Consider the following 57,671-nt stretch of genomic DNA (forward strand, 5'->3'; position numbering starts at 1 on the left):
TCTATCAAGAACTTATTACCACAATATGGTAACGCATTTATTAGAAGCTGCATATCAACGTAAAGTATATCAATTAGTAGATGAAGGAGAATCACTTACAGCTCCGATCCTAAATAAAATTATGCTAGATGTGTACGAAACATTCTTCGGTAATGTGGTTGAAATGACTGATGGTGTTGAACTAACATGGATGCGTCAACCACATTATTATATGGGATTATATTCATACACGTACTCTGCTGGTTTAACTATTGGTACAGTTGTATCTCAAAAAATTAAAAATGAAGGTCAACCAGCTGTAGATAACTGGTTAAATACATTAAAAGCTGGCGGTAGTATGTCTCCAGTTGAATTAGCTCAAACTGCCGGTGTTGATATCACTACTGAAGCTCCATTAAAAGCTACAATAAAATATATCTCAGAGTTGGTGGATGAATTAGAGAGATTAACAGATGAAATTGAAGCTGAATAAAGAATAATTGAATATGAAAAATCGCCCCTACAGGATATAATTTATCCTATAAGGGCGATTTTTTTATTAGTCAAATGTATCGTAATGCTCTCCGGTTAAATAATAATAGACACTTTCGGCAATATTACTAATATGATCTCCAATGCGTTCTAAGTGTCGAGCAGCTAAATGTGCTTGACCTGCAACGAATGGATCATTATCAATTAAGTATGTTGTGTTAACGATATTAATGTATAAATCATCAATGTCTTTATCTCTTTCAATAATTTCCTTAATTAATGTTAAATCCTCGGTTTTAACTGCTGTATTTAAGTCTTCTAGCATAAGCATTGCTAACTTACCCATCGTCTTTAAACGTGTAAACACATAATCGTCGTTAATCTTCACTCTTAGACGTATATGTGCGATGCTTGCAGCATTGTCCCCCATTCTTTCAAAGTCAGTAGAAATTTTTAATGCTGCCATCATCATGCGTAAATCAGTAGCAATAGGTTGCTGTTTAGTGATTAACATAATGACTTTTTCATTAATCTCATAATCTAATTGATTAATTTCCTTATCTTTCTCAATGGTTTCTCTAGCAAACGTTCTTTTTTCTTCACTTAACGACACTAATGCATTTTTGATATTAAAATAAACACGAAGGCCAAGACGACGTAAATCTTTGATTAACTCATCTAGCTGACCTTCGTATTTATGTCTAATGATTGCCATATATAATTATCCGAAACGTCCTGAAATATAATCTTCTGTTTGTTTATCAGAAGGATTAGAGAAGATTTTATCAGTGTCGTCGTATTCGTTTACATAACCATTAAGGAAGAATGCTGTTTTATCAGATACACGTGCAGCTTGTTGCATGTTATGTGTAACCATAATAATTGAATAATTTTGTTTTAAGTCTTGTACTAATTCTTCAACTCTTAAAGTTGAAATTGGGTCTAATGCTGATGTTGGCTCATCCATTAAAATAACATCCGGTTCAATTGCTAGGCATCTAGCGATACAAACACGTTGTTGTTGCCCCCCTGATAAGCCATAAGCATTAGTGTGTAATCTATCTTTCAATTCATCCCATATTGCAGCGCCACGTAATGATTTCTCTACAATTTCGTCTAAAACTTTTTTATTTTTAATACCATGTGTTTTAGGACCGTAAGTAATATTATCGTAAATTGATTTAGGGAATGGGTTCGGTTGTTGGAAGACCATTCCTACATTAGTTCTTAGTTTCTCTTTAGAATATTTAGCATCAAAGATGTTTTGATCGCGATATAAGATTTTACCAGCTGTCTTAACAGAAGGTACAAGCTCAACCATACGATTTAAAGTTTTGATGTAAGTTGATTTACCACAACCTGATGGTCCGATAATTGCTGTTACATTATTTTCTAAAATATCTAAGTTAATGTTTTGTAACGCATGATTTTCACCGTACCACAAATCTAAATTTTGAGTAGAATATACGATGTTTTTTTGACTATCAGGTGTCTTGTCTTTTTTATCATTTTCAGTAGTAATAATCGTAGACACAGAGCCATTATTTTTCTCTGTTTGCTCATTTAATTTATTTTTTTCTGCGACTTGTGAATTAGCCATAATTAAAAACTCCTTCTATATATAGTCGAGGCTTTATACGTATCACCCTCGACTATTTGAATAACTATTTCCCTATAAGTTTAATTAATATTTTTTACTGAATTTATTACGTAAAAGAATTGCTACTGCATTCATTGCTAATAAAATAATTAGTAAGACGATAATTCCTGCTGATGCAACATTCTGGAATTCAGCTTGAGGCATTTTAGCCCAAGTGTAAATTTGAGTTGGAAGTGCAGAGAATTGATCTAATAAGCCAGAAGGTGTAGCTAAAAGAATAGTTGGGATACCAATAACAACTAATGGTGCAGTTTCACCTAATGCACGAGATAACGATAAGATAAACCCAGTTAAGATACCAGGTAATGCTGCAGGTAATACGACTCTTCTAATCGTTTGCCATTTATTAGCACCTAATCCAAATGACGCTTCTCTCACCGAACCAGGTACAGCTCTAATAGCCTCTTGACTTGAAACGATGATAACTGGAAGAATCAATAATGACATTGCCAATGCAGCTGCTAAGACACTATTACCCATACCTGCTGCTCCAACGAAAAGTGTGTAACCTAATAAACCGAATACGATTGAAGGTACACCAGCTAAGTTTGAAATACTTATTTTTACAATACTTGTAAAAATATTGTCCTTTGCATATTCTTCAAGATAAATCGCTGTACCAATTCCAAGAATGATAGTAATTGGAATAATAGTAACAATTAACCAAATGGATCCAACCAATGCACCTTTAATACCGGCATCTGCAGGTGTTGAAGATGAGAAATTCGTAAAGAATTCAGGTGTTAAATGTCCTGCCCCTTTAATAATTGTTTGTGCTAGTAAAGCAACTAATACTACGAGACCGATGACTGTGCATAGAAAAAATAATCCTTTAAATATTTTATTCTTAGTACCACGAGTAGAAATGTTTTTATCTACCTTATTTTTATCTATTAACGCTTTATTAGTAGGATTTGTTGTTGAACTCATATTAATACTCCTCTCTGAATCGTTTTGAAATCCATTGTGAAAGTAAATTCATTATTATAGTGAAGATAAATAGAGTAAATCCTACCGCATAAATACTGTAGTAGATATCTGAGCCAAATGGCGCGTCACCAGTTGCAACTTCAACAATATAACCAGTCATTGTTTGAATGGAACTAGTTAGACTTAATGAAGATGTAGGTGTACTACCAGCTGCTAATGAAACAATCATAGTTTCACCAATCGCTCTTGAAACACCCAATACTATTGATGCGACAACACCTGAAGTGGCTGCAGGTAAGACAACTTTAGTAGCAACTTCAAATTTAGTTGCACCAAGACCATAAGCGCCTTCACGTATTTTATTAGGTACAGAAGACATTGCATCTTCACTCAAACTTGTAATAATAGGCACGATCATAATACCAACTACTATACCGGGACTTATAGAGTTGAACTCGCCTAAACCAGGAATAATACTTCTTAAAATTGGTGTTACAAAAGTTAAGGCAAAGAAACCGAATACTATCGTAGGTATACCTGCTAATATTTCTAGGATTGGTTTGATGATACGACGTGTTCTATCACTTGCATATTCATTAAGATAAATTGCAGCGCCTAGTCCAATTGGAACTGATACGATAGTTGCAATGAAAGTAATTTTTAATGTACCTATAATCAATGCCCAAATGCCATATTCAGGATTTGAACCTGTAGGATTCCACGTTCCTGTTAAAAAGAATTTAGAAAATGGTACACGTGTAAAGAAAGTGATTGTCTCAGTGAGTAAAGTAAATAAAATAGCAATAGTGGTTAAGATTGAAATAGCTGAAATAATACCCAAAATGATAGGAACGATTTTATCACTTGCTCCACCCTTTTTAGCATTATTCTTGGCTATCATTTCTCTAACATTTGTTTGTGAAGCCATGTAAATCCCTCTTTCTAATTTCTCCCAAAATAATTTAAAAAAGATTGGGAATTACTTTAGGGAATGATGAGTTCAAATGAATCAATTGTTTATAAAAACTCAATAATCTTCCCTGAAGAAAAAAGTACAGACAAAGTGGTTGTTCTCCACTTTGTCTTATACTTTTGCAAATTCCCAACCCTTTTATATTAAGTACACTAATTTTTATTTTTTTTCGTCTGATTTTTTATCAGATTTCTTGTCAGATTTTTTATCAGATTTTTGATGTTTATCTAAAAACTTATTTAACTCTTTTAATTGAGATTTATAAGTTTTCTTAGGAGCAGCTACTTCATCTTTAGCTTCAGCAGATTTACCTTCATCTTTAAGAACGAATTTCATGAATTCAGACATTACTTTGTTATCTTTTAATGATTTATCTTTAACGTAGATGAATAATGGTCTACTTAAAGCATATGAACCATTTTTGATTGTTTTCTTAGTTGGTTCAGTTAATTTGCCGTTATCATCTTTGATCTTAACTTCTTTTAATTTGTCTTTATTTTGTTCGTAGAACGCATAACCGAAGTAACCAATACCTTCTTTGTTTTTAGTTACAGAGCTAACTAATTGGTTAGTATCAGCATTTTTCTCAGCCTTGATATCTTGTTTGTTCATTACTTCCTCTTCGAAGAAGTCGTATGTACCATGACTTGAGTTAGGTGATACAGCATTGATTTTTTTGTTTGGCCATTTAGAATTTACATCTTTCCAAGTTTTAGCTTTTCCAGAATAAATATCTTTTAATTGAGATTTAGTTAATGATTTTACGAATTTATTATCTTTATTTACTGCGATAGTAACAGCATCTTGTGCAATTTTAAATTCGTGGTATTTAATACCTTTATCTTCTAATTTTTTCTTTTCTTCGTCTTTAATAGGTCTTGAAGCGTCTGAGAAATCAGTTTCGCCAGCAATGAATTTTTGGAATCCAGCACCTGTACCAGCTTGTCCAGAAGAAATTTTAGCGTCTTTGTGATTTTTCGCCCATTTTTCATTTAATTTTTCGACGATAGGAGCTACAGTAGATGAACCTTCACCTTTTGCAGAACCTTTAAGATCACTTCCGCTACCAGAACCTCCATTATTACCACCGCAAGCGCCAAGTAAGAATGAAGCACCTAATACAGTAGTACCGACTAATTGCCACTTTTTCATTGAAACATCCTCCTAGTATAAATAACCCTAATGTTATATGTATTTCTTACAGCTTTTATAATACATACCTTTTGTTAATTAAAAATAGAGTAATTGTAAATCTTTTGTTAAGAATGTTTAAAGGTTGGTATAACGCGCTTTATAGAGGTATAGATGAAGTTTATATTTTTGAAAAATTACTTTAACTCATAAATACAATAGTTGTTAAATAGAAAACATACAGGTGTGAGTGTGTATAGTGGCAATATCACAAATTAAAAATTGTACTTAGATAGTCAGACAGATCACAAGCCCCCGCTTATTAAAGATGTTTTATACTTAATTCTCTATTTAAAATAATTCGATAAAAAAAGCTTATTCCTAGAATTTTAGGAATAAGCCTTTGCATTAGATTTGAATTTTTCTAATTCTATTCTTAAATTAACTACATTAAAGTATGTTGTACATCAATCATTACTTACTAATATATACTTCTTATTCTTCTACTCTACTCCAACCTTTTTTAGTAAGCGTGATTTTACCAGTTTCAATATTAATTATATTCTTCTTATATAAATGACCAATAGCACGTTTGAATGAGCCTTTACTCATATTGAACACTTCTTTAATGGTTTCAGGACTGGATTTATCCCAAAATGGTAATTCGCCATCATATTCTACGAGTAAATCGAAAATAACTTGTCCATCATCGTCTAAACGTTCATGAGCTAGCGGTAAGAATGAACCATTGAGTTCACCTTTATCATTATGTCCGATGATACGCACTTCAACTTTCTCTCCTAAACGAGGTTCTTGCTTACGTTCAGATTCATGGACGAAAATTTTGTAGCCATCTTCACTCAATAAGAAACTTCCTACTCTTAATAAGCGATATGCTCGTGCTTCAATCATTTCATTTTGTTTACTATCATCCATTACTGGTGTGAACATACCTTCAACAATTGTTTCACTAGCGAGGCGTCCAAACATTTGATTATTACTATCAATTCTTAGAGTAACAAGTAGGTAATCTCCAGCTTGAGGCCATAATTCTTTAATTTTTGGTAGGTCTTCCCATGGAACTAACACTTCACGAGGAAGCCCTACATCAATACGTGCGCCGTCACGGTCAGTTTTTAAAACTTTTGCAAAATCATATTTATCTTTGGTGATATCAGGCATGTTTTGAGTTGCAAACAGTTCACCTGAACGGTTTGGATAAACAAAGAAACTATACTCTTCCCCTATTTCAAATTCGTCTTCATCGGCTACCTCTGATTGATTAAGTTTAACTTGTTCCCCATTGGGTCCCTTTAATAAATAAGTTGAGCCTTGTAAGCCCTCAACTTCTAAAAATTCTATTGAACCTACGATATCTTTATCTAATGCCATTATTTTCTCCTTATACTAATGTGATTTCTAAATTTCATTATTGTTTCTTCTATATAAATAGTTATTTTCAAAATTAAAATAAATGATTCATTACGGTGAAAATCCTTTTAATTATAACATGAGTCACTTATTCTATCATTACTATGTCAACGTGGTCGAAACTCCTACTATTATATGATATAATTTCTCCGTTAGAATAACGATAAAGGAGCAAATGCATGTTACAAGTAACTGATGTAAGTTTACGTTTCGGAGATCGTAAACTATTTGAAGATGTAAATATAAAATTTACTGAAGGTAATTGTTATGGCTTAATTGGTGCTAATGGTGCTGGTAAATCAACATTTCTTAAAATTTTATCTGGCGAAATTGATTCGCAAACAGGTCATGTTTCATTAGGAAAAGATGAACGTCTAGCAGTATTAAAGCAAGATCACTTCGCATATGAAGATGAACGCGTATTAGATGTCGTAATTAAAGGACATGAGCGTTTATATGAAGTTATGAAAGAAAAAGATGAGATTTATATGAAGCCAGATTTTAGTGACGAAGATGGTATTCGTGCTGCAGAACTTGAAGGTGAATTTGCAGAAATGAATGGCTGGAACGCAGAAGCCGATGCTGCTAACCTACTTTCTGGTTTAGGTATTCAAGCAGATTTACATGACAGAAAAATGTCTGAACTTGAAAACAATCAAAAAGTAAAAGTATTATTAGCGCAAAGTTTATTTGGCGATCCTGATGTACTTCTACTAGACGAGCCTACTAACGGTTTAGATATCCCTGCAATTAGCTGGTTAGAAGATTTCTTAATTAACTTTGAAAATACAGTTATCGTTGTATCCCACGACCGTCACTTCTTAAATAACGTATGTACGCACATTGCTGACTTAGACTACGGTAAGATTAAACTATATGTAGGTAATTATGATTTCTGGTATCAATCAAGTCAGTTAGCCCAAAAAATGGCTCAAGAACAAAATAAGAAAAAAGAAGAAAAAATTAAGGAATTACAAGATTTCATTGCACGATTCTCTGCGAATGCTTCTAAATCAAAACAAGCTACAAGTCGTAAGAAACAATTAGAAAAAATTGAATTAGATGATATTCAACCATCTTCAAGAAGATATCCATATGTTAAATTTACTCCTGAACGTGAAATTGGAAATGATTTATTAACTGTTGAAAATCTATCTAAAACAATTGACGGCGAAAAAGTATTAGATAATGTTTCATTCACAATGAATCCTAACGATAAAGCTATTTTAATTGGTGATAGTGAGATTGCCAAAACGACATTGCTTAAAATTTTAGCTGGTGAAATGGAACCAGATGAAGGAACATTTAAATGGGGTGTCACTACTTCCCTTAGCTACTTCCCTAAAGATAATTCAGAGTTCTTTGATGGTGTCGACATGAACTTAGTTGATTGGTTAAGACAATATGCGCCTGAAGATGAACAAACTGAAACATTTTTACGTGGTTTCTTAGGTCGTATGCTATTTAGCGGAGAAGAAGTTAAGAAGAAGGCAAGTGTTCTATCCGGTGGCGAAAAAGTTCGTTGTATGTTAAGTAAAATGATGTTATCAAGTGCTAACGTTTTATTACTAGACGAACCTACAAACCATTTAGACTTAGAAAGTATCACTGCAGTTAATGATGGATTGAAATCATTTAAAGGTTCTATCATCTTTACTTCATATGACTTCGAGTTCATCAATACAATTGCAAACCGTGTTATTGATTTAAATCAACCAGGTGGTTTATCTAAAGAAGTTCCTTATGAAGAATATCTTCAAGAAATTGGTGTTTTACAAAATAGTTAATAAATTTTCTTTAACTCTAGAGCATCTTCATGATTCTCTAGAGTTTTTCTTTTGGAAATTGATATTTAAGCAATCAATATTAAAGTTTTATTTATAATAAATCACAAATTGTGTTATCTTACTCTTAAATTGTCAGTATATTTTTAAAAATCTAACATATTGGTTTACAGAGATATACACTCTATGTATAATTAACTCATATCAATTGAATAAGATTTTGATGAGGAGCATCAATCATGATTAAATTTTAGTATTTTGTCTGCTAACAACTAATTTTGAAAGGGTGCGATGCCGAAACAATTCATAATAGCAGTTATGAGTCGTTGGACTTTTTGGTTAAGAGCTGAAAGTTTGTCATTATTACTAAATAATGGAGTGCATCACTTGTACATAAATGTAGAGCAAGTTCGCGCATTCCGAACTTGTTCTTTTTTTATATCGTGTGAGCCTCCCCAAATTTTAGGAGGACTGAAATTGAACAGAAGTGTTTTGAAATTTGGCGGGTCTTCCGTCAGTGATTTTACAAAGATAAAAAATATTGCTGAAATGCTTAAAACACGAGTTGAACAGGGAGAAGAATTAATCGTTGTAGTTAGTGCAATGGGTAAAACAACTGATCAATTAATGGAAAATGTGTCAACGTTGACATCTACACCTAAAGATCAAGAACTTGCCCTACTACTTACTACGGGTGAACAACAGACAGTCTCCTATCTTTCAATGGTACTTAATGATATTGGTGTAAAAGCCAAAGCAATGACTGGATACCAAGCTGGTATTAAAACGATTGGTCATCATTTGAAAAGTAAAATTGCAGAGATTAATCCAGATACATTTAATCAAGCATTTGAAAATAACGATGTACTGGTAGTAGCTGGTTTCCAAGGTATAAATGATGAGTTTGAGCTTACTACTTTAGGTCGTGGAGGTTCTGATACTACTGCAGTGGCTCTAGCAGCAAGTAACCAAATCCCTTGTGAGATTTATACTGACGTTGATGGAGTTTATGCAACAGATCCAAGAATATTAAGCCATGCTAAGCGTTTAGAATACGTGTCTTATGAAGAAATGATGGAAATGAGTGCGCTTGGTGCTGGAGTACTTGAAACTAGAAGTGTTGAACTTGCTAAAAACTATGAAATCCCCCTTTATTTAGGGAGAACTTTATCAAATGTGAAAGGAACGTGGATTATGTCTAGATCAGATTTATTAGAGAAAAAAGCTGTTACAGGAGTAGCTTTAGATACGCATATGATGCACGTCACAATTAGTTATCCCCTACCTGACAATCGCTTATTAACTCAGTTATTTACTGAGTTAGAGGAAGGTTCTGTCAATGTCGATATGATTTCGCAAATCGTTAATCTCGAAGGATTACAGCTATCATTTTCGATTAAAGATAGTGACGTTAATCAAATTTCATCTATATTGGAAAATCTATCCACTCACTTTGAAGCCTTAGATTATAAAATCAATGAAGAATACGTCAAAATTTCGTTAATTGGATCAGGTATGAGAGATATGTCTGGAGTAGCATCTAAAGCATTTATCACTTTAATCAATTCTGAAATTCCATTCTATCAAACAACGACTTCAGAAATTAGTATTTCTTATGTTATTGATGCAGAAAATGGTCAAAGAGCGGTAGAAGAATTATATAACGCATTCGATATCTAAAATTGATATGATATATTTATAAAGAATTTTCTTAAAATTAACAATATTACAAATGGAGTGACTTTATTATGACAAGATTAGCAGTAGCCGGAGCAACAGGACTAGTAGGAACAAAAATGTTAGAAACATTGGATCGTAAGAATATTCCTTTCGATGAATTAGTACTCTTTTCATCAGCGCGTTCAGCAGGTAAGGAAGTAGAATTCCAAGGACAAACATATACTGTTCAAGAGTTAACAGATGAAGCAGCAAGTGAACACTTCGACTACGTGTTAATGAGTGCTGGTGGAGGTACAAGTGAACATTTCGCCCCACTATTTGAACAAGCAGGTGCTATCGTCATTGATAACTCTAGTCAATGGAGAATGACCGAGGATGTAGATTTAATTGTTCCCGAAGTGAATGAACCTAAATTAACTCGAGGCATTATTGCTAATCCTAACTGTTCAACAATTCAATCCGTAGTGCCACTTAAAATTTTACAAGATGCATATGGCTTAAAACGTGTTGCTTATACAACATATCAAGCGGTTTCAGGCTCAGGTATCAAGGGTAAAAGAGATTTATCTGAGGGGCCTAATGGAAAAGCTCCTGAAGCGTACCCTCACCCTATTTATAATAATGTGTTACCACATATTGATGTTTTTCTTGAAAATGGCTACACCAAAGAAGAGCAAAAGATGATTGATGAAACAAGAAAAATTTTAAACGATAAAGACCTGAAAGTTACTGCTACTTGTGTACGTGTACCCGTGCAAGACAGTCACAGCATTGAAATTGACGTTACTTTAGATAGAGAAGCTAACGTTAAAGATATCCAAAACCTTTTCGACCAAGATAGCAGAGTTGTACTTGTAGATAATCCTGAAAACAATGAATACCCATTAGCAATTCACTCTACAGGTAAAGACGAAGTCTTTGTAGGCCGTATTCGTAGAGATGATTCATTAGATAACACTTTCCATGTATGGTGTACATCAGACAACTTACTTAAAGGTGCGGCATTAAACGCAGTTCAAGTATTAGAGCAAGTTTTAACTATGAAAGGAGAACGATAATATGACACACATGTTTGAAGGCGTTGGCGTAGCTCTAGCTACACCATTTACTAATAATGAAATTGATTTTGACGCATTAGAAAGACATGTAAAATTTTTATTAGAAAATAACACACAAGCGATTATAGTTAATGGAACAACAGCTGAAAGCCCTACTTTAACAGATCAAGAAAAAGAACAAGTACTTGAAACTGTAATTAAATTAGTTGATAAACGTGTACCTATCATTGCTGGAACTGGTACGAATAATACTCAGAAATCAATTGAAGCCTCTAAAAGAGCTAAAGAAATTGGTGCTGATGCAGTGATGCTTATTACGCCCTATTATAATAAAACAAACCAACGAGGATTAATTAAACACTTTGAGACTATCGCAAATGAAGTAAAATTACCGGTTGTACTTTATAACGTACCATCACGGACGAATATGATGATTGAAGCAGAAACTGTTGAAACATTAAGTCACAACCCATACATTGTTGCACTTAAAGATGCGACGAATGACTTTGATTATATGGAAGAAGTTAAAAAACGCATTAATGAAGATGAATTTGTATTATATAGTGGCAATGATGACAATGTTGTTGAATTCTATCAACGTGGAGGTAAAGGTGTTATCTCAGTTATTGCAAATGTTATCCCTCAAGAATTTCAAGATTTATACGATGCTAAACAAAGTGGAGAAAATATTTCAAGTCAATTTGAACCTATTGGGCAATTATTAGACTCATTATCTGTGGATGTTAACCCTATTCCTATTAAGGCACTAACGGCACATTTAGGTTTTGGTAATTATGAATTAAGATTACCACTTATCCCATTAGATGACGCAGAGCGTAATGTATTAGAGCAAGCTTATGACCAGTTTAAAGCAGGTGAACATTAATGAAGATTTTACTTATAGGCTATGGAGCGATGAATCAACGAGTTGCTAGACTAGCTGAAGAAAAAAATCATGAGATTGTAGGAGTCATAGATAGAACTCCTAAAGATTCAACACCATACAAGCATTACAATAGTATAGCTGAAGCTCAAGACGTTGCTGATGTAGTGATTGACTTTTCAAACCCTGAATTATTAATACCATTACTAGATGAGTCATTCAATTTACCGTTAGTTATTGCTACAACTGGTGAGAAAGATACGCTCATTCAAAAGCTACAAACATTAGGTCAACATATGCCTGTATTCTTTAGTGCAAATATGAGTTATGGTATACACGCCCTTACTAAGATTTTAGAAACTGCCGTACCCCTACTACAAGATTTTGACATTGAATTAACTGAGGCTCATCACAATAAGAAAGTAGATGCTCCTAGTGGTACATTAGTTAAATTGTATGATGTGATCAAAGAACTTAGAGACCAAGTAACGCCAGTATATGATCGTCATGAGAATACTGAGAAACGTACGAAAGATGAAATTGGTATTCATGCTGTGCGTGGAGGAACAATCGTTGGTGAACATGATATTTTATTCGCTGGCACAGATGAGACAATCACTATTTCTCATAAAGCACAATCTAAAGACATTTTTGCAAATGGTGCCATTGGTGCCGCTGAAAAGTTAATTCATAAAGAAAATGGATATTATACTTTTGATAATTTATAAAAGTAAACAAAGGAGAGGTTTAAACTATGGTACAACATTTATCAGCTCAAGAGATTATTCAATATATCAGTGATGCAAAAAAATCTACACCTTTAAAAGTTTATGCGAATGGTAATTTTGAAGGCGTAACTTTCCCAGAAAGTTTTAAAGTATTTGGATCAGAACATTCTAAAGTTATCTTTTGTGAAGCGGATGACTGGAAACCCTTCTATGAAGAAAATCAAACAAAAATTGAAGATTTAGAAATTGAAATGGATCGACGTAATTCAGCGATTCCGCTTAAAGACTTAACAAACACAAACGCACGTATTGAACCAGGTGCATTCATTCGTGAACAAGCGATTATTGAAGATGGTGCTGTAGTTATGATGGGCGCAACAATAAATATTGGTGCGGTAGTTGGTGAAGGTACAATGGTTGATATGAACGCAACGCTTGGTGGTCGTGCAACAACTGGTAAGAATGTACATGTTGGTGCAGGTGCTGTATTAGCTGGAGTAATTGAGCCCCCTAGCGCCTCTCCAGTGATAATCGAAGATAATGTCTTAATTGGTGCTAATGCAGTTATTCTTGAAGGCGTTCGCGTTGGCGAAGGTGCTATTGTTGCTGCGGGTGCTATTGTAACTCAAGATGTTCCAGCTGGTGCTGTTGTAGCAGGTACCCCTGCTAAAGTAATTAAACAAACATCTGAAGTTGAAGACTCTAAACGTGAAATTGTCTCAGCTTTAAGAAAGTTAAATGATTAATAGCTTGTATGTTTTAATCATTTTCATATAAATGAATGTTAAAGGTTGAAGCAAATGATGATGTTGAACACTCTTATATGTAGGTTCGCACGTTTGTTTCACCTTTTTATTATAACTAAGTAAAAAGGCGTCATCATTACATAATAAATTAAAACAATTTCATATAAGGGATGATTAATATGAGTGAATTAGAATTTGTAACAAAACATAGAAGACATTTACATCAATATCCAGAATTAAGTTTACATGAGTTCGAAACAACGAAGTATATTAAAGAATTTCTTGATAAATTAGGCGTTGAATATGATTGCCCACTTGAAACCGGAGCAATAGCGTATTTAGAAGGTCAAAGTAATCATACGATAGCATTTCGTGCTGATATCGATGCTTTACCAATATTTGAGGAAAATGATATCGACTATCGAAGTAAAACGGACAATGTGATGCATGCATGTGGTCATGATGGTCATACAACAGCATTAATGTTATTTGTAAAACGTTGCAAAGCGATGGCGGATAAAGGTGAACTTCCCCACAATGTTGTGTTTATCTTTCAGCCTGCTGAAGAAACTGGTGGTGGTGCTAATCGCTTAATTAAAGCAGGCGCCTTTGAAAAGTACCCTATCGAAGCAGTATTTGGTATTCATGTGAACCCGTTCGCTGAAGAAGGCAAAGTAGTGATTCGGGATGAAGAAATCACTGCAAGTGCGACTGAGTATCGCTTTTATTTAAATGGTTTATCAAGTCATGTGGCTGATAAAGAACAAGGTCATTCATGTGGTGAAGCGTTACAACATGTCTTAGCACAAGTAGGACAAATACAACAGTACCATCTTAATGGTTTAAAACGTAATATAGTTCATATGGGACATTTTGAAGCTGGTGAAGCTATAAATACAGTACCGAGTCATGGTTATCTTGAAGGTACAATACGCACGTATGATGTAGATGACTTAACTGTGGTTAAACAACAAATGTATAAAATAGCAGAAAGTGTCCAATTACTATTTAATGTAGATTGCCAAGTAAAATTTGAAGAAGGCTATCCTCCTACTATGAATAGTCCTGAACTTCGGGAAAGTGTAGAACAAGCCTTAAATAAGGCTAATCTAGAAGTCATTGATAAACCTACCCCATTCTTATTTGGAGAAGATTTTAGTTTTTATGGACAACAATTAGCTCCTGCATATTTTGTATTTGTAGGCACTCAGAATAAAGCTAAAGGTTATGTTACAGGTTTGCATACCTCTCATTTAAATTTTGATGAAAAGATTTTAATTGATGTAGCGAATTATTATGAACAATTATTAAGAAATTACAAAGAGGTGTAAGTCAATTGACAGCAATTTGGTCAGTAGATACAGAAGTGTTTTATCAGAATGCTGTAAAAGTTAGAAAAGAACAATCAATAATGGCAGTAGTGAAAAATAACGCTTATCATTATGGATTAGAATTTTCAGTTAAAGAGTTTTTAAAAGCAGGCATTCAAACATTTAGTACAACATCATTAAAAGAAGCTATCCGTGTGAGAGAAATCGCACCTCATGCAACTATATTTCTAATGAATGCTGTGTATGAATTTGATACATTAAGAGAGTATGAAATTCATATGACACTACCCTCTTTAACTTATTATTATGAACACAAAGAGGATTTAAGAAATATACATGTGCATTTAGAATTTGAAAATCTTTTACATCGCTCAGGTTTCAAAGATTTAGAAGAGTTGCATGAAGTTTTAAAAGATCATGCTCAAAATAAAAGTGATAACAAAATGATTATTTCTGGTATATGGACTCACTTTGGATATGCTGATGAGTTCGATGTTCCAGAGTATGATATTGAGAGACAGGCATGGTTAAATGTTCTAAATACTTTGTTGGATGAAGGTTACTCATTTGATATGATACACGCACAAAATAGTGCAAGTTTTTATCGTGAAGGTCAAGTAGTCCTTCCTCACCATACCCATGCACGTGTAGGTATTGCACTTTATGGTTCTAGACCTTATAGCAAATTAAAAGAATCTGAAATTCAACAATCCTTGACAGTTAAAGGTAATGTGATTCAAGTTCGTGAAGTTAATGCTGGAGATTATTGCGGATATAGCTTCGCTTATGAAGCTACTAAGAATCAAACACAATTGGCAGTGGTTGATATTGGGTATGGAGATGGCATCCTCAAATCCAGAGCTCAACATGAGGCGATTATTAATGGTAAACGTTATCCGATTAGAGCGCTAATGATGAGTCATATGTTTGTTGAAGTGGATGATGAAGTTCATGCACAAGATGAAGTAGTATTATATAATAACGATATACGCATCGATGAATTTACTTTTAAAGGTGTGGGCGCAAACTCTGAACAATTAAGCGCTATGAATCATGATTCTCTAATAAAGGAGTACATATAAATGGTAGTCAAATATAATGAGTATGGCGAATTAACAATGGGAGGTACAAGTTTAAAGACTGTAGCTCAAAGCTTTGGTACCCCTACTATCGTATATGATGAAGATCAAATTCGTAATCAAATGCGCAGATATCATAGTGCATTTGAGAAAAGTGGTTTAAAATATAATATTTCTTATGCTTCTAAAGCATTTACTTGTATTCAAATGGTTAAATTAGTGCAAGAAGAAAATTTACAATTAGATGTGGTGTCTGAAGGAGAACTTTATACTGCTCTAGAAGCTGGTTTTGATGCAAATCGTATTCACTTTCACGGTAATAATAAAACTAAGCGAGAAATTCAATACGCATTAGAAAATAATATCGGGTACTTTGTTATAGATGCATTAGAAGAAATTGATTTAATTGATAAATATGCAAGTGATAAAGTGAATATCGTATTACGTGTTAATCCTGGCGTGGAAGCACATACACACGAATTTATACAAACTGGTCAAGAAGATAGTAAGTTTGGTCTATCAATTAAACATGGATTAGCTTTAGAAGCGATTAATAAAGTAAAAGCTTCTAAACACTTACAATTAAAAGGAGTTCACTTCCATGTAGGGTCTCAGATTGAAGGTACCGAAGCTATGATAGAAACTGCTAAGCTTGTGCTTCATTGGTTATCTGAAAATGAAATCAAAGTAGAATTACTTAATTTAGGTGGCGGTTTCGGTATCAAATATGTTGAAGGTGATGAAAGTTTCCCTATTGAAGAAGGCATTGCAGAAATTACTGATGCAATTAAAGAAACTGCTCATTCACTTAATTATGAAGTGCCTGAAATTGGTATAGAGCCTGGTCGTTCAATTGTTGGTGAAGCAGGAATTACTTTATATGAGGTCGGTACTATAAAGGAAATACCTGAAGTGAATAAATATGTTTCAGTTGATGGAGGTATGAGCGATCATATCCGTACAGCCTTATATGATGCTAAATATCAAGCGTTATTAGTTAATCGTAATGAGGAAGCAGATGATACTGTGACGATTGCAGGTAAACTATGTGAATCCGGTGATATTATCATTAAAAAAGCTAAGTTACCCTCCTCTATTAAGCGTGGAGACTATTTAGCAATTTTATCAACTGGTGCATATCATTATTCAATGGCATCAAATTATAATCAAATGCAGAAGCCATCAGTATTCTTCTTAAAAGATGGAAAAGCACGTGAAGTGATAAAGCGTCAGTCACTAAGACAATTAATAATTAATGATACGAAATGATAGTAAAAATGAGCAAGCGAAACTCACCTACTATAATATAATTTTAATTTAATGAAAGATGAATTTTAAAACGCCTTGTATAGATGTTGTCTCAACATTTCCAAGGCGTTTTAAGTTCTATTGAAATGAACAAGATTTAAAATTGAATTTTCCTGAATATCGTAATTGCTAAAACATAAAAAATAATTATATAAACAACAGTAATAGTGCTCATTGCTAATAAGCTGAAAATGAAATCTTTATCGGTATTTAAATTTGTAAAATAAGATTCACCATTAAATGAAACGACCACGGTAACCAAAATAAAAACGACCAATTGAAACTTGTAATAATTTAAAAGGATTTGGCATAATATTGTTTTCTTTCTCCTACTTATCACTTAAATTATAAAAAAATTGATTAATAAATCAATAAAAATTATATTGCAGACTATATTATTGTAAAGATGTTTTGTTTCTTTTTGTGCATAAAAAAAGAAAGAAATTAACATCAATTTCTTTCTGAGCTACTGTATGTATTGATATAAAAAACACCCTACATCTTGGTAAGGTGTTAGTTAAAGTCAATAATTATAATCTATTTATTATAGTTTAACAACGTTTGCAGCTTGAGGACCGCGATCGCCTTCAACTACTTCAAATTCAACTGATTGACCTTCTTCTAATGATTTGTAACCATCTTGGTTGATTGCTGAGAAATGTACGAATACGTCGTTTTCTCCTTCAACTTCGATGAAGCCGAAACCTTTTTCAGCGTTAAACCATTTAACTGTACCTTGTTTCATATTTCTGAAACCTCCAAGACTAAATTCTTTCAATATGCGTTATTCGCATATTACAAAAAATACGTGTGCTTATATGTATGATAAATCCAAATATTCTTTGCAATATGGAATAAAACAATTGCTTAATAATCATTATAGTTTAGTCATAGCTAAATTGCAATACAATTATAGAAAATTATCATTTAATCAATTTTTGGAAGATTAAAATAAACCTCATTATTTTTTAAAATAATAAAACTATAAAATATTTGTAAATCTTCATCGCAATCTTCGCAAAAATTTAAGTCACAGTTGTTATAGAAAGCATAAATGTTATGTTTACCTACTACATAATTATCGAAACAATCCTTACAGTCTTGAAGAAGTTTTGAGTATTTTTCAAGCATTTCTTCATATGTGTTGAAGTTTAGTGTTTCGATAACTCTTTCAGGCCAATCACTAAATAGCCACCAACCTTCGTAGTCAGCTCTCATTTTTGCAACTGTCCACATGTTTAAAATCCCCTTCCACGGTTAAACCTTTAAACTTAATTGTAACTTTTCAGAATTCAAAATCAAGTTTCAAGACTCATACTTTTGGCCGATAAATCATATAGCAAATATTAGTTTTTTACAACTAAAGTACGTATAATGAAGTTATGAGGTGATATTATGGAACGTAAACATATTCAAGTTTTTGGAACTGTTCAAGGTGTGGGCTTCAGATATTATACTGAACGCATTGCTAACCAATATCACATTAAAGGTACAGTCCAAAATGTTGACGATTATGTAGAAATATATGCTCAAGGTGAAGATAAAGAATTAGAACAATTTATTCAATCTGTAATTAAAGGTGCTTCACCTGCGTCATCAGTAACCGATTATAATATTAAAAATCTAGATATTGATGACTCATTAACAGAATTTAAAACTATATAGACTTTAATATAAAGGAAGATGACATTTGAGATATAACATTTCACGTTTATTTGGAGTGTTAGTAGGCATACCAGTAGCATTTATTGTTTGGATGGTTACTTTTTTCGCATGGGATTTATCATTCCTGATTGATGCTATCGTTGGTGCAGGTGGTTTTCTATTATCGTACTTCCCTACTCAAAGGCTTACTTCACGCAAATATCTTAATGAAATCGGATTGTCACGTAGAGATTATAGATATGTTAGAACTCAGCTTAATCAAGCCCAATTAAAAATTAGAACTATTTTAAAATCATTTATGAACATCAGATCTATAAAAGATTTTAGACAAGTCAATGATATTTACCGTATATCACGTTCTATATATACAAGTATCAAACAACGTCCTGGTATGTTTTTCAAAGTAGAGGGTTTCTTCTATTCTCATCTAGATAATGCTCTGAATCTAGTAGATTCTTATACTCGCCTTTCAAGGATGCCACGTAAATCAAAAGAAGAAAAACAAAAGCTTGAACAGACGCGTATTACTCTAGATGAAGTTAAACGTACACTAATTGCTGATTTAAAAAGATTAAATGAAGAAGATTATGAACGATTAGATGTTGAAATGGAATTAAACAAATTAGAACAAGAACGTCGCAAAGATGTATAAGAGAAATGGAGAGATGAATGAGATGACGCATGAAATTAATAGCAATCAATCACATCCACTCGATCAATATATTGAAGATAATACAAATACTAATCCTACAGTAGCTCAAGACTTCAACCCTCAATTTAGTGATGAGGACAAGAAAAAAATAGAAACAATTAGTCAACAAATAAAGCCTTTAGACCATGATGGCTTATTACAGTTTGGTACTAACTTACAACAAAGTATGTCTCAATTTTCACATCAAATGCTAGATGAAGTTCAATCTAAAGATATGGGGCCTGTTGGAGATTCATTAAGTCAATTAATGGGCAAATTAAAGTCAGTTAATCCTAATGATTTAGATCCAAATAAACAATCTAAACTTAAACGTATATTTAGAAGAACAAAAGCTTCAATTAATGAAGTCTTTTCAAGAATGCAATCAGTAAGCTCTCAAATTGATCGTATTACGATTCAACTAGACAAACATAAAGGGAATCTAACTAAAGATGTTGAATTATTAGACGGTTTATATGATCAAAATAAAAAATACTTTGACGATGTAACTTTATATATTGCTGCTGCACAACGTAAGAAACAACAGATTCAATCTGAAACAATACCTGAACTACAAGAGAAAGCTCATAACTCAGGAAATCAAATGGATATTCAAGCTGTGGCGGATATGGAACAATTTGTAGATCGTTTAGATAAACGTATTTATGACTTACAATTGTCTAGACAAATTGCTATTCAAACAGCTCCACAAATTCGTATGATTCAAAACGTGAATCAAGCATTAGCTGAAAAAATTCAAAGTTCAATTCTCACAAGTATTCCTCTATGGAAAAATCAAATGGCAATTGCCTTAACCTTAATGAGACAACGTAATGCAGTTTCAGCTCAGCGTGCCGTAACAGATACTACAAATGATTTACTCACTCAAAATGCTTCAATGTTAAAGCAAAACGCTATTGAAACTGCCACTGAAAATGAGCGTGGCATCGTTGATATTGAGACTTTGAAAACAACTCAAAATGACATTATAGAAACAATTGAACAGACATTACAAATCCAACAAGATGGTCGCCAAAAGCGACAAGCAGCTGAAAAAGAGCTTAATGGCTTAGAAAACGACTTGAAGCAACATCTATTGTCAATGAGAAAAGAATAATAATTGAAAAAGGCACTCGTATTCTTTAGTGATGGTTAAAATCACTTATGGTACGAGTGCCTTTATATATATTTAAGTTTTAGTTGTTATTATCTTCTTTTTGATAAACTATAAAATCTTGTTTAACGAAATATGAAATAATATAACCCAAGATGGTTGCAATTACCGCAATTGGAAACCATTCAAGTGAATGTTGTTTAAGTGGTAAATGGTCTATAAATGAAATTTTAAACCATCCTTGAGTAGTAATAAGACTTAATATAGATTCTATTGCAACAATAAGCAATGGAATTTGTTGTGCAATTGGTTTCGTCGGTATAAATCGAGCCACTAATATTAGTAAAACAACTGTTATAGCTATTGGATATACAATACTTAATACAGGTACTGACATAGATATAACTGAATTTAATCCTTGATTGGCTATGATAAAGCTTATTAATGTAAATAATATTACATAAACTTTATAAGAAATTTTAGGGAAAACTCTGTGGAAATATTGACTTACTGAAACAATAAGACCACAAGCTGTAGTGATACAAGCTAATGCAACGATAATTCCTAATAAATATTTACCGAAGGTACCAAATCCCTTTGCAGCCATAGTAGTTAGTAAGTATGTACCAACATTTTGATCATTAGCAGTGAGTTCTTTCATCTTTCCTGAAGTAATATGCATATGATTTCCAATAAATCCTAATGAAATATATATAAAGATTAAAGCTGTAGCAGCAATAAGTCCTGCAATCACTGTTTGCTTAAATATTTTATCAGAATGTTTAATTCCGGTAGCTTTAATAGCGTTAACAACAATCATTGAAAATGCAATTGCAGCGATTGCATCCATTGTTAAATAACCTTGAGTAAACCCTTGCGAAAAACCGGAAAAACTTGAATGGAATAATTTTGTATTACCTTCTCCGGGAGCATTACTTCCAAAGTCTATAAATCCTTTTATAATCATAGCTAATATAGTTATTAATAACAATGGAGTTAAAAATGAACCAATGCGATCTATCATTTTATTAGGATTAAGACATAAATAAAGCACAATTAAGAAGTAAATAATAGTGAAAATTAATAATGCTATATTCCCATTAGTGTTAGCGATTGGCGTGACAGTCATTTCAAATGAAGTCGAAGCTGTACGCGGAATCGCGAACAAAGGTCCTATTGTTAAATAGATAACAATTAAAAAGATTAAAGAGAATTTTGGTGAAATTTTATTAAAAGCACCGATATATCCTTGATGATCTAGTGCCCCAACAACGACACCTAGTAATGGTAAACCAATACCAGTTAGTGCGAATGCGAGTATAGCTGGCCAAAGGAAATGTCCACTATCAAGGCCTAGATTCGTTGGAAAAATAAGGTTCCCTGCGCCAAAAAACATAGCGAACAAAGTAAAACCTATAATCCAAGTGTTTTTATTCATAATGCTGCTCCTTTTTATCTAATAATGCAACATTAAACATTCTATCATAATCAGGAATTATAAGTCTATATAATTTCAGAAAATTTAAAAACTTATACAAATTTAATTAGTAATTATTTAAAATATATGGTTGAATGCCATTTATCAACTATTAAATACATACAATTAATTTTGATGTTAAATTAGTGTGATTATTAAAATGATTTAAGTAAAAGTTTCTTCAATAATGGAGATAATAGACTTGGTAAGTGTTCAACGCCTTCTACAAATATTGAGAATTGTCCATAAATATTATGAATCGTTTGTTCAATATCTTCAGTAATAGCTTCTTGACTCAGAAATACATTAAAGACTTCAATACCAAATTTACGAGCAGTTTCTACGGCTTCATACGTATCTATAATGCCATCTTGGCTATAGTTAAATGCAGATGGTTCTCCATCCGAAAATACAATTAAAAAACGTTGTTGATGACTACGTTGTAGTAGTCTTTCACTAGCTATCCGAATAGCTACACCATCACGATTATCATCTTGAGGTTCTAAAGACATGATACGTGGGCCTTCTTTTTCAAAAATTGAATAATTATAATTGATAATTTCATCTATAATATTTGGTTGTTCACGATCATCTGCTTCGAATGCATCCTCATTAAAAGCTAAAATTTCGTGTTTAATGTTTAACGATTTCAAAGTTTCATGGAATAGGACAACGCCCTTAATGGTCTCATCCATTTTATCGTGCATGCTTGCAGACGCATCAACTAACAATGTGAACGTTGCATCAAATGTTTTACTTAAATCCTGCTTTTTATAAAATAATTTATATTGATCATCGATAAACCAATTGATTAAATCTTTTTGAAGACGCCCTTTAGTTAGATTATGACGTTCATCTTGATGCTCTCTATCGATTGTCTTTTTAATGATTTGAATAAGATCCTTGATTTCAAATTGAACATCATTTTTAGAATGTTGATAGTCTAAAATATGTTGCGGTTGGATGTTTGGAACCTTCCATTCAACTTTTACATTTTTATTAATTCCTTCTAGTGCAAATGCTTGATTCTGACCTATGAAACCACCTTCATCATGGTCTAAAGTATTCTGAGAGCCCTTGCCTTTCTTAGTCATCATATCTGTCATATCGTCTGTGGAATCCCCTTCACGAGCAGTATCATTATCAGCTATCACTTCGCTGTTTTCTCCTTCGTGAAGTTCCATCTCTAAGTAGGCGCCACCTTTAGTTTCACTATCCGCTGCTTTAGTTTCAGCTTCAGCTGTTTCAGCATCTTCTTCAGATTGATGTTTATCGTAACCATCTGTATTACTCGCGTCAGTTCTTTTCAAGTCCTCAAAGGTGGTTGCTTGAATGTCTTCATACAGTTTTTGAGGTAAATAATAATATTCATTTAACATATCTTCTTTAAGCAAATCATCTACCTGATACATCATACGTTCAGCCAGATACATGTTATCTTCTGAGGTTTTGTTTTGGAAAATATTTGGCAAATACTGATACATATTCACTAGTACATCATCAAATGTCGGATGAATTGATGGTACGTCATAGAAGTTTTGACTAAGAAAAGCACGTTCTAAATTGAGAAATAGCAAATCTGTGAATACAGTTTTAGTTTTATAAACATTGATTTGTGAATCAGTAAAAGCTAACCGAGTATCCAAGCGTAGATCTATATACTTAGCAGTGCTAGGACGTTCTTTTCGAATAAGTTCGAGAATACGTACATCTTCAAGTAACTTAAATAATTGATGGAAAAATTTAGTATGATGAAAATCATCATTATGTAAAACATGATTAACAATGTCTATATCCATATGTTGATATCCATATGCAGCGAGTAAAACATCAGTTTTTAAGCCGGCTTGCTCAATATGATGCGGACGGTGTGACCAGAACCAACTTGTGATTAGGGTATTGCTGAAAGGATTGTAAAAAGGAAACTTTTGTATTTTCACTTGTGTTTGTTCATCTTTTAATAATAGACGAGCTAAGTCTTGTAACATCATTACCTGCTTAGCATCTAACTGTTCATCGTTGAATTTTATAAAACGATCACTCATAAGTATCCCTCTTTAAAAATTTAACTCAATCGCATTAATAATTGCTTGTTGTTCACGCTCATCTTCTAATTTATCGATAATTGTTCTTTTAATTGCACGTTCGATTGGAATCACTGTAGCTAAATCACTTAAATCTATGAGGGCACGAATACTAGCAGCTTCCTCAGAAATTTGTCCTTGTTTAGTCATTGTTCTTAAGTCCTCATTAAATTTAATGATTTTTTCAATTACTTTGTCATCCTGTAATCGACTTTGTTCTTTTATAACAGTCTTTAAAATATCTCCATCTATATAATCTACTTCTATAACGATAAAACGGTTTTTAAGTGCCTCATTCATTGGTAATGTGCCTACGTAACCTTCATTAATTGCTGCTATCACATTGAAACCAGGTGCAGCTTTAATGACCTCGCCTGTATATGGATTAGTAATTTGACGGCGATAGTCTAAGACACCATTAAGAATCGGAAGCGTTTCTGGTTTAGCCATATTAATTTCATCGATATATAAAATGTGTCCTTGTTTCATAGCTTTAATTACAGGCCCATCAATGAAGACAATTTCTTGTTGCCCCTCTTCGTTAGTTTGAATTGTCTTAAATCCAAGCAAACTTTCGGTATCTAAATCGACAGAACAGTTAACCTGATGCATTGGACGTCTTACTTCATCGCTTAACGTTTCAGCAAGTTTTGTTTTTCCTGAACCTGTAGGTCCCTTAAGTAAAATATTTTTATTTAATTCAAATAGAACTTTCGCATCTTTAAATACTGATTCATCAGAATTTTTATAAATTGATTTAGTCATAATTTCCCGTCCTTTATGTATAAAAAGAGACTAAGACAATTAAGTCATTATTGACCTGTCTTAGTCTTATTAATAATTAAATACACGTACTGTTACTTTACGTAATAAAACTTAAACTTCTTTGAAGTAATCTTTATAATAGCCACCTACTAAACCAGAATTATCAACGATTTGATAATACTCTTCGGTTTCATTAACAACATCATATTGTTTGCCTACAGTCAGCATATCAGAAACTGTAAATTTCTTCGCATCTGTATTCGTAACTTCTACCTTTTTAATAGGTGTACGTTCTTTCCAAGTTTCATGTAACATTGTATAACCTTCCTTTATTTAAAAATGATTTACTTTTCAAGGGTGAAAATAAATGAAATACCACTACTTTCGGTGATTCTTAACGATTCAGATTCCTCTTGTTCCAAAGTTTGATATGGTATTCCTATTTCATCTAATTGTTCTTTGGCTTGAACAAATTCATTTCGGTGATGTGTAGAAAATTCAACTTGTTCAACTGGTCCATACTCTGAAAGTTGTATTTCCTCATGTGCTTGGTATAGGTGTAATTCTCCGCCTAAGCCACCTTCTCCAATTTTGAAAACTTGGATATTTTCATTAGCATCTTCACTTGGTAAATATTCAGCAAATAAATCTAATCCAAATACTCTCGTTAAAATTGATGTAGTGATTGATAATTCATTGACTTTAAGAATAACTGGTCCTAAACCTTGAATTTGGTGAAGAGGATTTACAGAACTATCAAAAGATGGCATACCTAGCCCGACTCCAGTATTGTGTTCATTGGAGTAGATATCATAAGTTTGATGATTATCATCTTCAAAACTAAAATGTTTATTGCCATTGAGTTCAGTAAATGAGCTATAATTAATATTATGATTTGAAAGTATGTTTTGATACTCATCTAGCCCTAAATCAGATGGTGTACGTAGTCCTATGCTATCAATATGTTGATTGCTATAGTCCTTATTAGGTATTTCAACAAAGTGAATGCGAGTACCTGGACTTAAGTTAGCATCTCCAAATCTTAAAGCATTTTCATTTTTATCGGAATATTGTAATCCTATAATATTTCCAAAAAGTTCTTTCGTTTTAGACAGGTCACTTGTTCCTATAGTGACACTTCTAAGTCCGCTCATAAACTGACACCCCTAGTTTTTGTCTTTACAATCCTTATTATAACGTATTTTAATGTGAATGAATATGATGAACCCTCATTCTATTTGAGTTAATTTATGATTCAGTGTTGTCATTAATTTGAAAGTTATCATTTCGCATTGGATAAAATATTTGTATATATTAAAATATAATAAAAGACATGTATAAGGAGGCGTACATATGTCTAATTTGTGGATAATATTTGCGATTACAGTTTTAATAGCTGTTTATTCAGGTATACAGGTATTTACTAATTTAAATAATAAGCAGAAGTCTAGTTTTAAATATTTCACAATTGCATTTATTGTTTGTGTCATTCTTGCAATTATTGAAATCATATTCCTAGCTCGATAATTAATAATAGCGTCCTAACCTATTTGGTTAGGACGTTTGTTTTTGATCTAATTTAGAAAAGATGATGAGATTGAGTATGAATAAAATGATAATGTATATTAACGTCCATAAAGTTAGTAATAAAAGCACATCATAATTGGGGTTGTCAGAATGATACAACTTTATTAAATCACCTATTGGTGGTATGAGCCATAAAATATATTTAATAAATGGATAAGATTGTATTAAAATCGGGCGTAATATACTTACCACTCCAATTAGACTAATAAGCAACCACATGTATTTTTTAGAAATCACATTAAGATTTTTAATTAAAGTGGAAATTAAAATACATATCATACATACAATAAGATGCAAAAGTATGGCTAATACACCCTGTTTAAAAGAAATGTGATTTTTGAAACTACCTAATAGTAACGGATATATTATTGAAAATACAATTAATACACAATTAATTAAAAATATAAATAACCATTTAGCTATGAGATACTTGAGTTTAGATTCTAGTTGTATTAATAATAAGTATTTTTCATTTAATGACTCTAAATTTAATATATTTAATGTTAACCAACATGTAATGATAAATAATCCTAAACAGCTAGATGCATAGCTAGATAATATAGGTTGTTCATTATATAAATATTGAAGAATAATCCAAATCACAAAAATCATCATTGGAGGTATAAATTGGTATGAGCGCAAGTAATTTTTAAACTGATATTGTATAAAAGCAATCAAAAGTGGTTCACATCCTTAATTTCAATGATCTCGCACTGATGAGTAATTAATTGCATTAGCAATTCATTTAAATGTTGCTGATGCGTTTTTATATACACCTTATTGTTTTCAGTATAGATGTTTGTGATATTTTTATAATTAGTTAAGCCTTTAGTAATATTTGAGTCATAGTTAATGACTATAACTTTAGCAGCAGTATTAGAAAGATTATTTTCTACTTTGAGATTACGAAATTTACCGGTCTCAATATTCAACGTATGAGTGATGATATGGTTGTGATGATGAAATTCATGAGAAGTCATGATAACAGTAGCAGATAATTTTAACTCAGCTAAATATTTTAATAGAAAATCTGTTGTCTCTTGATCTAATCCAGAAAATGGTTCATCTAATATATATGTCTGCACTTTTAGTGAGGCATTGTATAATATTTACTTTCTGCTTAGTACCTTTAGAACAATCTTTTAATTTACGATTTAAAAATGGAGTAAGATTTAAATGTTCGATAAAATAATGAACTTGCTTTCTTGACTGTTTATATGAGTTGAATTTTGATAAGAATTTCAAATATTCCCTGATAGTTAAATTTAAGTTTCCAGGAAAAACATCTATTGCATAACTGACAATTCCCGAAATGAATAATGATCCTTCATAAGGATTAATTAATCCAGAAATTATTTTTAAAGTGATACTTTTTCCAGAACCATTATGTCCCTCGATTAAAGTTATTGAATTCTTAGGAATATTGAAATTAATATTATGGATAATCATATGATTATTTATCTTCTTAGTTATATGATGCCCTTCTATTATGTTATAAGACATATTAAACTCCCAATAATTGTGACTTATCTTTATTTCTATATATCTTAGCATTAATCATAATAAACTTAATCATACTTAAGTTATATTCAAGTAAAAAATACAACGACGTTTAACGACGTTGTACAACCAAAACAAAGTATGCAATTTAATTAGAAATATGCCTCAATGGCTTTATACATTACAGGACGTTCCCCTATTTTTTCAACAATATTTACAAAAATTAAATCATTTAATAACTTTCTTGTTGTTTGACTCGTAGTATTTAAATATTTTGAAAGCTCTTGTACCGTTATATAATCCTCTAAAGAAAAATATTGAATTTGAGCAAGAATGAACATTATAATTTTATGTTTTTCAGATAAAGTTGTTAGTTTAGAGTCTCCATTAATTTTTTTGTTAGCGTAGTCTAATTGAGTTTTTTTAATTTCTAAATCTTCAATTAAATTTTCTTGCCCCTCTTTTATAAAGCTTAAAAAGTTGTTAATAAAGTAATTGAGTTCGCCTTTATTTATTACACTATTCGTTTTGTCAAACATATCATAGTATGTTTTTTTATTATTTTCTATCATGCTTGATAGTGAAATTGCTGTTAACTCATCATATTCTTTGCTTAAGTACAAACTATTCATAAAGCGTGATGTACGTCCATTTCCATCGTAAAACGGATGAATATAACCAAAATAATAATGTGATATAGCAATTTTTATAATAGGAATGATTCTATTAGGCATATTTAAGAAATTTAATAATGATTGCATGTGATTTACAATTTTACTATGCGGAGTAATACCTTCATGAATAACTTTATTTGTAGAGGTAACAACACTCACTGAATTATTTCTAAATAACTCGCCATCGGGTTTATTTTTAGGATCAACTTCTTCATCTGCAATCATCTCATAAATTGTCTTAATATCTTTTGGTACTTCAGGAAGGTTATTTTTCCCATGTAGTATACCAAAATAAGAATTTAACATATTTTTAAACCTTATATCTTTTTTAGGATTTGCCTTAAATTCTCTCATACTTCGCACAATTTCTTGTTTATTACTTTTAATACCTTCTATTTGATTAGTGGAATACAATTCATTAACGATGATATCTCGATGTAGTGACTCAGTAGCTACATTCGGTAAAGTGTTAAGTAAATTAGTGAAATTCGAGTTATTCTTTTCAATCGAAGAAACTAAATTTATTATTTCTGATGTAGGAACATAATATAAATTAAAGTATTCATTAAGTTTATAGGGCTTAATTTTAAGATCTAAAACTTCCAAATTAGGTGATTCTAATCTTTTCTGATATTCGTTCTCATGATCTTTAGGAAACTTATAAAAATATTTATACATTAACTCCAAAATGATCACCTCATAAGTTATAGTTTCATATAATTCTATCGCTTAAATTAGTCTGATACTATAATTATATTTTGAAATGCTAAACTTTTATTCTATGTTGAAGTAAAACTCGAAATGAAATATAAAATAGCTAAAAAAAATACAACGGTGTCAAACACCGTTGTATGAGTATTAATAGATTGTATTAAGTTCAGAATTATGATTCTAGTAGTAAATCTTCTGGATTTAGATAGAATATATATTCTAATGTTATACATGATAAAACACTGAACTGAAGCGGTTTTTAAGCAACCGCTTCATAAATAAATGCGTATGAATATTCATGATTAATGTGTTCTATGGGGGAAATTTGGGGGAATTTATGATTCAAAATCCCAAATAAATTTCTTCTTATAACGCGTAAGTTGATGATATTCAAGATGTTTATCTTTTTGGAGCCTTCCTATTACAATGGTTCTTTCAATATGATTTTCACGTGCGAAATTATCAATGTTTTTAATTGTGTATGAGCTATTTTCTATGAATTGCTTATAATTGCTTTCTGGAATTAAAATTTCACTAGCGAAACTGTCGGCTTCCTTTTCTCTTTTTGCTAAGGAGCTGTCATCAAAATCAATGAAATCCATTTGAGGATGCAATAAAATATGTCCTAACTCATGGAAAAATGTGAACCAAAATATATCAGAATACTTCCCTTTGTTACTCATAGCTAAAGTTACTTGGTCATGCTTCCACATTACCATTCCTTTAGGTTTCGCGTTCTTAAAACTAGGCATTAATATGAAATGAATGCCACAATCATTTAATATATTTTTGATTTTCGGAATGAATTGTTTGGGTTCTAATAGTGTAAGTTCTCTTAAATTGTCAATTGATTCTTTTAGTTTTTCTTTATTAAGTTTAAATAGAGGTTCTTTCTCCATACTTCTCGAGACTAATTCAATCCATATATTTGAATTGATTATTTCTCTTTCTTTTTGAATTGGAGCAGAACGAAAGTCTATAGCAAAATTAGCATCAGTTAAAGTTTTAAGAGAATTAGTTTTTAATAGTGTGCATAATTTTCTTACCTTATTCTCTCTTTTCCTAGTGTATTCAAGATACCCTCTTTTTACTAAGGAACTATAATCAATACAATCTAAAATACTCAATTGCTCATTTATATTATCAAGTTCTTTTAATTCCTCTCTTGCAACACTGTATTCATTTTGTAAGTTTAACCATGTACCTGAACTTACATTTGTAACATTCTCCAATTTCCTAGCCATATTAACTGTTATATCAATTTTGCCATTGAATAATTCGCTTAAATTTTTTTCTGAAGTCTCTAATCTTTTTGCGAATTCTGACCTTGTTATTCCCATATCTTCAAATGCATCCTTTACAAAGCTTGCAGGATGGAATACTAATCTATCATTTACTTCTAAATATATATTATTGTTATTATCCATGATCTTTCACCTCACTAACCTTTATATGTATTATTTCATCTTTTTTATTATTATAATCATTTATTAAAGAAACATAGTTCTCATCGATTGGTATTATGTACAATCGCCATTTTGATTTCCTACCTTCGATATCAATGCTACAGTATTCCTTCAAATCAGCTTGTAGCCTGTGAAAATTAAAAGGAGAGTGATTTATAATATCATTAAGAGACTCAGCATTATTTATAAATTGTATACACTTCATTAAAGATAACGCAGTACTATTACCGTATTTTTTAGAAGCTTTTTTGAAATTTGTACAAACAGTTTTTACTCTACTGTTTTGATAAATTATTTGCATGTCAGTCACCAATCTCTTACCTAGTAGGTAATTCTTTTTTATAGTATAGCATTAAAATATATGAATTAGTAGAGGTACGCTTATATTTCAAAGGAGTTATTTAGATAAATATATTATTTGTTAGCAATAAACATATAAAAGCCCCACAACTTAATGTGAGGCGCTGTATCAATATATCTATATTTTTAATCGATTCTTTGTATTCCTCAAACTTTTCAAATGTATATAGCGCAGAGGCAATCCAAAACTCTTCTTTATTCGACTTTTCTCCATTAAAGTGTTTGTTTATGCCCTCCTTTAAATACTCTTCTACTTTAATTATACTTTGATTTTTCTTATTTCTTCTGGTACTAAGTTGTAGATTTGATTTGTCTGAAAAATTAACTCATCTATATTCTTTATTCTATTTTTGATATTTTCTATATCTGAATCCTCAAGCATTTCTAACTTAGAAAATAAAAAACTGCTATATTCATCTCTTATACCTTGTATCTTTTCAACAAAGTTATTATTTTCTAAATGACTAATTGTAAACGCCATAGTTTCATAATTATCATTTATAAATGTTTTCTCCTTATCCTCTTTAAAAGGTTTGATTTTAAATATGTTCAAGGACATATATATTATATTTAATCTTTCTTTTTTGTCTTTAATAATAGTATTTATTATGCTTATCGATTTTTTACTTTTGCGTCGTTCTTCAAAAAGTCTATATACAAAAATGATCCTAAATGTTAATAAGCTAATTACGCCATCTCTTTTACCTATTGGTTAATTCTCATAACCTGCTAATTTTTTTAATTCCGCTTCTGATAAATTTGCATAATGATTTACATTGTTTTCAATACTTCCGCCATGCTCTATATTTTGTTTATCTCTCCATATGTTAGGCTTACGATTTTTCAACCAAAATATTTGAGCGGTTGTATTTGGTTTATGGTATTTGCTCACTTGCACAATTTCACCAGTATCAGTGAGTTGTTCTTCTGTATAGTGGAAGCCGACAGCATTTTTAAACAATGCGTTCTCTACTTCTCTATCAACAACTTCTTTACCTCTTTTTAAGGCGTTGTCAATGTCGGTTACCTTTTTTTGCCATTTATGGAGTGTTGCTCGGTGCACTCCCATATTGTGTGCTATTTGCTCATTGGTAAGTCCATCTTTCGACCAACCCTCAATGAGTAATAGCTTTTCTTCACTTGTCCAATCAGATAGTTTAACTCTTACGATAGTATCACCTCCCCTTTATCAGTTTTATAAATATTGTCTAGTACATTTGTAATAACCGCTTCGCTACTTGGATATAGATGTCCATATATGTTAGCGGTAGTTTGTATACTTTTGTGTCCTAAATGACGTGATACAACATAAAGTGATACGCCATTATTAATTAATAGACTTGCATGTGAATGCCTAAAGTAATGTACACGAATACGTGGTAATTCTGATTTAGCAGTAATTTTTTTCAGTTGCACATTTACGTTTGTCGGCGACATTGGAACTGTTGGATTACGCACTGAAAACAAGAAAGTACTTTGTTTAACTGACCCATAACAAAATTTATGATAATTGATTAATTCACTGAGTTTATTACATAAATGGTCTGGTATACCTATACGACGCTCTGAAGCGGTTGTTTTAACAGATGTTATATCAGTACCATTCCAACTATTCTCAACATATATCGTCTTGTTATCAAAGTCTATGTCGCATACACGTAATGCCAACATTTCACCTTTTCTTAATCCAGTCCAGAATAATACATTGAACATCGTTTTATATAAAATGTCATCAACATAACTAACAAAAGTATTAAATTGTTCCACAGTCCAATATTTTAAATGCCTCTCTTCCTGTTTTTTAGGAAGAGAAACAATATTTGCTGGGTTTTTAGGTAAATTATAAAATGAAATACCGTAATTTAATATTGCTGACAATCTAGTTTTTATATTTTTCATGGTGGCATTTGAATATTTCGGCAATATCTCACGATAAAATGTATCTATATCAACTGGCTTAATATCTTTGACTTTATAATTCTTGAAATATGGAATAAGCACGGTATTTATTAAACTATTTTGATTTGTAATGCTACGCTGCTTCTTGTGTCCGATAGAGTAATCCATATAAAGTTGTGCTAATTTTTCGAATGTTAAATCTATATATGGGTTTTTGTATTCTTCAATGAGTTTGTTTTCGGCATTTAGAGCGTCTTTTTTGCGCTGGAATCCTCGACGCTTAAGTTGTACCCGCTTCCCGTTTAAATCCTTATATGAGGTCTGTAAATACCATGTGCCACGTTGTTCATCTTTATACACCGCCATTATATCGCCCCCTTAAATCAATACTCATCTAAATCAAATTTGTCTGATATTTGCTCTCTAATAACTTCTAAAGTATGCTTTAAATACTCAGTTTTATTCATTTCTTTTCTGCTAGTTAATTCGTCATTGTTATTAAAAATTTCTAAAGTTGTAATTGATTCACTGTCTGTTGCTAGTGCATCATCAATTTGCTCTAATATGTCATTTAATATCCATTGTGTACCTAAGCTAACTGATTCTTTACTCATGACGATTACCTCCTAAATTACTATGTTCATTGGAATCACCGTCTAAATCAATGTTGCCACCCATATAATCAATAGCCCACTCAATTGTTGACTGTAAGTGTTGCTCACGGTATTCAAAGTGTAAATTGCTCTCACCATTTCCTTTATCTATAGTTACTGGATATAATACGCGTTTGTCATTGATTGCACCGTCTAAAGTATCGATCACTTCGTTAATTACTTTCCTTGCTTCGTCACTTACATTGTAAAAATCATTATTCATGTTATTACCTCCTATATTTGAATTCCCTACGCACTCACTTCGTTCGATTGTTGGCGTCCAGTTGTTAAGCGACATAAAGGAACGCTTAAAACATGTACGCATATAATTGGTTGGTTAATTTACAATTACTTATTCACTTACTTAATAACGCTTTATTCCAATTCCTCTATTTGCCGACGATTCTGCGCTCCTTAATAATCCTAAAGCTAAGCAGTCGGTCGATTTGATAGCTTGACGCTATCTGACCGCTGCCGCTTTTAGTCTAATTAAGGGCTCTCATCACCAAATAGATTTTCTCGGCATAAATGCTAGTAGTAACAGAGTATCAACTAAGTAACAGTTAAAATTACGTGTTTGAACGTTGATATGAAAAGGTTTATAAACAAAATATCAAGGTAACAAGAAATCTTCAGAAAACCTCTATATATTTACTTATTATTTCTTATATACTTTTATATTTAGATGTTACCAGTTACTAAAGTAGTTAAAGCCTTTATATATCAGTGTTTGAGTAGGTAACATTTATACTGTTACTCGCTGTATTTGTGTTACTCTATATTTTTTATGAATTTACCATTATCGTTATAAATTGCCGTTGTTTCATTGTCCTTGATGTATACTCTCTTGTTTTGATTTATTACTGGCATTTTGAATTGTTTAGACATATAACCGATTTGTTTGAGTTGTTTGCCAAATTTATTACTATTTACTGCCTTGAATCCATTTTCAAGACACCAATTTTTATAATTTTGATATGCCTTTGTTGTTGTTCTACCTAGAAAAAGTGATATATCTTGTTCTTCTGAATGAGCTACAAACTGTCTTATCGGGCTATTATCTGTACGGTATTGTGCTTTGTACTCTTTTGATATTTCGGGTTCAGTTATACCTTTATTATTGATAGCCTCCAATAATCCATTCAAAGCCTTATTAAGCAATGCTGACTTAGCTTCATCTGTGTTGAGCTTATCTAATATAAATGGGTCTTTAATATTGCTTATATTGTCAAAGGTGCGTGTCATTGGAACGATAATAAGACGACGGAAGAATCCGTAACTATCGTCTGACGTTGAAAATAAGTCGTTACCAGCTAAGATAAATTTAGTTCTTGGCACAAAATCAAATGGAGAACCATATTTAAGTTGTGCATTAATTCGTTCACCAGTAATCAATGACTTCAAGATACCTGTATTATTGATAATGGCGTCTGTATCGACATCATCAGTTAAGTTCAAGTGTGAACCGTATAAATGTGCTTTGCTGAATTTGTCTGTAAGCTCTTTGATTGAGAGTGACGTTGTGTGTTCTTCGCCTACCAAACCGTTAATAACGTGCATCAAACTACTTTTGCCGTTCGAGCCGTTAGAATATAAGTAGAAAGCTACGCCGAATTTATTATTTGAATACAATGTATAACCGACCATTTGATATAATAGTGTTTCAATGTCTTTGTTATCATCTGATATTTCACGTATAAACGATTCTAATAGGTCGCTTTGAGCATTAGGGTCGTAATTGGTATTAATAGTCGAAGTAATCACTAAATGCTCTGAAAATGGCTCTAATTGCTTCGTTTCAAGATTGAACACTCCATTTTTAACACCAACGTATTTTGAGCCCGCTTCATCTTTTGCATTTCGGCTACATAAGGCTTTCAGTTTATGGAATACTTCATTATTTTGCTTTATACTTAAATTAGGAAGTTCCACTAATGTAATTTGATTCAAGGTGCTTATATCTAATAGTTGATAATATTCACCGTTAAAATAGTGAGGCTGCCCGTTAATCTGACAGCCTTTATATTTTTTGTATAAGTAAGTGGCAAAGTCATAAAATAAAAACTTGTTACCACTAAAATATTTCTTTTCGTTAATGCTAATTGTGTTGGTGGACAATTAAGCGACCCCCTTTCTGTAAATGTATTTATCGTATATTGTCTTGCTGATAGATATGTCCAGGTTGAACTTTTGAGCAGTAATAATGAGTTGTACGGTATCATTTAAGATAATTTGTCGTAGTTGCTTCATTTCTCCAGTCATGATGCCTTTGTTAATCATTTTGTCATAGCCGTATATTGTTGAAACTGCCTTATTGGCAATAGTATTTGCTTTCATAAAAACTTTGTCTGAAATATCTTCATAGTTATTATTGAGCAAATCCATAACGCCAATTTGATGTTGCTTATCTAACATGTCGAAGGCATTATATGGTTGTAAGCCTGCACCTTGTCTCAGTCCAACGAGCATGTCGCAAATCCAATCTTGGAAGTCTAATGCTTCTGGTTTGTTTGATCTCATGGCTAAGCGGTAAATGCCTTTTTCATTAATGACTGTATAGTCTTGATATTTTCTAGCTTTAGTTTTTTCTGATGTGGTACGCCCTTTAAGAGTACCTCTTACATGTGTAGGTAAATATCTAACGGCAGTATGCGCGTCTCTGAAACCTAAAATTTTAGCTACATCACTTGCCACTGCCCAATACTCACCGTTTTTATTTATAAATCTGATTTTATAATCAGAATATTGTTTTACAATCACGAAATCACTCCTGTGGTTTAATACTTAAGATAAAACCCGCCTATTATTAGTAGTAAACAACTTTTAAAATCGCTTTGTAACTGCTAATATGAGAAGCGGGTTATTAATTTAATCTTTGCGTAACGCTATTGCTTTGGTCGGCTTCTAGCGTTGCGCTTTTTTTATTGCTTCTGATACCATTTCATCGAATTTCTGTTCTAACTGCTCGCTATTGTTTCTTAATACCTCAGCTTCTAATTCTGTTTCTGCTTGTAGATATACTGTGCTACCTTTGTCATAAATTTTCATTTTAATTCCTCCATTATTTACTTATTTTTTGAAAACTTTTCTTTTGTCGTGCTTCAAGAAATGATTTGAAACCCTTGATTTCTACTATGCATATCGAAGGTGACGGGCGTTTGACTATATACTCAAAGTCGTTGCTTGCTTCTGCTTCTTTAACGTATTTGTTCACTGTGCTTTGACTGAGTGCATATATTTTACTTAATTGCGCTACTCTTGCATAAATAGGCTCAATCGTCGGTACTTGTTTGTCACTTATAATTGTATTGTCTCTGTGAGGCACGATATTTATTGTTTGATTCATTTATTTCACCTCCTCTATTATTTGAAAAGCCTCTTTTATAGGTGTTTCGAAATAATCTGCAATCTTTTTAGCTAATTTAGGACTAATAGGTCTTTGTTCATTAAGGATATAACTCAGATGACTATAGCTACAGTTTATAATTGATGATAAATCATGTAGATTTATCCCTTTATAAAACATAAGTTCACGGATTAAATTTCCCTTAGCATACAATTTCATTTTCATCCTCCTTTATCATAGTGATACACAATATAGTTTTCACTGTGATAAATAAATGATATAACACAGTGAAAAAAATAGCAAGGTTTTTATATATTTTTGATTGAAATTATGGTAATAATGTATATGAGGTGATTAGATGAAAGATTTAGGAGATTTTATCAAAAAGACAAGACAAAAATATAATTTATCAGCGACAAAACTAGAACAATTATCACATGTTAGTAAATCTTATATATATAAAATAGAAAATGGATTAAAAACAGAACCAAAAGATGAAATATTGGTTAAGTTAGCATTTGGATTTGGAAGAGCTGGTGCCAATTCAAAATCTGTTTTAGAAGAAATGGTGTCTAAAAGTAACAATATAAGTCAAGATATGCTAAAAGAGTTAAATGATATTTTGTTAACGATTGAATATGAGTTTGCTAAAAGTAAGAAAAGTATAGATAACTTAAGCTATATGTTAGCTGATAAAAAGAATAATTTAGAATACACAATCAATATTTATAATCAAACATACACAGTTGAATTGAATAATAATATTAAATCGAGTATTAAGTCTGTATTAGATGAAATTGTAAAAATGCATATTTTTAATAATCCCGAATTGTTGAAAAATAATACGCTCACAAATGAAAAAGTGGATTATAGTTACGGAATAAATAAATTAAAAATTATGGAAGATAGAGCTTTTAAGGATAACGAGGATAGTGATAACTAATGTATGTAAAAGAAAAAGTGAGTAAATCTGGAGTTAAACGTTACGAGTTCTTTGAGAAGTATAATGACCCACTCACAAACAAATGGCGCGAAGTTTCTGTAACTATGAACAAAGATACTAAACCATATCAAAATGAAGCTAGAAAGCTATTACAAAACAAAATAGAGATGAAGCTCAAGGATAGAAACACAAAAGAATTAAAGAATCTTACGCTACATGACGCCATGAGCGATTGGTTAGAACGCGCTATTAAATCAGATAACTTAAAACAAAGCACCGTGAACTCATATAAGTATGAAATTGAATCTATGAAGCATGATATTGAAAAGGATATTAAAATTGTTAATGTGCATTACCAGTATATGCAAGATTTAATTGATACATGGGCTAAAAGTGTTAGCTATTCACGAGTGAAGTCACATAAGAATAGATTGATGTCTGTATTTAAGTACGTGCGTGATGTGTATGGTATGAATGATATAACAGCTATTGAGCGTGTGAAGTTGCCTAGCAATAAGAAAACCTATGAACAAACAATTGAAGAGCGTGAGAACTATCTAAATGAGCTGGAACAGCACCAGTTACTTAATGCTTTACAGAAAATGTATGACAAAAATTACAAATATGCATGGGCTAAAACATATTATTCAGCATATAAAGCACTAGAAATACAATTGCTTACTGGTATGCGTATTGGTGAAGTATTGGCGTTACAGTTTAAAGATATTAATTTCGCGAAGCGGTTTATTGATGTAAATGGTACATTAGTAGACAGAAAAGACCCCATTACAGAAAGATATGGCGTGAAAGATATTACAAAAACGGGTTCAAGTATGCGTAAGATTGGTATTACAGCACGAGCAGTTGAAATTTTTGAGGAATTATACGAGTACAAGCAATTCAATGAATTAGACCCCGAATTTTTAGAACGTGATTTCATATTCACAAATAAAAAAGGTAATCCCCTTTCAACTAATAAGATAAATTATATCTTAAAAGAAGCGCTAGAGATTACCAATATCACAAAGCGTGTCACAACACACACAATGCGTCATACTCATGTATCTATCTTAGCACAGCATGCAATCCCCTTAAAAGCTATTCAAGAGCGTGTAGGTCATTCTGATAGTAATATGACATTAAGGATATATACACATGTAACTGATAACATGGCACAAAACTTGATTAATGAGCTAGAGGCATATGACAAAGACTTTAAAAATAATATTAATCAAAAAGAAAAATTAAGGTTAGTTCAATAATTACACTGAAAGTACCTATATTGATTAGGTGCTTTTTATTTTGATTATGAATAGTGTAGCCTGCTTCTAAAAATAATGACGCTATGGGGGAAATTTGGGGGAAATTCTCAGAAATGCATAAATACATAAAAATACAACGACGATAAACGCCGTTGTATTGGGGTTTGTAAACTATTTTGTGTTAGATTTAAGATTCTAATAGTAAATCTTCTGGATTTTCAATTAATTCTTTGATTGTTTTTAAGAATCCAACTGCTTCTTTACCATCAATGATTCTGTGGTCATAGCTTAACGCTAAGTACATCATTGGACGATTTTCGATAGTATCTTTGTCAATTGCAATTGGTCGAGTAATGATTGAGTGCATACCTAAGATAGCAGCTTGGCTACCGTTGATAATTGGTGTACTCATCATTGAACCGAAGATTCCACCATTAGTGATAGTAAATGAACCATTAACCATATCGTCTAGGCCTAATTTTTTATCACGTGCTTTAACTGCTAAGTTCGCAATTTCTTGTTCAATTTCAGCAAAGTTTTTCTTATCACAATCTCTAACGAATGGTACTAATAAACCATCATCAGTAGATACGGCAATACCGATATCATAGAATTGTTTTGTAATCATATCTTCGCCGTCAATTTCAGCGTTAACTTCTGGATATTTCTTAAGCGCTGCGACTGCTGCTTTAGTGAAGAATGACATGAAACCAAGTTTAGTACCGTCATGATCCTTCATAAATTGTTCTTTTTTACGTTTACGTAATTCCATAACATTAGTCATGTCAACTTCATTGAATGTAGTTAACATTGCTGTTTGGTTAGACACTTCTAATAATTTTTTAGCAGCAGTTTTCTTACGACGAGACATTTTCTCACGTATTACTGGTTTAGACGGATTATCGTTAGATTTTTTAGAGCCACTATCTTGTGATTTGCTTTCGCTTTGAGATGGTTGGCTAGCTTGTTTTTGACTGTTATCAACGTCGTCTTTTCTTAAAACGTCATTTCCTTTACCAGAAACTTCGCTTAAATTAACACCGTTTTCGCGTGCATGACGACGAGCAGAAGGTGTAGCATTTACACGTTGATTACTGCTATCTTGATCGTCTTGTTTATTATCTGAAGATGATTGTGATTTATCTTGAGATTCACTAGCATCTTTAGATTCTTCTTTTTGTGGAGTTTCATTTGAAGAACCACTTGATGCGTTACCACTGCCTTCACCAACTACGGCTACAGCTTGACCTACTTCAACTGTATCTCCTTCTTCAGCTAATTGTTCAGATAGTACGCCTGCTTCCTCTGAAACTACTTCAACGTTAACTTTATCTGTTTCTAATTCTAAGATAGCTTCACCTTTATCGACGCTATCTCCAACGTTTTTTAACCATTCTGCAATGGTACCTTCTGTGATTGATTCAGCTAATTCTGGAACTTTTACCTCTGGCATACTTTATTTCCCCCTAGTTAATTATTAATGCTACTTTCAATAATTCTGTTTTGAACAAGTTTATGAATTTCTCCATCACCTTCAGCAGGTGCTGCCCTTTGTATTCTACCATGATAGCTAAGGTCATATCTATCAGCAACAAGTGCTCTAAGATAAGGATAAACGAATAACCATGCACCTTGGTTTTTAGGCTCTTCTTGAACCCATGATACTTCTTCAAGATTTGGTAATGATTCAAGTACTTCTTGAATTTCTTCTTCAGGGAATGGATATAATCTCTCAACTGCAACAATTAAAGTAGATTCGTCTGGATTTTTCTCTAAATGTTCTTTTAAGTCTATAAACATTTTACCTGAAGCTAAAATCACTTTCTTAACTTTTTCTGCATCATGTTCTTCGGTGATAATAGGTTTGAAACCACCAGAAGTAAATTCATCGATAGGTTTAGCAACAGTTTTATTACGCAATAAACTTTTCGGTGACATGACGATTAATGGTCTCATTTCTTGAGAATCAAGACTTGCTGCTTGAGCACGTAATAAGTGGAAGTAGTTACTTGAGCTAGATAAGTTCACTACTGTGCTATTATTTTCAGCGGCAAGTTGTAAGAATCTCTCTAAACGAGCTGAAGAGTGTTCAGCACCTTGACCTTCATATGAATGAGGTAAGAATAATGTTAAGCCTGAACGTTCTCCCCATTTGGCACGAGAACTAGATAAGAAGTTATCAAAAATCATTTGTGCCATGTTAGAGAAGTCGCCGTATTGTGCTTCCCAAATGTTAAAGCTATTTTTATTTTCAACATTATAGCCATATTCGAACCCAACAACTGCTGCTTCAGAAAGCGGTGAGTTGTGAATATCAAACGTCGCTTGCTGATTTGGGACATGATGTAATGGAGTGTATGTGTCGCCATTCTCTTCATCATGCAACACAGCGTGTCTATGACTGAAAGTACCACGTTCACTATCTTGACCAGTTAAACGAATTGAAGTGCCATCTTGTAAAATAGTTGCAAAGGCAAGTTGTTCTGCTTGAGCCCAATCAACTAAGCCGCCTTCTTTTTCAAATGGTTCTCTACGTTTTTCAAGTACTTTGTTCAATTTTTTAAGAACGTGGAAATCTTCAGGATAAGTTAGCATAGCGTCATTAATTTCTTTTAAGTGATCAAATGAGAAGTCTTTGTCATCACTTTGCAATGGCAATTGAAGTGACTCAGGTTTTTCCATGTCTGGATTATCCATCTTATCAGACTTATCAATTTTATCATGCGCTGCACGCATTTCTTTTTGAACACTATCAATAACGTCATTCATTTCGTCTTCAGAAATGATGCCGTCTTCAACTAACTTTTTACCATAAAGCAATTCAACTGATTCATGTTTACGAATATTATGGTAAGGAACTGGGTTTGTAATTGAAGGCTCATCCATTTCATTATGACCATAACGACGATAACCAACTAAATCGATAACAACATCTTTATGGAACTCTTTACGGAATTCCATTGCGATATCTATCGCTTCGATTGTTGCTTCAACATCATCAGCATTAACGTGCAAGATTGGAACATCGTACCCTTTTGCAACGTCAGTAGAATATGTTGTTGAACGGCCGTCAGTAGGTTCAGTTGTGAAGCCAATTCTATTATTAGTAATAATGTGTAATGAACCACCAGTAGTATACCCTTTTAAGCTACCTAAGTTCATTGTTTCAAAGTTAATACCTTGTCCTGGGTAAGCAGCATCACCATGAATGATAATTGGCATGGCTTTATGGAAATCAGTTGAAGGAGAACCTGCTTGATACGTCTCATCTTGTGCAGCACGTGTTCTACCTTCAACAACTGGAGCAACAATTTCCAAGTGACTTGGGTTGTTAGCTAAAGAAATACGTTGTTCAGTGCCATAAGAATCTGTTGTCTTCACGCCACCTAAGTGATATTTTACGTCTCCAGTCCAACCTGAAGTAAGTTCTAAGCTACCGTCTTCTGGTAAGAATTTCATCGGATCTGTATGCATGAATTCTGAAATCATCATTTCGTATGGTTTCTCAAGTACGTGAGTTAATACGTTTAAACGACCACGGTGAGCCATACCGATTTGTATATTTTTAATTCCCTCGTTACCCGCTAAAGTAATTGTATGCTGAAGCATTGGTACTAACGTGTCTACCCCTTCAATTGAGAAACGTTTTGCACCTACAAAGTTTTTGTGTAAGTATTTTTCAAATCCTTCAACATGTGCTAATTTTTTGAAAAGTTCTTTTTTCTGATTATTGTTTAAATTCGCTTTATAAGGCGTTTCGATACGTCTTTTCAACCAAACTCGCTCTTTGTTGTTATTAATGTGAGTGTACTCAAAAGCAATTGGCCCTTTATAGCGTTTTTCCATACGAACTATCGCTTCATAGGCATTGTCATAAATATCTTCAAAGTGTTCTGATACAATACCAGCTGATATTTGTTCCAAAGTTTGTTGATCTAAATCAAAATCTTCAATTCCTAATTTAGGGACATGTTTACGCTCTGGAGGATTAACTGGATATATGCCTGCTTTTAAATGTCCGTATTGTCGAATGTTATCAATTAAGCGCATTACACGTTTAATAGTGCTATCTCCCGCTTGTGAACCACTTCCTCCAGTGGCCGGTTTAGCCTCGACATGAGCTTCACCTGTTTTAATTGTACTAAATAAGACTTGTAAATCTTCTGGAACTGATGATGGATCTTGTAGGTAATCATCATACAAATCTAGCATTAAACCGAGATTTGCACCGAAGTTTACAGGTGCCTCTGTAACTTCTTTTTTGTCCTTAGTCATTTTTACACCCTCCACAAAAATGTTGAAACGCTTACAAGATAATAATAGCATTATTTCAAATTTTGTTAAAGTGCATTTACCTATTAATATACAAAAAGCAGAACCAAATATAGATCGGTTCTGCGTTATTTTGAAAATTGCATTGAGTTGCGTATTTGAAGTTGTATTTTATACCAATTTTTAGCAATCTAAATTCTCTAGTTTCTTTTGAATTCAAACGGTTCTAACCTTACTTTATAAAGGGAAATTAATCTTAAATGTCGTAAATTTTTGAACTTCACTTTCTACCTGGATCGAACCACCATTTAATTGCACAATTTTCTCAGCGATTGATAAACCTAAACCATTTCCCCCCTGACTACGGGCACGAGATTTATCAACTCTGTAAAATCTATCGAAAATGAAATCTAAATCTTGTTTAGGAATACCCATGCCGTGGTCTGTAATTTCGATACTGATGACTTTGTTCTTTAGAGAGGTATTGATCATTATATATTTATTATCAGTATCATACTTCATTGCATTATCTAGGAAAATAAGTAATAATTGTTCAAATTGATGTCTATTCATTTTCATTTGTATTGGCTTATTGGACAAGTGCGTTTCAAATTGGTAATCAGGATGTAAATGTCTTAATGACTTCACGCGTGATTGAATCTCATTGTTAATGTCTACATTTTCAGCTTCAAGAACATGACTATTCACACTATCTTTAGTCAATAAGAGTAATTCTTCGACAAGTTTAGTGATTCGATTGACTTCCTCTATAGAAATATCTAGAGATTCTTCAAGAATTTCTGGGTCTTTCTTCCCCCACCTCTGAATTAAGTTGAGATGACCTTGAATGATTTGTAAAGGTGTTCTTAATTCGTGAGAAGCGTCTTCAACAAATTGTCGTTGCTGATTAAATGATTCTTCAATTTGGTACATCATGTCGTTAAATGTAACGATAAGATTATCTGTCTCTTCGTAATTAGTTGTTAATTCTAGTTTCTTTTGGAAACCATCGCGCCTAATTTGATTCATCTTGTTCGACATAGTCACAATGGGTTTTGTGATTTGAGATGAGAAGATATAACTAATTCCAGCAGTTATCACAGTAGCGATTAAACCGAATGCTAAAGCTACTATATATAGTGACCGTACAAGATTGTCATAATTTTGTAGAGAATGTACTAGTACACTGTATCCATTAAAATCTTTCGAATGAATGGGTTCAGTGATTACTAAGTAATTAATGCCATGACTATTATAGATGTTTATACGTTCTGGATGGTTCATATCAAATTTCTTATTGTAATTAACGATATTGTCATTTGATGTTTGAATTAACTTCTTCCCTTTTTCATCATATATAATGACTTCTTGAAAGTTTTCTAATGAAGCATTTAAATCAAGTGCTGATATTTGAGCCAAAGATTTAGAATGAAATAAATTCGCAATATCAGTAGAACTTCTTTCAGCTTCATCAAGTTCGCTATTTCTAAGAGTATCTTTTAAGAAAAAGATAATAATTAAGCAAAATAGTAATATAGTGGTAAACGTAATGAGTGTCGTTATGATCATCCATTTATATTTTAATTTACGACGTTTGATCATCTAATCACGTATCCTACGCCACGTACAGTTTCGATAGATTTCTCCTTATTAAAAGGCTTTAATTTATTGCGTAAATATCGAATGTAAACATCAACAACATTTGTTTCTACTTCGCTGTTAAATCCCCATACGTGGTCTAAAATTTGCTCACGCTGCATCACGTGATTTCTATTTTCAGCTAAAACATATAACAAATCGTACTCCGTCTTCGTCAATTCTAATTGAGTACCATCTACAGTCACCTTGAAGGCATCTTTATCAATAATAATGCCGTTAATATCGATGACATTTTTCTGAGGTTGTCTACGTAAAATAGCTCTTATACGAGCGAGCAACTCTTCAATATCGAATGGTTTGACGATGTAATCATCTGCACCATAATCTAACCCGGCTACTTTATCATACGTTTCACCTTTAGCAGTAATAATGATGATAGGTGTTGATTGTTCTTGGCGAATTTGTCTACAAATTTCTAAGCCATTAATATTAGGTAACATTAAATCCAATATAATAAGATCATATGATTTATTAAGTGCTTTATCTAAACCCGTGCGTCCGTCATATTCTATATCAACGTTGTAATCTTCATGTTTAAGTTCAAGTTCAATAAATCGAGCAAGATTCTGCTCATCTTCTACGATTAAAATATTTGTCATATTTGCACCTCATGCTACATCTTAACTAATCCAGTATGAATGAAAAAGATGTAATCCCTAATTGTTATGAATTGTTAATAATTAATCTATATTTACTTGATTCATTTTACCACATATCAATTGTAATTGATGAAACATTATAATGAGGTTATTGCTGAAAATGATAGCTTTTCAACGTTGTTATGACAAGGATTTTATACATTTATAGGGAATTTATAGAAAAAGTTTATGTTTCTAATTGACAATGATTCTCAATCATGTATAATACTAGTTGAAAATGATTATCAATACCGAATAGAACATTCCCCCCACATATATTTCGTTCTTATTGGATTGGTCATTTTCAATTATCCCCTTTTATATGCCCGTAAAAGACTAACGTTGAGAAACAACGTTTCAATAAAGCAGTAAACCTTTGACACTTGAGGTTTACTGCTTTTTAGTGCCACTGCAACCAATGTAACTGGTTGCTAGTGGCACTTATACTTGAGCGAAGCTTCAAGTGTTACAAAAAATATTATCGCTTTAGCGATAAGCTTAACTAATATTTTAAATTTGTAACCATGATTTATGATTAAAATGCTCCATATCCTGTGGCTTAGCGTAATCAGAAATCATATAATCAATCTCACTAAATTCACTAATACGATACGATGCACGAGCATCTCGTTTACTACTATCTGCTAATAAATAACTTAATTGACTTTGTTGAATCATAATTTGACTGACGTGTGCTTCCTCTAAATCGAATTCATAACAATCGTTCTTATCAAATGAACCACATGAAATAAAGGCTTTATCAAATTTGAAACGTTGCAATAATTCGTTTGTTAAATGTCCCTTTACTACATCTTGCTCAGTATTTGTCTTACCTGCGAGCATAATAATTTCGCCTTGAATACGTTGCTCCTCTATTGCACGATTCAATTCATTTGCAATCTTTAGGGAATTAGTGATTATAGTAGTTTGTATAATATCATTTAAATACTGAGGAATTCGACCTGTTGTCGTCCCACCATCTATAACCACGATTTCTCCAGATTGAATTTGTGAAGCTGCTTTTTTTGCTATTCTTTCTTTCACATTTGATTGTTTCTGCCATTTATTCGCGTATGATTTCTCCTTGTTAATATGATTATATTTAACTGCCCCACCGTGCGTGCGAGTAATAAGTTTGTCATATTCTAATGTTTCTAAGTCTTTTCTCACAGTTTCAGGTGTGACTTGTAAAAATAATGCTAAATCTTTAACAGCAACCTCACCGTACTGATCAACACGTTTACGTATAAGGTTTAATCGTTCTTTTCTCTTGTACATTGTTATCTATACTCCTATCTGCTTCATGCGTGCGCGCCATTTATCATTTCGCCATCTGAAATACATGATAATAAATCGCAGCGCTTCATCTGCAATACTCACTAGAATAATACCGGTGTAACCAAACCCCAAATGAATGCCTAATAGAAAGCTTCCAGGCAACAGTAACAACCAAGTAGTTATGATATTGACTGTAACAGGAAAACGCACATCCCCAGCTACATTTAATAAATCTACGATTAAATTATTAATTGCACGAATCGGTTCCAATCCTATAAGAATAACTAGATAGTAGATAATTAAATGGTATGTTTGAACATCATGTGTAAGCCATCTACCGACAGCGACGAAACCTACTAAAACGCATACCATGATAATTAAGGATTGAATCACATTAAACCATATACTTCTTAACACAGTTTTCTTTAGTACACTATAGCGATGTCTAGCTATAAAATGGCCTAAATAAATTTGGCATGCAGCGCTAAATGCCATCGCACAACTGAAAGATAAGCCACTTAACACAGTTGCAACAGATTTAGCTGCAATAACTTGTGTTCCTAACATTGCTATAAATGCTGTCGTAAATGTTTGTGCAAAGTTATATGAAATTTGCTCGCCAGCACTAGGTATACCTAATGTTGAAACTTGATAAAGTATTTTAAAATTAATTTTAAAGTAATGCAGTTTCGGTCTGTAAATTTTTAAAAGTGCTATGAATGCCAAGAGACATCCAAGCAGACGGCTAATGGCTGTAGCATAAGCAACTGCTAATACAGGATTACCTACCAAATCTGGAATTATAAAAAGTACGAAAGCATTTAGAATGATATTAGTCAAATTACTAATTACTGTGATGCGTGTAGCAATCGCAGCATAATTCATAACACGAAGTACGGTTCCTATATACATTTGAGTTGAGGTCAAAGTTAAGACACTCAATATAACTAAACCAAATTGATAAGTTAGATTAAATATGTCCTTAGGTACTTGAAAAAGATGTAATAACGGTGAAAACACCATACCTACAACTAATGTAAATACAATCGAAACGATGATATTGAAAAGAAGATTGTGATAAATTTCTTTTGGAATCATTGATGTTTGGTGTGCTTTTAAATGAACAATACGAATATTAGTTCCCACGTGAATGATTGTAATAAGAAACGTAATGAGCATTAATATTTGACTCGTCATTCCGGATGCTGCAACAGCATTCGTACTATAACTGTTGAGCATTAATGTGTCAGCTTGCCCCATGAGAAGTATGAACAGTTGTTCAATAAGTATAGGTACATATAAGGATCTAAATGCCCCTTTAGTAACGATCATCAAATTCTAATACTTTCGATTTAAATATTTCATGAGGTTGTAATTCTATTAATCGTGCACCACGTTGTAAGTCACCATAAGTGTTATAGCCGCCGACGCGACCAAAACTTAGACGAATTCCATATAAGTTAATAGTGAAATCATTATCATGATCGTGACCACAGAACATCCCTTCAATATCTCCATTTAATAGCATTTGACTAAATAATCCAGAATTAATTTTAGAGCAAGCAATAGGTTCATTAAATATGCCATGGAATTCCTTGATATTCTCTACTTCTCGATATTCCTGTAGAGGAATGTGTGTAAATAGTAAATTATGTTGAAAGCTACGTTTGTATTGTGACTGATACGCTTCATAAGTCTCTTTAAGCCAGTTAACGTGCTCAGGTCTGATAAAGTCGTAATCACCTATGCCAAATGGGTTATAATCCCCTCCGTCAATCACATAAAGAACGTGTGTAAGTGTATCTTGAGAGCTTACTTCAATAGTATAAGCTTCTTTATCATCAATAATTAAACTATGATGTTTTTGGACATAATTTTTAGAATATTTTTCTTCTATGGCGCGTAAATCACCCCGTTTAAGATGTCCTTCAGTGTCATGATTACCAAATGTTGTTGCAATTTGAGTATCGAATTGATTTAAATATTCGATAAGTTCTTTATAAACTCGACCAGAATCAATGACTCCTTCAGACCATATTTGATCACCAGTTAATACAGTGATATCGGGACGATAATGTGTCATCATATGTTGAATCAAATCATATGTTTTTTGATCTTTGGCGTCATTATGTGGTCCAATGTGTAAATCACTTAATTGTAAGATTTTCGTCATTTTTTAAATCTCCTTTACTCCTTAGTTGAACCTATATTGATTCCTTTTACAAAATGTTTTTGAACAAATGGGAACAAGAATAATACTGGAATTGTTAACAACACTATCATTGCCATTTGCATAGAATCACCAGTAATTGTTACTTTATCCAACATTGCATAAGAACCTGATTTCTGTTTAAGTGCTTCAGCTATTGCGGCTTGCTTAGTGAGCATATCCTGTAATACTGTTGCTAAAGGTTTTAAATTTGGATTGCGTACGAAGAATGCGCCTGTAAACCAGTCGTTCCATTGACTCACAGCATTAAATAAAGTAATTGATGCGACTACCGGTTTACTCATTGGAAGGACTATTTTCCAAAAGATTTGAAAGTCATTACATCCATCTACCCTCGCAGCTTCGATAACACTTGTTGGTAACTGATTAAAAAATGTACGCATGATTAAAATGTTATAAACACTATAGAGTGAAGGTAAAATATAGACCCAGAAAGTGTCTGTTAAATGTAATTGATTTAATAAAATGTATAGTGGAACAACTCCAGCACTAAATAACATCGTAAATACTAAGAAGAATGAAATTATTCTTCGGAATGGCAGTGTTTTTATTGTTAAGACGTACGCTGCCATGGCGGTTAATATCACGCTTAAGATTGTTCCTATGACAGTTTTAGCTACACTAATAAACAATGCATTCAATAATGTTCCTTGTTTAAATATTTCTTTAAAATTATCTAGCGAAAACTTACGAGGAAAGAATGTGATACCACCTTTTTGCGCATCGACACCGGAATTAAATGCTAAGGCAAAGATATTAATTAGTGGCAATATAATAGTAATAACTAAACCTATTATGATAATTAATGAAATGATGCGAATGACAATAGCACTTTTATCTTGGGATATTTTCATTGTCTAATACACCTCTTAGTAAATAATTTGCGTTCCTTTTTTATCTCTTTGATTTTCCACATAACGTTCAAACTGATTTAAACCAGCTTCGTTCAAGCGTTGTTTCGCACTATCGATTATTTGCTTGGCTTCTTTGTCAGTTCTTGAATAATAAGCGCGTTTAATTGCGTCGCTATAATCATCAAGTGCTACCTCTAAATCTTCACCATACTCATATTTAGATAAGAAAGATTTTACTGTTAGACCATTAACAATTTTTGCGTGCTTTTGGCGTTCGTCATAATGCCACATATCAGCAATCTTTTCAGGTGTGGTTTTGCTTGTTTTAGTATTATCGCCGTATTCGATTTCACCAAAGTCAGCTTTATTATCTATATCTGTATAACCAAGATGATCAGCCCAGTATGAACCTGCGCCTCTGAAACCACGTTTTTTCGCTTTGTCAGGGTCGTTTTTGACTTCTTTTAATACTTCTGGTTTGACGTGTGGGTTGCCTTTTTTATCTAATGTGTAATCACGACCTTTAATGCCATATTGTCCTAATAATTTACCTTCACGACTAGCTAAGAAATCAGCAAGTTTAACTACGTCCTCTGGATGTTCAGTCGTACTTGGAACAGCCCATCCGTTTGCACCAGATTTATAAGGTTTCTCAACTCTAAATTTACCTTTGACTGTATTAAGTGGGCCAAGGGGTACATATTTCATGTTTTGATTTTCAGTGACATAATTATGTAAATCTGAAACTATGCCCCATGAACCATTAACAAGTCCTTCTTTCGCTTTGTTCTCTTCCATTGTGTAAAATTCTTTCGTCATGAGTCCTTTTTGCATTAATTCTTTGACATATCTCACTCTTTTAAGTGGATAATCAGTTTGAGATTCGTGAACAATCTTTTTCCCTTTGTTTAAAAATTTCTCATCTGACTGTCCAGTCCATACGAGGTCGTTGTAGAATTTAGTGCGATCGTCGCCTCCCCAAGCTGTAGGACCAATTGGTGTAATTTCTTTACCATTACCATCTTTAAAGTGATGATCCTTCATTTTTTGTGCTAGCTTTTCTACATCTTTGGAAGTTTTAATTGATGAAGGCTTTATATGAAGTTTATCCATAATATCTTTACGAACATAGGGACCTCCTACTGTGCGACGTTCTTCTTGACCTGGATGACGATTGATACCCATGTGTACAAGGTAAGTGCCGTCCATTTCTTTATTGAACATAATATTATCTTTCGTATCTTTAGGAAGGTAGCCTTTCTTAAAATATTTACTATAGATTTTTGTGTTTTTAAGCATCTTTGTAAGATCTGTGAGTCGACCTTGTTTAGCTGCTTTATTTAGAACTTTCATTTCAGGGCGTCCACTATCGTCTAAGTAATAAACGATGAAGTCAGGTAAATCACCAGAAGCGAGACCTGATGTTAGTGCTTCAGTCGAATCTTCATTTGAAACTGTCTGTAATTCTAAAGTGATTCCGGTTTTTTTCTTTAGTTCTTTAGCAACCTCTTTATTCACCTTCGGAGAGGCGTCATTATCACTTTGGAAGACTAAACCTTTTAATTTTCTATCAGCAATCCATGTATCTGGCTTCCCTTTGGCATCTGCTTTTCTCTTTGCTTCATCTTGTGATTTATCTTTGCCACACGCCAATGTGAGTATCATTACCGCAATTAGTAAGATGAGTATTGATTTTCTAAACATGTACATTCTCCTTAATATAATGAAGTATCCAGTTTTTTATCGGCAAATCTATTGATAATGACGACCGCGATAAGACCAATAACACCTTGTAAAAGTCCTATAGCTATGGCGTAACTGAAGTCTCCCTGTTCGATTCCCGTGCGTATTACAAAGGTGTCTAATATTTCTGATACACTCGCATTTCCAGGTGTCTTGAGTAAATAGATTTGATCAAAGCCAGCTTTTAAAATATCTCCTAATGAAATAATAAATAGAATAACTATTGTAGGCGTGAGCATTGGTAAAGTAATATGTATAATTTGTTTGAAGCGGTTCGCCCCATCTATTGCTGCTGATTCGTAAATTTCAGGGTTGATGCTCATGATTGCAGCAAAATAAATGATGGAGTCCCAGCCGACATTTTTCCAAATATAACTAGAAAACATGATGGTATGGAAATATTCAGGGTTCATCATAAAATAAGTTGAGCCATCACCACCGAATTTGTGAATAAGTTGATTCATTAAACCATCATCTGGTGCGAGTAACTTCTTGAATATACCTATCACAACGACCCACGATAAAAAGTGAGGTATATATAATATTCCTTGGAATAGTCCTCTCATTTTACCTAATTTAGAATCTTTAATTTCATTAAACATAATGGCTAAAATGATAGGAAAAGGAAGAGCTAGAATGAGCTTCATTCCACTGATAACAAGTGTATTTATAATGATTTGTACACATCTTGAATCAGTGAAAAATCTTTGGAAGTAGTGTAGCCCTTTCCAATCACCACCAATAATACCCGTATCAAAACGGAAATCTTTAAACGCTAAAATTAGACTTGTCATAGGTATATAATTGAAAATAAGGAAAAAAAGTAAGCAAGGTAAAATCATAAGATATAAAACTTTATGTTCCCACATTCTTTTGAGCAAAGATTTTTGATGAGTGGATTGAATTCCATGTTGCTTGATTTTACTCACGATACAACCTCCTCTTTCATTCGTTCACCTGACTCAGAATGGAAATAATGTGCATCTTTCGAATGAATGCCGAAAGATACGTTTTGTCCTAATTCAAAATTAAGGTTACTATCTACAGCGGCTACAATTTTATGATCGTCATGATGACAATGGAGTAATTTGTAAGAGCCCGTCAATTCGACTAAATCTATTTTTAAATTTGTGAGTTGAATAGGATATGCACGAGAATCATTGTTAGTAATGAGATGCAAATCTTCAGGACGAATACCAAGTCTACATTGTGAATGTGACGAAAGTTGTACTACAGATTGATCAGCAACTTTTTGAGCGTCGAAATACCATGCGTCCATATGGTAAGTTAACGGGATAATATTCATCGAAGGGCTACCTATAAATGTTGCAACAAATTCATTGACTGGGTGACGGTAGATTTCTTCTGGCGTGCCAATTTGTTGAATTTCACCTTGATTTAGTATCACAATGCGTGAGGCCATCGTCATTGCTTCCGTTTGATCATGTGTGACATAGATTGTTGTTGCATTCATTTCTTTATGTATTTTAATGATTTCGCTTCTCATATTACTTCTTAATTTGGCATCTAAATTTGAAAGTGGCTCATCCATTAAAAAGATTTGTGCGTCTCTCACTATTGCTCGTCCTAACGCTACACGTTGACGTTGGCCTCCGGATAATGCTTTAGGTTTACGTTGAAGAAGATTTTCTATTTCTAATATTTTGGCAGCATCTTGAATTTTCTTATCATAAACTCTCTTCTTAATACCACGCATTTTTAATCCAAATGCTAAGTTTTTATAAACAGTCATATGAGGATAAAGTGCATAATTTTGAAACACCATAGCTATATTACGATCTTTAGGTTGTAAATCATTAATCACTTTATCGTCGATGCTAATTGTTCCCTTACTAATATCTTCTAGACCTGCTATCATACGTAAGGTCGTAGACTTCCCACATCCCGATGGTCCAACAAATACAACAAATTCGTTGTCATGAATATCTAGATTAAAATCTTTAACTGCGTGACTACCATTTTCATAAACTTTGTTTAAATCCTTGATTTGTATCATGTCTTTGCTCCTTTGAAGATGTAATCGCAAATTCAGTATAAGAGTTTTCTATTAAAGGAAGCTTTTTTCAAAATTAAGTTTTCGTAAATCAAAAATTTTTGTTTATTATTTTTCAAAAACAAAAAGACTATAAACACTTATCTAAAAGCATTTATAGTCTATATTGATTCAAAAATAAAACAAAGATATTTATATTAGATAAATATTATTTACATTAAAATTACATTCAAGAAGGCATTAATAAATTCTCATTAAAACACAAAAAACCACTGAAATCTTCTTTTAAGAATCGTTTCAGTGGTTAGGTTATTATTTGTCGTGCAAAGTTTATATGGCGAGTTGTTTCTTTAGGATAAGTGTCGATAGTACAATACAAAAGGCGCCACCAATAATACCTGCAATAATATCAGTAGGATAATGAACGCCTAAATAGACTCTTGATGTTGAAATTAATAATATGAATAATGCACTTAATCCTATTAACACACCTTTAGAAATACCTGAATCATGGCGATTTAAAATGTAAATGATGCTTCCAAAGTAAGAGGTTGCGCCCATTGCGTGTCCACTAGGAAAGCTAAATCCAGAAATATCAATTAAACGTAGGAGTGTTGGACGTTCTCTGTCGAAAATATTTTTAAGGACAGGATTAAGTATGCTTGAAAGACCCATTGCTATAGCAAAGAATAATGTTTCAATTTGATAACGTTTTAACATTAAATATGCTACAAGTGTGAGTGATAGACATAACATGGCCCAAACTTCACCAATTTTAGTCGCACCTAGCATAATTGATGTAGTGATAAAACTCTCTGATGCATAAATAAAATCATAAACCTCATTATCAATCCACTTTCCTAGACGAGATTCATGGAAAAATGCGATTATCCCAAAAATGAGTGTGAAAACAATGAGTAATGAAATGCGCGTCCAATGGTTCATGCTTGGTGCCCCCTACTTATTTAATGCATCATGTACAATTTTATCAAATAAATCTTCTTTAGTATAACTTTCTTTATATGTTTTCATTTGTTTAATAATATCTTCACGATTTGTTTCAATATCATTTAACTCTTGTAATAAACCTACTTGAGTTAGTTCATCTTCAAGTGTATATCGGCCATAGCCTTTCGATGAAAAGTTTTTAGCGTTATCAATTTGGTCTCCACGAGATTGATCTAAACCTAATGGGATTAATAACATAGGTATTCTTAATGTTAAGAATTCATAAATAGCATTTGCACCGGCACGACTTACTACTATATCTGTTATAGCTAATAAATCAGTTAAATCATCTTTAACAAACTCATATTGAACATAACCTTTTTTATCAATAGTGTTATCAACTAGTCCTTTACCAGTTAAATGGATAATTTGATAATCATGTAATAAGGCCTCAAGATTTTCACGAATTGTTTCATTGAGTTTCTTACTACCAAGACTACCACCCATGACGAGTAAGACCTTTTTATCTGTGTTAAAACCGGTTAATTGATAACCACGTTCTTTATTACCTTGTTTCAAATCCTCACGAACGGTTGCGCCAACAAAGTCAGCTTTATCTGTAGGAAGATATTGAAGTGTATCTTCAAATGTCGTATAAATTTTTTTAGCGAATTTAAGTGCGATTTTATTCGCAAGTCCTGGTGTTAGATCAGATTCGTGGATGATTGTAGGTATTTTTAGTGAGCGGGCTGCAATGACCACAGGAACGCTTACGAATCCGCCCTTTGAAAATAATAAATCAGGTTTATGTTTTTTTAGAATTTTACGTGCATCTAATACGCCTTTTAATACTTTGAAAACGTCTTTAGCATTTTCAAATGATAAATAACGACGTAATTTACCACTAGAAATAGGATAGTATTTTATATCTGGTAGTTGAGATTCAATCATCTCTCTTTCAATTCCTTGTTTAGAACCGATATAAAACGCTTCATGACCTTTTTCCACAGCAGTAGGAATAAGACTCAAGTTAACAGATACGTGTCCTACTGTTCCTCCACCGGTAAATGCAATTTTCGACATAGTTACAACCTCTATTCCTATATTTTTTTATAATAAGCGTAAAATGGTGCGCCTCTATCGAAAGGATGATAATCCATTTCTGCTTCTCCAGATTTAGTAAATCCAAATTTCTCAAAAAGATTTTGCGCGGGTTTATTTAGCGCAAACGTGTCAGTAAGAATAACATGTATGCCATGTTCCTCTGTTAAATCTACCGCAAATTGGAAAAGTTCAGTTGCTGCACCTTTATAATCTTTTGATCCAGCTAATCTATGGATAACATAAGCACCTTCACGATTAACTGGCCATTCAATGTCATCATACCACTCTGATTGTGTTTGGTCGATAACAATAAAACCGTAAATTTTACTATCTACATCCAATACATAAAGTGTTTCGGTTTCGATGTCTTTCTCAAAATGTTCGGTTACAGGGTATTTATCGTCCCATTGATTATTATTAAATTCTTTCATTTTTTCTTTTGCTTCATCAACGAGTTTTTCAATTACAGGTAAATCATTTTTTGTTGCTGTTCTAATCATCTTGCCAAAACACCTCTTTTTTATAGTATTAAAAAAATGATACGCCCCATTTCTTATATAATTTAACAAATGAGGCGTATTTTAAACTTATATAACTAAAGTCGCTAACTATTATATAGATTGTATTAAATAAATGAGCGATACATTCTCTCTAATAGTACTTTAAGTCATATAAATAAGATTTAATCAAACCTATATTTACTTTTCAAACAATATCTTACTTAAGTTTTTTAAGTAATTTGTCTAATACAGTATCATGTTTATTTGACTTTTCAACTAATTCTTGAGTGAATTTATCATTTGTCTTTTTATCAAATTTTCCGGTTACTTCCAAATGATTGTCTTTCTGGAAGGATTTAATTGCAGATTCTAATTCTGAATCAAATTGGTTAGACTCATTATTCACTTTATAACCTAAGGCTGTGAGTCCAATTTTCATCGTTTTAACATTCTTATTCTCGTCACCTAAATGATAAGTTTTATTATTAGGTATAACGTTAAGAGATTGATATTTAGGTGTAGCTATTTTACTGTCCGGTTGAATACCTTTACCATGAATATAATGACCATCAGGTGTTAACCATTTCATTTCAGTATATTTTAGTAATGAACCATCACCGAATTCACGTGTAGTTTGTACAATTCCTTTACCAAATGTTTTAGAGCCATAAACCTTAGCTTTATGATAATCTTTCATAGCACCTGTAAAGACTTCTGATGCACTTGCTGAACCATCATTTACTAAGATAGAAACATCCATATCTTTTGCTTGTTTCAACGAATCATTTGATGTTTTCAATTGCTCCTTATCATCGCCTTTTTCTAATTGAACAACTGTTTTTCCTTTATCGATAAAGATGTTCGCCATTTTAACAGCTTCGTCTAGAAGACCACCAGGATTGTTACGTAAATCTAATACTATTTTACGTACACCTTGTTTGTGTGCCTTGATAATTGCAGATTTTAATTCTCCAGATGTATTACTTTGGAATTTATTAATAGTAAAGACACCAACGTTGCCTTTTTTCTCGTATTCGACAC

The 57,671-nt window shown here is 32.5% G+C and carries 59 protein-coding genes, 1 pseudogene and 1 riboswitch (2 of these 61 running past the window's edge); of the genes and pseudogenes, 16 read left to right on the plus strand and 44 right to left on the minus strand.

Annotation, left to right across the window (positions count from 1 at the left end; all coding sequences use genetic code 11):
- Positions 1–472: the 3' portion of an oligoendopeptidase F gene (gene pepF, locus CM54_RS03810; protein WP_037549009.1), read on the plus strand. Its footprint begins 1,337 nt before the window's first position; only the last 472 of its 1,809 coding nucleotides appear in the window; its start codon lies beyond the left edge, outside the window; it ends in the stop codon at positions 470–472.
- Between the two features lie 66 nt (positions 473–538).
- On the opposite strand, the gene phoU is transcribed toward pepF, so the two are convergent.
- From phoU to cvfB, 6 genes are all read right to left on the minus strand, one after another.
- Positions 539–1,186 (minus strand): phosphate signaling complex protein PhoU, encoded by a 648-nt coding sequence (phoU, locus tag CM54_RS03815; RefSeq protein WP_002453208.1) that lies wholly within the window; start codon positions 1,184–1,186, stop codon positions 539–541.
- Positions 1,187–1,192: 6 nt separating this feature from the next.
- Positions 1,193–2,071, minus strand: a complete 879-nt coding sequence (pstB, locus tag CM54_RS03820) for a phosphate ABC transporter ATP-binding protein PstB (protein WP_002433584.1) — start codon at positions 2,069–2,071, stop codon at positions 1,193–1,195.
- A gap of 84 nt (positions 2,072–2,155) precedes the next feature.
- Complete coding sequence (pstA, locus tag CM54_RS03825; RefSeq protein ID WP_002433680.1) at positions 2,156–3,061, minus strand: phosphate ABC transporter permease PstA; 906 nt, start codon at positions 3,059–3,061, stop codon at positions 2,156–2,158.
- A 1-nt stretch (position 3,062) separates the two neighbouring features.
- The gene (pstC, locus tag CM54_RS03830; protein ID WP_002433906.1) at positions 3,063–3,989 is read right to left on the minus strand and encodes a phosphate ABC transporter permease subunit PstC; all 927 of its coding nucleotides are present in this window, start codon (positions 3,987–3,989) and stop codon (positions 3,063–3,065) included.
- A 204-nt stretch (positions 3,990–4,193) separates the two neighbouring features.
- Positions 4,194–5,186, minus strand: a complete 993-nt coding sequence (locus CM54_RS03835; protein ID WP_037549013.1) for a PstS family phosphate ABC transporter substrate-binding protein — start codon at positions 5,184–5,186, stop codon at positions 4,194–4,196.
- 474 nt (positions 5,187–5,660) lie between these two features.
- The gene (gene cvfB / locus CM54_RS03840) at positions 5,661–6,557 is read right to left on the minus strand and encodes an RNA-binding virulence regulatory protein CvfB (RefSeq protein ID WP_037549015.1); all 897 of its coding nucleotides are present in this window, start codon (positions 6,555–6,557) and stop codon (positions 5,661–5,663) included.
- Between the two features lie 218 nt (positions 6,558–6,775).
- Between cvfB and CM54_RS03845 the strand changes: the two genes are divergently transcribed.
- From CM54_RS03845 to lysA, 9 genes are all read left to right on the plus strand, one after another.
- A complete protein-coding gene (locus tag CM54_RS03845) occupies positions 6,776–8,383 on the plus strand; it encodes an ABC-F family ATP-binding cassette domain-containing protein (protein WP_037549018.1) in 1,608 nt (535 codons plus the stop codon).
- A gap of 212 nt (positions 8,384–8,595) precedes the next feature.
- Positions 8,596–8,772, plus strand: a riboswitch (Lysine riboswitch).
- A gap of 85 nt (positions 8,773–8,857) precedes the next feature.
- On the plus strand, positions 8,858–10,060 hold the full coding sequence (locus tag CM54_RS03850) for an aspartate kinase (protein WP_030062717.1): 1,203 nt from the start codon (positions 8,858–8,860) through the stop codon (positions 10,058–10,060).
- Positions 10,061–10,128: 68 nt separating this feature from the next.
- Entirely contained in the window at positions 10,129–11,118 is a 990-nt protein-coding gene (locus tag CM54_RS03855; protein ID WP_023350298.1) for an aspartate-semialdehyde dehydrogenase, read from the plus strand.
- Between the two features lies 1 nt (position 11,119).
- On the plus strand, positions 11,120–12,004 hold the full coding sequence (gene dapA, locus CM54_RS03860; RefSeq protein ID WP_037549021.1) for a 4-hydroxy-tetrahydrodipicolinate synthase: 885 nt from the start codon (positions 11,120–11,122) through the stop codon (positions 12,002–12,004).
- Complete coding sequence (gene dapB / locus CM54_RS03865; protein WP_002433594.1) at positions 12,004–12,729, plus strand: 4-hydroxy-tetrahydrodipicolinate reductase; 726 nt, start codon at positions 12,004–12,006, stop codon at positions 12,727–12,729. Before dapA ends, dapB begins: the two co-directional genes overlap by 1 nt.
- 26 nt (positions 12,730–12,755) lie before the next feature.
- Positions 12,756–13,475, plus strand: a complete 720-nt coding sequence (gene dapD / locus CM54_RS03870; RefSeq protein WP_037549025.1) for a 2,3,4,5-tetrahydropyridine-2,6-dicarboxylate N-acetyltransferase — start codon at positions 12,756–12,758, stop codon at positions 13,473–13,475.
- Positions 13,476–13,654: 179 nt separating this feature from the next.
- On the plus strand, positions 13,655–14,806 hold the full coding sequence (locus CM54_RS03875; protein WP_037549038.1) for an amidohydrolase: 1,152 nt from the start codon (positions 13,655–13,657) through the stop codon (positions 14,804–14,806).
- 5 nt (positions 14,807–14,811) lie between these two features.
- Positions 14,812–15,888, plus strand: a complete 1,077-nt coding sequence (locus tag CM54_RS03880; RefSeq protein ID WP_037549041.1) for an alanine racemase — start codon at positions 14,812–14,814, stop codon at positions 15,886–15,888.
- A complete protein-coding gene (lysA, locus tag CM54_RS03885; protein WP_037549043.1) occupies positions 15,889–17,154 on the plus strand; it encodes a diaminopimelate decarboxylase in 1,266 nt (421 codons plus the stop codon).
- Between the two features lie 583 nt (positions 17,155–17,737).
- Here lysA and cspA read toward each other — a convergent pair.
- Positions 17,738–17,938 carry a cold shock protein CspA gene (gene cspA / locus CM54_RS03890; protein ID WP_002433901.1) on the minus strand — a complete coding sequence of 67 codons (201 nt, stop codon included), beginning with the start codon at positions 17,936–17,938 and terminating at the stop codon, positions 17,738–17,740.
- Positions 17,939–18,120: 182 nt separating this feature from the next.
- Positions 18,121–18,429: a regulatory protein MsaA gene (gene msaA / locus CM54_RS03895; RefSeq protein ID WP_037549046.1), complete on the minus strand. Its 309-nt coding sequence runs from the start codon at positions 18,427–18,429 to the stop codon at positions 18,121–18,123.
- Positions 18,430–18,588: 159 nt separating this feature from the next.
- Here msaA and CM54_RS03900 point away from each other — a divergent pair, with 159 nt between their 5' ends.
- From CM54_RS03900 to CM54_RS03910, 3 genes are read left to right on the plus strand one after another with little or no spacing between them, the layout of a single operon-like run.
- Positions 18,589–18,858 (plus strand): acylphosphatase, encoded by a 270-nt coding sequence (locus tag CM54_RS03900; RefSeq protein WP_002433775.1) that lies wholly within the window; start codon positions 18,589–18,591, stop codon positions 18,856–18,858.
- A 25-nt stretch (positions 18,859–18,883) separates the two neighbouring features.
- On the plus strand, positions 18,884–19,510 hold the full coding sequence (locus CM54_RS03905; protein ID WP_002433566.1) for a 5-bromo-4-chloroindolyl phosphate hydrolysis family protein: 627 nt from the start codon (positions 18,884–18,886) through the stop codon (positions 19,508–19,510).
- 22 nt (positions 19,511–19,532) lie between these two features.
- Entirely contained in the window at positions 19,533–20,666 is a 1,134-nt protein-coding gene (locus CM54_RS03910; RefSeq protein WP_030062716.1) for a toxic anion resistance protein, read from the plus strand.
- Positions 20,667–20,745: 79 nt separating this feature from the next.
- On the opposite strand, the gene brnQ3 is transcribed toward CM54_RS03910, so the two are convergent.
- The 5 genes from brnQ3 to CM54_RS03935 all read right to left on the minus strand — a co-directional run bounded on the left by brnQ3 (position 20,746) and on the right by CM54_RS03935 (position 26,143).
- Positions 20,746–22,101: a branched-chain amino acid-like transporter carrier protein BrnQ3 gene (gene brnQ3, locus CM54_RS03915; RefSeq protein ID WP_037549050.1), complete on the minus strand. Its 1,356-nt coding sequence runs from the start codon at positions 22,099–22,101 to the stop codon at positions 20,746–20,748.
- Between the two features lie 194 nt (positions 22,102–22,295).
- On the minus strand, positions 22,296–24,185 hold the full coding sequence (locus CM54_RS03920; RefSeq protein ID WP_037549053.1) for a vWA domain-containing protein: 1,890 nt from the start codon (positions 24,183–24,185) through the stop codon (positions 22,296–22,298).
- Between the two features lie 12 nt (positions 24,186–24,197).
- A complete protein-coding gene (locus tag CM54_RS03925; RefSeq protein WP_037549055.1) occupies positions 24,198–24,989 on the minus strand; it encodes an ATP-binding protein in 792 nt (263 codons plus the stop codon).
- 111 nt (positions 24,990–25,100) lie between these two features.
- A complete protein-coding gene (locus CM54_RS03930; protein WP_002433949.1) occupies positions 25,101–25,304 on the minus strand; it encodes a DUF6501 family protein in 204 nt (67 codons plus the stop codon).
- A 29-nt stretch (positions 25,305–25,333) separates the two neighbouring features.
- A complete protein-coding gene (locus tag CM54_RS03935; RefSeq protein ID WP_002433595.1) occupies positions 25,334–26,143 on the minus strand; it encodes a glyoxalase/bleomycin resistance protein/dioxygenase in 810 nt (269 codons plus the stop codon).
- A gap of 199 nt (positions 26,144–26,342) precedes the next feature.
- Here CM54_RS03935 and CM54_RS03940 point away from each other — a divergent pair, with 199 nt between their 5' ends.
- Complete coding sequence (locus CM54_RS03940) at positions 26,343–26,516, plus strand: hypothetical protein (protein WP_002433919.1); 174 nt, start codon at positions 26,343–26,345, stop codon at positions 26,514–26,516.
- A 734-nt stretch (positions 26,517–27,250) separates the two neighbouring features.
- On the opposite strand, the gene CM54_RS12885 is transcribed toward CM54_RS03940, so the two are convergent.
- From CM54_RS12885 to CM54_RS04010, 15 genes are all read right to left on the minus strand, one after another.
- Positions 27,251–27,661, minus strand: a complete 411-nt coding sequence (locus tag CM54_RS12885) for an ATP-binding cassette domain-containing protein (RefSeq protein ID WP_231469369.1) — start codon at positions 27,659–27,661, stop codon at positions 27,251–27,253.
- Positions 27,639–28,079, minus strand: coding sequence for an ATP-binding cassette domain-containing protein (locus tag CM54_RS12890; protein WP_231469372.1), 441 nt, complete (start codon positions 28,077–28,079; stop codon positions 27,639–27,641). The genes CM54_RS12885 and CM54_RS12890 overlap by 23 nt, the downstream gene beginning before the upstream one ends.
- Before the next feature lie 149 nt (positions 28,080–28,228).
- Positions 28,229–29,428, minus strand: a complete 1,200-nt coding sequence (locus CM54_RS03955) for a Fic family protein (RefSeq protein ID WP_231469386.1) — start codon at positions 29,426–29,428, stop codon at positions 28,229–28,231.
- A 368-nt stretch (positions 29,429–29,796) separates the two neighbouring features.
- On the minus strand, positions 29,797–30,888 hold the full coding sequence (locus CM54_RS03960) for a HigA family addiction module antitoxin (protein ID WP_037549062.1): 1,092 nt from the start codon (positions 30,886–30,888) through the stop codon (positions 29,797–29,799).
- Positions 30,881–31,237: a hypothetical protein gene (locus tag CM54_RS03965; RefSeq protein ID WP_155980130.1), complete on the minus strand. Its 357-nt coding sequence runs from the start codon at positions 31,235–31,237 to the stop codon at positions 30,881–30,883. The genes CM54_RS03960 and CM54_RS03965 overlap by 8 nt, the downstream gene beginning before the upstream one ends.
- Positions 31,238–31,546: 309 nt before the next feature.
- On the minus strand, positions 31,547–31,840 hold the full coding sequence (locus tag CM54_RS03970) for a hypothetical protein (protein WP_155980132.1): 294 nt from the start codon (positions 31,838–31,840) through the stop codon (positions 31,547–31,549).
- A 159-nt stretch (positions 31,841–31,999) separates the two neighbouring features.
- Positions 32,000–32,458 carry a transposase gene (locus CM54_RS03975; protein WP_037549067.1) on the minus strand — a complete coding sequence of 153 codons (459 nt, stop codon included), beginning with the start codon at positions 32,456–32,458 and terminating at the stop codon, positions 32,000–32,002.
- Positions 32,452–33,552 carry a site-specific integrase gene (locus CM54_RS03980; RefSeq protein ID WP_037549069.1) on the minus strand — a complete coding sequence of 367 codons (1,101 nt, stop codon included), beginning with the start codon at positions 33,550–33,552 and terminating at the stop codon, positions 32,452–32,454. Before CM54_RS03980 ends, CM54_RS03975 begins: the two co-directional genes overlap by 7 nt.
- 17 nt (positions 33,553–33,569) lie before the next feature.
- Positions 33,570–33,800: a hypothetical protein gene (locus tag CM54_RS03985; RefSeq protein ID WP_037549070.1), complete on the minus strand. Its 231-nt coding sequence runs from the start codon at positions 33,798–33,800 to the stop codon at positions 33,570–33,572.
- Entirely contained in the window at positions 33,793–34,062 is a 270-nt protein-coding gene (locus CM54_RS03990; RefSeq protein ID WP_037549072.1) for a TscA family type II toxin-antitoxin system antitoxin, read from the minus strand. The genes CM54_RS03985 and CM54_RS03990 overlap by 8 nt, the downstream gene beginning before the upstream one ends.
- Before the next feature lie 548 nt (positions 34,063–34,610).
- Positions 34,611–35,957: a DNA primase family protein gene (locus tag CM54_RS03995; RefSeq protein WP_037549074.1), complete on the minus strand. Its 1,347-nt coding sequence runs from the start codon at positions 35,955–35,957 to the stop codon at positions 34,611–34,613.
- Positions 35,958–36,596 carry a BRO-N domain-containing protein gene (locus tag CM54_RS04000; protein ID WP_037549811.1) on the minus strand — a complete coding sequence of 213 codons (639 nt, stop codon included), beginning with the start codon at positions 36,594–36,596 and terminating at the stop codon, positions 35,958–35,960.
- Positions 36,597–36,743: 147 nt separating this feature from the next.
- On the minus strand, positions 36,744–36,887 hold the full coding sequence (locus tag CM54_RS12525; protein WP_155980133.1) for a hypothetical protein: 144 nt from the start codon (positions 36,885–36,887) through the stop codon (positions 36,744–36,746).
- A 13-nt stretch (positions 36,888–36,900) separates the two neighbouring features.
- Positions 36,901–37,185 (minus strand): hypothetical protein, encoded by a 285-nt coding sequence (locus CM54_RS04005; RefSeq protein WP_037549077.1) that lies wholly within the window; start codon positions 37,183–37,185, stop codon positions 36,901–36,903.
- Positions 37,186–37,404: a helix-turn-helix transcriptional regulator gene (locus tag CM54_RS04010; RefSeq protein ID WP_037549080.1), complete on the minus strand. Its 219-nt coding sequence runs from the start codon at positions 37,402–37,404 to the stop codon at positions 37,186–37,188.
- Between the two features lie 139 nt (positions 37,405–37,543).
- On the opposite strand from CM54_RS04010, the gene CM54_RS04015 reads away from it, so the two are divergent.
- Together CM54_RS04015 and CM54_RS04020 are read left to right on the plus strand one after the other, a co-directional pair.
- Positions 37,544–38,128 carry a helix-turn-helix domain-containing protein gene (locus CM54_RS04015; RefSeq protein WP_037549082.1) on the plus strand — a complete coding sequence of 195 codons (585 nt, stop codon included), beginning with the start codon at positions 37,544–37,546 and terminating at the stop codon, positions 38,126–38,128.
- Entirely contained in the window at positions 38,128–39,390 is a 1,263-nt protein-coding gene (locus tag CM54_RS04020) for a tyrosine-type recombinase/integrase (RefSeq protein ID WP_051600346.1), read from the plus strand. The genes CM54_RS04015 and CM54_RS04020 overlap by 1 nt, the downstream gene beginning before the upstream one ends.
- Before the next feature lie 187 nt (positions 39,391–39,577).
- On the opposite strand, the gene sucB is transcribed toward CM54_RS04020, so the two are convergent.
- The 16 genes and pseudogenes from sucB to CM54_RS04095 form a co-directional block, all read right to left on the minus strand.
- The gene (gene sucB, locus CM54_RS04025; RefSeq protein ID WP_037549085.1) at positions 39,578–40,843 is read right to left on the minus strand and encodes a dihydrolipoyllysine-residue succinyltransferase; all 1,266 of its coding nucleotides are present in this window, start codon (positions 40,841–40,843) and stop codon (positions 39,578–39,580) included.
- 17 nt (positions 40,844–40,860) lie between these two features.
- Complete coding sequence (locus tag CM54_RS04030) at positions 40,861–43,665, minus strand: 2-oxoglutarate dehydrogenase E1 component (RefSeq protein WP_037549092.1); 2,805 nt, start codon at positions 43,663–43,665, stop codon at positions 40,861–40,863.
- A gap of 234 nt (positions 43,666–43,899) precedes the next feature.
- The gene (locus CM54_RS04035; protein WP_002433583.1) at positions 43,900–45,264 is read right to left on the minus strand and encodes a HAMP domain-containing sensor histidine kinase; all 1,365 of its coding nucleotides are present in this window, start codon (positions 45,262–45,264) and stop codon (positions 43,900–43,902) included.
- Positions 45,261–45,920: a response regulator transcription factor gene (locus CM54_RS04040; RefSeq protein WP_002433827.1), complete on the minus strand. Its 660-nt coding sequence runs from the start codon at positions 45,918–45,920 to the stop codon at positions 45,261–45,263. The genes CM54_RS04035 and CM54_RS04040 overlap by 4 nt, the downstream gene beginning before the upstream one ends.
- A gap of 229 nt (positions 45,921–46,149) precedes the next feature.
- Positions 46,150–46,261, minus strand: a pseudogene (locus CM54_RS12895) (hypothetical protein); the annotation flags it as partial.
- Between the two features lie 208 nt (positions 46,262–46,469).
- Positions 46,470–47,237 carry a DeoR/GlpR family DNA-binding transcription regulator gene (locus CM54_RS04045; protein ID WP_002433585.1) on the minus strand — a complete coding sequence of 256 codons (768 nt, stop codon included), beginning with the start codon at positions 47,235–47,237 and terminating at the stop codon, positions 46,470–46,472.
- Positions 47,238–47,243: 6 nt separating this feature from the next.
- A complete protein-coding gene (locus CM54_RS04050) occupies positions 47,244–48,569 on the minus strand; it encodes an MATE family efflux transporter (RefSeq protein WP_002433953.1) in 1,326 nt (441 codons plus the stop codon).
- Positions 48,556–49,410, minus strand: a complete 855-nt coding sequence (locus CM54_RS04055) for a metallophosphoesterase family protein (RefSeq protein ID WP_037549094.1) — start codon at positions 49,408–49,410, stop codon at positions 48,556–48,558. The genes CM54_RS04050 and CM54_RS04055 overlap by 14 nt, the downstream gene beginning before the upstream one ends.
- Positions 49,411–49,424: 14 nt before the next feature.
- Complete coding sequence (locus CM54_RS04060) at positions 49,425–50,321, minus strand: carbohydrate ABC transporter permease (protein ID WP_002433538.1); 897 nt, start codon at positions 50,319–50,321, stop codon at positions 49,425–49,427.
- 15 nt (positions 50,322–50,336) lie between these two features.
- Positions 50,337–52,025: an extracellular solute-binding protein gene (locus CM54_RS04065; protein WP_037549097.1), complete on the minus strand. Its 1,689-nt coding sequence runs from the start codon at positions 52,023–52,025 to the stop codon at positions 50,337–50,339.
- A gap of 11 nt (positions 52,026–52,036) precedes the next feature.
- Positions 52,037–52,933 (minus strand): ABC transporter permease, encoded by an 897-nt coding sequence (locus tag CM54_RS04070; protein ID WP_443027717.1) that lies wholly within the window; start codon positions 52,931–52,933, stop codon positions 52,037–52,039.
- 56 nt (positions 52,934–52,989) lie between these two features.
- Entirely contained in the window at positions 52,990–54,081 is a 1,092-nt protein-coding gene (locus CM54_RS04075; RefSeq protein WP_037549103.1) for an ABC transporter ATP-binding protein, read from the minus strand.
- Between the two features lie 327 nt (positions 54,082–54,408).
- On the minus strand, positions 54,409–55,023 hold the full coding sequence (locus CM54_RS04080; RefSeq protein ID WP_037549106.1) for a phosphatase PAP2 family protein: 615 nt from the start codon (positions 55,021–55,023) through the stop codon (positions 54,409–54,411).
- Between the two features lie 12 nt (positions 55,024–55,035).
- The gene (locus tag CM54_RS04085) at positions 55,036–56,109 is read right to left on the minus strand and encodes an undecaprenyldiphospho-muramoylpentapeptide beta-N-acetylglucosaminyltransferase (RefSeq protein ID WP_037549109.1); all 1,074 of its coding nucleotides are present in this window, start codon (positions 56,107–56,109) and stop codon (positions 55,036–55,038) included.
- Between the two features lie 17 nt (positions 56,110–56,126).
- Entirely contained in the window at positions 56,127–56,630 is a 504-nt protein-coding gene (locus tag CM54_RS04090) for a GNAT family N-acetyltransferase (RefSeq protein ID WP_037549112.1), read from the minus strand.
- A gap of 217 nt (positions 56,631–56,847) precedes the next feature.
- Positions 56,848–57,671 carry the 3' portion of a S41 family peptidase gene (locus CM54_RS04095; protein WP_037549115.1) on the minus strand. The gene runs 655 nt beyond the window's last position, so 824 of the gene's 1,479 nt are visible here — the last part of the coding sequence; its start codon lies off the right edge, out of view — the gene reads right to left on this strand; its stop codon occupies positions 56,848–56,850.

Origin of the sequence: Staphylococcus sp. TE8 (assembly GCF_000692055.1) — a bacterium.
In the GTDB taxonomy this organism is placed as follows: Bacteria; Bacillota; Bacilli; order Staphylococcales; family Staphylococcaceae; genus Staphylococcus; species Staphylococcus capitis.

Coding starts and splice junctions, on each gene's coding strand:
- phoU (WP_002453208.1), bottom strand. CDS start 1,186: ATGGCAATCATTAGACATAAATACGAAGGTCAGCTAGATGAGTTAATC.
- pstB (WP_002433584.1), bottom strand. CDS start 2,071: ATGGCTAATTCACAAGTCGCAGAAAAAAATAAATTAAATGAGCAAACA.
- pstA (WP_002433680.1), bottom strand. CDS start 3,061: ATGAGTTCAACAACAAATCCTACTAATAAAGCGTTAATAGATAAAAAT.
- pstC (WP_002433906.1), bottom strand. CDS start 3,989: ATGGCTTCACAAACAAATGTTAGAGAAATGATAGCCAAGAATAATGCT.
- CM54_RS03835 (WP_037549013.1), bottom strand. CDS start 5,186: ATGAAAAAGTGGCAATTAGTCGGTACTACTGTATTAGGTGCTTCATTC.
- cvfB (WP_037549015.1), bottom strand. CDS start 6,557: ATGGCATTAGATAAAGATATCGTAGGTTCAATAGAATTTTTAGAAGTT.
- CM54_RS03845 (WP_037549018.1), top strand. CDS start 6,776: ATGTTACAAGTAACTGATGTAAGTTTACGTTTCGGAGATCGTAAACTA.
- CM54_RS03855 (WP_023350298.1), top strand. CDS start 10,129: ATGACAAGATTAGCAGTAGCCGGAGCAACAGGACTAGTAGGAACAAAA.
- dapA (WP_037549021.1), top strand. CDS start 11,120: ATGACACACATGTTTGAAGGCGTTGGCGTAGCTCTAGCTACACCATTT.
- dapB (WP_002433594.1), top strand. CDS start 12,004: ATGAAGATTTTACTTATAGGCTATGGAGCGATGAATCAACGAGTTGCT.
- dapD (WP_037549025.1), top strand. CDS start 12,756: ATGGTACAACATTTATCAGCTCAAGAGATTATTCAATATATCAGTGAT.
- CM54_RS03875 (WP_037549038.1), top strand. CDS start 13,655: ATGAGTGAATTAGAATTTGTAACAAAACATAGAAGACATTTACATCAA.
- lysA (WP_037549043.1), top strand. CDS start 15,889: ATGGTAGTCAAATATAATGAGTATGGCGAATTAACAATGGGAGGTACA.
- cspA (WP_002433901.1), bottom strand. CDS start 17,938: ATGAAACAAGGTACAGTTAAATGGTTTAACGCTGAAAAAGGTTTCGGC.
- msaA (WP_037549046.1), bottom strand. CDS start 18,429: ATGTGGACAGTTGCAAAAATGAGAGCTGACTACGAAGGTTGGTGGCTA.
- CM54_RS03900 (WP_002433775.1), top strand. CDS start 18,589: ATGGAACGTAAACATATTCAAGTTTTTGGAACTGTTCAAGGTGTGGGC.
- CM54_RS03910 (WP_030062716.1), top strand. CDS start 19,533: ATGACGCATGAAATTAATAGCAATCAATCACATCCACTCGATCAATAT.
- brnQ3 (WP_037549050.1), bottom strand. CDS start 22,101: ATGAATAAAAACACTTGGATTATAGGTTTTACTTTGTTCGCTATGTTT.
- CM54_RS03920 (WP_037549053.1), bottom strand. CDS start 24,185: ATGAGTGATCGTTTTATAAAATTCAACGATGAACAGTTAGATGCTAAG.
- CM54_RS03925 (WP_037549055.1), bottom strand. CDS start 24,989: ATGACTAAATCAATTTATAAAAATTCTGATGAATCAGTATTTAAAGAT.
- CM54_RS03930 (WP_002433949.1), bottom strand. CDS start 25,304: ATGTTACATGAAACTTGGAAAGAACGTACACCTATTAAAAAGGTAGAA.
- CM54_RS03935 (WP_002433595.1), bottom strand. CDS start 26,143: ATGAGCGGACTTAGAAGTGTCACTATAGGAACAAGTGACCTGTCTAAA.
- CM54_RS03940 (WP_002433919.1), top strand. CDS start 26,343: ATGTCTAATTTGTGGATAATATTTGCGATTACAGTTTTAATAGCTGTT.
- CM54_RS12890 (WP_231469372.1), bottom strand. CDS start 28,079: ATGTCTTATAACATAATAGAAGGGCATCATATAACTAAGAAGATAAAT.
- CM54_RS03955 (WP_231469386.1), bottom strand. CDS start 29,428: ATGTATAAATATTTTTATAAGTTTCCTAAAGATCATGAGAACGAATAT.
- CM54_RS03960 (WP_037549062.1), bottom strand. CDS start 30,888: ATGGATAATAACAATAATATATATTTAGAAGTAAATGATAGATTAGTA.
- CM54_RS03980 (WP_037549069.1), bottom strand. CDS start 33,552: ATGGCGGTGTATAAAGATGAACAACGTGGCACATGGTATTTACAGACC.
- CM54_RS03985 (WP_037549070.1), bottom strand. CDS start 33,800: ATGAGTAAAGAATCAGTTAGCTTAGGTACACAATGGATATTAAATGAC.
- CM54_RS03990 (WP_037549072.1), bottom strand. CDS start 34,062: ATGAATAATGATTTTTACAATGTAAGTGACGAAGCAAGGAAAGTAATT.
- CM54_RS12525 (WP_155980133.1), bottom strand. CDS start 36,887: ATGAAAATTTATGACAAAGGTAGCACAGTATATCTACAAGCAGAAACA.
- CM54_RS04005 (WP_037549077.1), bottom strand. CDS start 37,185: ATGAATCAAACAATAAATATCGTGCCTCACAGAGACAATACAATTATA.
- CM54_RS04010 (WP_037549080.1), bottom strand. CDS start 37,404: ATGAAATTGTATGCTAAGGGAAATTTAATCCGTGAACTTATGTTTTAT.
- CM54_RS04015 (WP_037549082.1), top strand. CDS start 37,544: ATGAAAGATTTAGGAGATTTTATCAAAAAGACAAGACAAAAATATAAT.
- CM54_RS04020 (WP_051600346.1), top strand. CDS start 38,128: ATGTATGTAAAAGAAAAAGTGAGTAAATCTGGAGTTAAACGTTACGAG.
- sucB (WP_037549085.1), bottom strand. CDS start 40,843: ATGCCAGAGGTAAAAGTTCCAGAATTAGCTGAATCAATCACAGAAGGT.
- CM54_RS04030 (WP_037549092.1), bottom strand. CDS start 43,665: ATGACTAAGGACAAAAAAGAAGTTACAGAGGCACCTGTAAACTTCGGT.
- CM54_RS04035 (WP_002433583.1), bottom strand. CDS start 45,264: ATGATCAAACGTCGTAAATTAAAATATAAATGGATGATCATAACGACA.
- CM54_RS04040 (WP_002433827.1), bottom strand. CDS start 45,920: ATGACAAATATTTTAATCGTAGAAGATGAGCAGAATCTTGCTCGATTT.
- CM54_RS04045 (WP_002433585.1), bottom strand. CDS start 47,237: ATGTACAAGAGAAAAGAACGATTAAACCTTATACGTAAACGTGTTGAT.
- CM54_RS04050 (WP_002433953.1), bottom strand. CDS start 48,569: ATGATCGTTACTAAAGGGGCATTTAGATCCTTATATGTACCTATACTT.
- CM54_RS04055 (WP_037549094.1), bottom strand. CDS start 49,410: ATGACGAAAATCTTACAATTAAGTGATTTACACATTGGACCACATAAT.
- CM54_RS04060 (WP_002433538.1), bottom strand. CDS start 50,321: ATGAAAATATCCCAAGATAAAAGTGCTATTGTCATTCGCATCATTTCA.
- CM54_RS04065 (WP_037549097.1), bottom strand. CDS start 52,025: ATGTTTAGAAAATCAATACTCATCTTACTAATTGCGGTAATGATACTC.
- CM54_RS04070 (WP_443027717.1), bottom strand. CDS start 52,933: ATGTGGGAACATAAAGTTTTATATCTTATGATTTTACCTTGCTTACTT.
- CM54_RS04075 (WP_037549103.1), bottom strand. CDS start 54,081: ATGATACAAATCAAGGATTTAAACAAAGTTTATGAAAATGGTAGTCAC.
- CM54_RS04080 (WP_037549106.1), bottom strand. CDS start 55,023: ATGAACCATTGGACGCGCATTTCATTACTCATTGTTTTCACACTCATT.
- CM54_RS04085 (WP_037549109.1), bottom strand. CDS start 56,109: ATGTCGAAAATTGCATTTACCGGTGGAGGAACAGTAGGACACGTATCT.
- CM54_RS04090 (WP_037549112.1), bottom strand. CDS start 56,630: ATGATTAGAACAGCAACAAAAAATGATTTACCTGTAATTGAAAAACTC.